Genomic DNA, 56,303 nt, shown 5'->3' on the forward strand with positions numbered 1-56,303 from the left:
CTTTTACTACGTTACCCGGTGGTATCCGCCGTGTCAAACCGCTCTGTCACGATCAACACCACTTCAACCACAATTCCCACACACCACGAAACCCCCCGGCTCACACCGGAAACCATCGCGATTATCGACAAGCCGGCCGCTGCGGTCTCCCGCACGCTCGCCCGGTGCCCTGCCGGTTGTTCACCTTACTCGACTGCTCTCTGCCCACCAAATCGACCCTCGGTCGATCGGGAGGCATTCCTGAGATCAGTGGTAGCGCTCCGGCCTTCGGGGCTTTCACCCCGGTGCGTCCGTTCCGCGCTGACAGAGAGAAAGTTACGCGCTCGCCGAGTTGACCGTCAAATCCAGCAGGTGCGTTCCCGGCCACACCCCCGGTCACCTGCGGCCGGGCGCCCCGACACCACCCGGAACGGCCGGCGGGACTCCACTGTTGACCCGCGCTGAGCTGCGGGAAGTCCACGGGGACGAGGCCAGGTGGGCCGAAAGGACAAAACCCGGTGCGCACGGTGGACGCACCGGCCAGGGCAACCGCCGGCCGCCGGTTGACCCGACCGGAACGCGACCGTGTGGATGAGCCGCCGTCCCGCCCGGATCGGTGCGTGGACCGCGCTCGGGGCCCGGTCACCCGCGGCACCGGTCGCCGGTAGTGTTTCGCCCCGTCGTGGCCCGCGGAGTCGCCCACGCGGACCTGGATCGCCGAGGAGTACGGAGGTTGGCTCTATGTCCACCGGGGAGGAGTCGTACGCGTCGCGCGACGACGGGACGTCACGGCCGAGCTTCGAGCTCGCGTTGCGGGGCTACGACAAGCGGCAGGTGGACCGCTACGTCGAACAGATGGACGGCGCACTGTCGACACTGACCGCCGACCGGGCCCGGGCCGCCGGCCAGATCCAGGGGCTGACCACGCACATCCAACGGTTGCAGGCGGAGCTGACCGAGTTGCGCCAACGCCCGGCCCAGGTGGACCGGGCGTCCTTCCGTGATCTCGGCCCGATGGTGGACCAGATCCTCGCCCTGGCCGAGAAGCAGGCCGCGGTGATCACCGACTCGGCCGCCCAGCGGGCGAACCAGCTCCAGGGCGAAGCGGAGAAGACGCTGGTCGACGCCCGGGACCGGACCGCGCAGGCGCTGCGGGACCTGGATGAGGAGTTGACCGCCCGGCGCGAGGAGCAGGACAAGGCGTACGAGCAGCGCCGGTCGACGGCTGACGCCGAGCTGACCGAGATCCGGGAGCGGGCCGAGAAGCTGCGGGCCGAAGGGGAAGCCGCCCACGAGCGGGCCCAGCAGGAGGCGAAGCGGATCAGCGAACAGACCGCCAAGCAGATCACCCAGACCCGGGCCGCCGCCGAGGCGTTGACCAAGGCCGCGCGGACCCAGATCCAGCAGGAGATCCAGGCGGCCCGGACCCAGAGCCAGCAGGAGCTGGCGCAGTGGCAGGCCACCGTGGAGCGGGAGGTCGGCGAGCGACGCGCCGCCGTCGAGCAGGAACTGGGCGAGCAGCGGGCGGCGGCGGAGCGGGAGCTGACCAACCAGCACAGCGCCGCCGAGCAGCAGATCGCCGCGCTGATCGCCGAGGCGCAGCAGTACGCCACGGAGGTCCGGCAGCGGGCCGACGAGCAGGCCAGCAGCCACCAGGAGCAACTGGCCACGGTGCAGCGGGAGATCGCCGAGCGGCAGAAGTCCCTCACCGAGGTGCAGGGTGAGCTGGACACGGCCCGTGCGCAGTTGGCTGAGATCCAGCAGGAGGGCGACACCGTCGAGCGGGAGTTGGTGCGTACCCGACAGCGGTTGGAGGAGGTCCGGCGCGACCTGACCGCGGAGAACCGACGGTTGGACGAGGCCCGGCAGGCCGCCGAGAGTGTGGAGCGGCACGCCAAGGACGTGCGGGCCCGGGTGCAGCGGGAGGCCAAGCGGGTCGCCGACCTGGCTGCCGCCGCGGTGATGGCGGCTGCCGCCGGGGGCGGTGAGACCGCCGAGTATCCGACGGTGGCGGCCCGACCGGCTGCCGAGCCGGCTGCGGAGCCGGCTGCCGACGCGGCGGTCAGCGAGCCGCCGGCCGACCGGGTGCCGACCAACGTCTGAGAGGTGGCGGGCGACCCGGGGTGACATCGCTGGGCTCCGGTGGTGTCGCGCAGGCATCCATGGCCCTGGAACTGCCGGGTGGCGGGCCACCCGGGGCGAAATCGCTGGGCTCCGGGCCGGTGGGGACGTAGCCTGACGGCCCGTCACCACGTCCCCCGATCGAGGTGTTTTCCGTGCCCGTGCTCCGCGTGCCGACCGTCCGCTCCCCGCGTCCGTTGCCGCACCCCTGGAGTCACCGACATGGACCTCGATCGTAGTTTCGTCATCCGCGAAGGCGACCTTCGCATCCTCAACCCGTTCGACGACGACAAGCTCGCCGCCCTGGGCCGGGCGATCCGGCTCCGCCCCGACGACACCCTGCTCGACCTGTGCAGCGGCAAGGGTGAACTGCTGTGCACCTGGTCACGTACGCACGGGGTCCGGGGCACCGGTGTCGACCTCAGCACCGTGTTCACGGCCGCCGCCCGGCGTCGTGCGGTCGAACTCGCCGTGGCGACCGGGTCCGTTTCGTGCACGACGACGCCGCCGGGTACGTCCATCCCGAGAAGGTGGACGTGGCCGCCTGCGTCGGTGCCACCTGGATCGGTGGGGGCGTCGTCGGCACCATCGACATCCTGGCCAGGGCGCTGCGGCCCGGTGGGATGCTGCTGGTCGGGGAGCCGTACTGGCGGCGGGAACCGCCGGACCAGGAGACCGTCGCCGCGTGTCACGCCACCGCCCGGGACGACTTCGACGACCTGCCCGGGTTGATTCGCCGGGTCCAGGCGCACGGGTGGGACGTGGTCGAGATGGTCCTCGCCGACCAGGACAGCTGGGACCGGTACGCCGCGGCGCACTGGCTCACCCTGCGCCGCTGGCTGGACGCCCAACCGGACGACGACCTCGCCGAGGGGTTCCGGCAGGAGTTGACCGAGGACCCGGTCCGGCACGTGCGGTACCGGCGGGAGTACCTGGGGTGGGGGGTCTTCGCCCTGCTGCGGCGGTGACCCCGGCGGTGGCGGCCCGACGTCGAGCGTCGGGCCGCCACCGGTGCCGTGGTGACCGGTCAGCCGGCGGTGATCTCGGCCAGGATCTGCTGCTGGAAGGCGCGGGCTTCGGCGGCGGTCGGCGGTGGGCCGCCGTCGCGGGCGCGGACACAGCGGCGTAGCAGCTCCGGTTCGCGGCCGAGGGCGATCACCCGGTGGCCGGCGGCGACCTTCGACAGCCAGTCGCCGTCACGGACCCGGACCAGGGCGCGGCAGGCGGCCAGGACCGCGTCCTCGGCGCCGGGGGTGGGGCCGTCGCCGGGCGGGGCGGGACGGGCCAGCCACCACCGCAGCGCCGCCACCAGCAACTGTCGCAGGTCACCCGGAGCCAGCTCGGCGAAGACCTCACCGGCTGGCGGCGGCCAACGGCAACCCCCGCTGGTGCAGGATGCTGCGGTCCAGGCCGTACCAGAAGTGGCCGTCGGCGGCGGGCCGGTCGGCCGGCGTGAAGGTGACCCGCGACGACATCCGCGCCCCGGTGTTGAGTTCCACCTCGAAACCGGGCTCGGGGGTGCCCGAGGCGGCCACCTCCCGCGAGTAGGTCACCAGTTCCAGGCCGCGCGCCGGGCAGGGCAGGGTCTCGTGACGCAGCCGGTCCACCAGGGCCTGGCTGGTCCGTCGGGACAGGGTGCCCCGGCAGACCAGCGCCACGTCGACGTCGCTGCGGCCCGGCCGGTAGGCGTCCAGCGCCACCGAACCGGCCGCGTAGGCACCGACCAGCTCCGGTCCGAGCACGTCCCGCGCACAGGGGACCAGGTCGGCGAGGTAGCGGCGTACGGCGGGATCCATGGTGGTCATCCTGCCCGCTGCCGGAGGGCCGGCGGCGGCGGAGTCGGTCGGCGGGCACCCCTGGCGCGGATGCCGTCGGTGGGACAGACTTGAGGCCCGACACCGAGGACGGGGGCATGGGCGGTTCCACACAGGACGATGCGGCGGCGGAATTCGTGCGGGAACTGGCCCACTGGCGACGCCAGCGGGGATTGTCCAAGAAGGAGCTGGCCGAACGCACCGGCTTCGACCCCTCGTACGTCAGTCACATCGAGAACGGGCGGCACCAGCCCACCGAGGAGTTCGCCCGTCGGGTCGAGCTGGTGCTGGACAGCGGCAACCGGATCTGGCAGCAGTACGTCACCTTCGCCGACGCCCGGGGGTCGGGGGGACGCCGCTCGGCACTCGGCCCGACCGCGGTGCCGCCACCGGCCGGCTCGCACCTGGTGATCGAGGACGAGCAGGCCATGCTCTCCCTGGTGGACGGGGTGTACGAGTGCCGGTTCCGCCGGGTGCTGCACAGCGTGGGCACCGAGCCGATCACCCGGCACACCGTGCAGATCGACATCGACCGGTTCCCCGAGGATCCGGCCCGGTCCGCTCTTTTCCACAGCCACCACCCGCTCACCATCGACGAGGTGGCTTTCCGAGCGACCATCGGCACCGAGCAGGCCGAACCGATGCGATGGCGGGTGAGTCGCAGCCGGGACGCCTTTCTCAAGATCGTCCTGTTGCTGGACGGTGGGGGCACCCCGATGCCGCTCTACCCCGGGCAGCGCACCGTCGTCGACTACGCCTACCGGGTGCCGGCGTGGAAGTTCGGTGACTGGTTGCAGCGTGACATCCGGCTACCCACCCGCAACCTGGTGATCCGGCTCGACTTTCCGGTCGAGACCGGCCCGACGGTCTGGGGCTCCGAGACCTCGTTCACCTCGGAGTCGACCGTCGAGGTGCACCCGGACCGCCGGGAGGGGCAGGGGCGGGTCGCGTACCGGTGGGTGGTGTCCCGGCCCCGGCTGCGCGCGCAGTACCGGGTCGACTGGCGGTACGCCGACCCGCGTGCCGCGCTGGTCGACGCGCCGACGGATATCCGACCGTTGGCCTGCTGAGCACCGCCGCCGGGGCGCCCCGGCGGCGCGGGCGGGCGGTCGGAGGCGGCCCGCACGGCCGGCCCGCCCTGGCCGACAGGTGTCGCTTCCGACAGATCCGGCCTGTTGTCGGGCTCGGCATAGCGGTGCGGCGGGCTCGACCGTTAGGCTCGAAGGCTGAGCGGAGCCGACGGAAACCATCGTAGCTGCTCGATGCAAATCGCGAGTAACGGCTGGTAGTGGCACTGGAAGGCAGGCTGCAGTGACCCGAGAAGGTGAGCCTGGGCCGCGATACGCCCACCGTGCGGACAACAAGCGGGTGGCGTACGAGGAGTCCGGTGCTCCCGACGGGTTCCCCGTCTTCCTGATGCACGGCACACCCGGCAGCCGGCGAGGGCCGAAGCCCCGGGGCATCGTGCTCTATCGGATGGGGATCCGGTTGATCGCCTACGACCGCCCCGGATACGGCGACTCCGACCGGTTCGAGGGTCGGGACGTGGCCGACGCCGCGCGGGACGTGGAAGCCATCGCCGACCAGCTCCGGCTCCGCCGGTTCGCGGTGGCCGGCCGCTCCGGGGGCGGGCCGCACGCGCTGGCCTGCGCCGCTGACGAGCGCCTCCGCGGTCGGGTGAGCCGGGTGGCGGTGCTGGTCAGTTTCGCGCCGTCGGAGGCCATCGGGCTGGACTGGTTCGACGGCATGAACCGCGACAACCAGCGCGGCTTCGGTGACGGTCGGCACGACACCGAGATCGTGGTCGAGGAGATCCGCCAGCGCGCCGCCCGGGCCGCCGAGGACCCCCGGTTCCTGCTGCGGGAGCTGATGACCCAGATGGGGCCACCGGACCGCCGGGCGATCAACGACGCGGCACTGCGCGGGATCATCTTCGACACCTATCAGGAGGCGCTGCGGGCCGGCCCGTACGGCTGGATCGACGACGTGCTGGCGCTGCGCCGCGACTGGAAGTTCGACCTCGACGCGATCGACACCACGGTCACCCCGGTACGCCTGTGGCACGGCGAGGAGGACACCTTCGCGCCGGCCAGCCACGGCCGGTGGCTGGCCGCCCGGATCCCCGGGGCCGAGATCGAGGTGCAGCCCGGCGCGGCCCACTTCGACGCCATGCAGCAGCTCCCGCGCATGCTGCGCTGGCTCGTCGACGGGCAGGCCCCGACGGGCACCGACGTGCTCATCGGGGCCCGCCCCGGTCAGTAGGGGTGCGGGTCGAGGACCCGACGCACGTACCGTCCGGCGCGCAGCACCACCACACTCGGGTGTTCCTGCCCGATCCGGTCGGCGAGCCGGTCGGCCAGCCGCATCCGTCCGATGCTGACCGTCCCGCCGGTAGCCGCCTGTCGGGCCGTCTCCAGGTTGCCCAGGCTGCGCAGGGTGTCCGGATGGTCGACGCCCAACACCGCCGTCAACCGGTCCACCACCGCCTGCAACCGGGCGAAGCCCTCCTCGTCCCGGCCGGTGAGGATGGCGAAGACGGCGAGGTTGTTGTCCGCGCCCATGCTGAACGGATGCTCGGGCCCCAGCACCTCCCGTAACCCGTCCGCCGCGGACACGGTGAGCGCGTACGCCTCGTCCTGCTCACCGATGTCCCACAGCGCCACCCCCCGGTTCAGTTCACACACCAGCGTGTAGGGGTGCCGCGCCCCGAACACCTCCGCGAGCGTCTGCTGCACCTCCTCCAGCTCCGCGCGGGCCTGCGCCCCGTCCCCCTGGAGCATCAGGTTGGCCGTCCGGCTCAACCGGCTGAGCAGGGTGTCCGGGTTGGCCGCCCCCAGGGTGGCCCGCAGCCGCGTGTGGGCGTCGTCGAGCAGCCGGCCGGCTTCGGCGATCCGGCCGGTGCTGCGCAGCGACGTGGCGAGGTTGGCCTGGCTGATCAGCAGCTCCCGGAACTGGTCGCCGAACAGCCGCCGGTAGCCCTCGATCACGTCCTGCAGCAGGGCCACCGAACCCTGGTAGTCGCCGGTCTCCCGCAGGTCGCGCGCGTAGTTGCCAGCTGAGAGCAGGGTGCGTGGGTGGTCGGGGCCGAGCACCACCCGCAGCCGACGGTAGGTCGCCTCGTCGAGATCCAGGGCCCGGGTGAAGTCGCCGGCCAACCGGTGGGAGGCGGCCAGGTTGTTGGCCGCGTTGAGGGTCCGCCGGTGGTCCTCGCCGAACACCTCCACGCAGGCCCCGTGGGTACGCAGGTCGCGCTCCAGGGCCGGCCGGTAACGGCCGAGGGCCCGCAGGTCCGCCGCGTACCCCCCGGCGGTCATCAGGGTGTAGGGGTGGCTCTGGCCGATCAGCTCCTCCTGCTGGTGCAGGGTGTCCTCGTCGAGCGCCAGGGCCTGCTCGAAGCGGCCGAGGCTGCGCAGCAGGTTGGCCCGGTTGAAGCGCAGGTTGAGCAGTTGCACGCGCAGCGCCCGGTGCGCGCCGGTATCCGGGGGGAGCCCATCGAGCATCGTCGTCCAGGTCGTGTCCACCTCCCCGGCGTACTGCGCGCCCTGCGCGAAACCGCCGTTGAGGAAGATGTACCGGACCCGGTCGATGACCAGCTGCCGGACGGTGTCGTCGTGACAGGAGACCGCGTCCGAGCCGTCCAGGTGCGGCCACAGGTGCCGGTACCGGACCTGGAAGACCGGGTCGTCCACCTCACCCGAGGGGCGGGAACCGGCGAGGATGCGGTGCACGTCGTGTTTGACCTCGGCCAGTTCCCGCTCGGACATCCGGGCCCGCAGCGCCGCCTGGAGCAGCCGGTGGATCTGCACCCGCTGGGCGTGCAGGTCCACCTTGATCAGGGCGAGCCGGTTGATCCGTTGGACCAGCGCCGCGGCGATGTCGCGTTCCGAGACCCGGTCGGTGACCTGCGCGGCGACCGACGGGTCGTGCGGGGCGATGACCTTCGCCACCTGGTCGCTGAAGAGCAGGTCGAGGGCGATGTCGGGGGCCAGCACCGAACCGAGTTGCAGCAGCCGGTAGGCGCCCGGGGACTGCTCCCGCAGACCCTCCAGCGACCGGCCCCACACGTCGCTGTCCGGGCCGGTACGCGCCAGGCCCGCCAGGTAGGTGGCGACCGAGTCGGGGCTCTCCGCCAGCCACGCCCCGGCCAGCGCCACCAGGATCGGGACGTCCTCCACCGCCTCGGCGACCTGCTGCGCCTCGGCGGCCGTCATGCCGCGACGGCCGGTACGACCGATCAGGTGGTTGACGCTCTCGCCCCGCTGGAATGCCTCCACGTCGACCGCCCGCGCCAGGTCACCCCAGTCCGGGTTGCGGGTGGTCACCAGCACGTGCCCCTCGCCCTGGGGGAGGAAGTCCTTGACGTGGTCGTACTGGTCGACGTTGTCGAAGACGACCAGCCAGCGCAACGGCGGCTCGTCGGCACCCCGGCCGCCGCCGTGGCTGAGCCAGTCCCGGACCGCCCGGGTGTTGTCCGGCACGTGCTGCAGGTCCGGCAGGTTGAGCCGCCGCCCCAGGTCGGCGAAGCGGACGTCGATGAACTGCGCCGGGTCCGCGTCCACCCACCACACGACGTCGTACGCGCCGTGGAAGCGGTAGGCGTACTCGGTGGCGACCTGGGTCTTGCCGATGCCCGCGCCACCCCGCAGCGCCACCGGGACGCGTTCGCGCGCCGCCGTCTTCAGCTCCTCCCGCAGGGCCAGCAGCAGGCCATCCCGGCCGGTGAAGCGGACGTTACGCGCCGGGGCGTAGAAGACCATCGGCTCGACGGCCGGGTAGCGGGTCGCCGGCACCGGCCGGTTCCGGCCGTCGACGGACCGCCCGACCAGTTCCCACACCTGCTCGGCGGCGGCCGAGACGCCGCGCTCGTGCACGGTGGCCCAACTTCCCGGCGGGGTGTCCACCGACGGGGTGGTGTCGTCCAGATGCAACGCGAGCACGGGGGAACCCGCCTGCCGGGCGGCCCCGCCGAGCGCCCGGCGGGCGGCGAGGTAGGACCGGGAGACCAGGTGCAGCTCACGCGAGGGCGTGCCGGCCGGCACCGACGCCGCGGCACCCAGCGGGGTGGCCAACACCCGCAGGTCGACCGCGTGCAACGTGGACTGCACCCACTCCGCCCACGCCTGGTCCTCCGGCACGTACCGCAGCACGATCAACTCGTCGACGATCACCGGTTTGCGTTCGAAACGCTGGATCGTCTGCCGCCGCAGCCCGTCGTCCATCCGGGGCAGTCCGGTGACCGCACCACCGGTGATGTGCCGGGTCAACGCCTCGTACGCCGACAGCAGGCCCCGGCTGCCCGGCACGTCGCCGAAGGTCGCCAGGGTCTCCTCGTACGCGTAGTAGGCCCGGTAGGGCACCTCCACGGAGAGCCAGTAGTCCTGCCGTTCCAGGTCGGTCATGCCGCTGGGTAACCCGACGAACCGCTGCATGGCCAGCGCCCGGCCGGCGTCGGTCTTGGTCTTCTCCCCCTCGTCGACGCGCATCGGCACCGGCAGCACCCGGCGGGCCCGTCGCCCCTCGTAGCTGCGGACCCGGGCGGCGACCGTGGCGGCGCCGTCGATGCCCTGGTCGCTGAGGGTGAAGCAGTCGACCAGCAGGTCCGGCAGGTGGATGGTGCAGATCTCGGCGACGTCGCTGATGCCGGTGCGGCTGTCTATCAGGGCGTAGTCGTAGTGCCGCTTCATGTCCGCGCGCAGCGCGTCGAAGAACTGCGCCCCGCCGAGCCGGTTGTAGAAGTTCTCCCAGTTGAGTCCGGTGACGCTGGTCGCGTAGTCGGGGTTGTGCCGGCCGGCGAGCAGCAGGTCCAGGGTGCCGCCGCCGGGGAACTCCCAGCCCACCGAGAAGGCGTACTTGTGGACCCGGGCGTACTGCCGGTGCCAGTCGCCGGGGCGGGTGTCGACGCCCTCCTGCCGGCGCCGGGCGTTCTCCCACTCGTACTCCAGGATCAGGTCCATCACCCCGCCGGTGGAGGCGACCTGCTCCGGGTCGAGGAACGGTGCGAAGAACCGGTGCAGGCCGGGGGATTCCAGGTCCCAGTCGGCGACGAGCACCCGGTGGCCGTTCGCGGCGAGGATCCAGGCGGTGTTCGCCAACGCCATCGTGCGCCCGGTGCCGCCCTTGTACGAGTAGAAGGTGACGACCTGGCCGTCGTGGGGTGGAGTCATCGTCATGCCTTCCCTCGCCGTACGTCGAACGGTCCGGTCGCCCCCAGGGTCGGCTTCGGGTCGTGCGGGCCCTGCGGCGGATCGACCGGACCGTGCCGGAGGAACTGTTTACGCGCCTCGGTGACCAGCAGCGGGGCGCAGCGCTCAAACTCGTCGATGGTGCGCACCGGCAGCACCCAGGGGAACCGGGCGTCCTGCAAACTACCGGCGATCGCCTCGGGCGTCGGCTCGCCACGCGTGTGGTCGGCGGCGATGACGAGCGGGACCGCCCACCGCGGCAACCCGTCGAGTGCGGACCGGGCGGCGTCCACCCCGACGCCGGCGTCGACCAGCACCACCGCCGGGCTGCTGGCGGCCCGGTCCCGGGCCTCGGCCAGCTCGACGACCCGGGTGGGCAGGCCCAGCCGTTCCGCGGTCGCGGCCACGTAGTCGGCGACGGCCAGTTGGTGCTGGTCGCCGTAGGGCCGCCAGCGCGCCCGGTCGGCGGTGAGGGTGGTGACCACGAGCGCGGCGCCCGGCCCGTCGGGGACCGGGCTGCTGGTCAGCGTCGTCGCCCGGGACGGGGCCAGCGGCTCGTTCTCGGTCACCGTGACGATCCGGTCGGCCAACGCCCCGAGCAGGTTGCGGTACTGGGTGCGGTAGGCGCTCAGCTTGCACAGCGCCCGCAGCCCGTTGTCGGCGTAGTCGGCGCGGTCGCCGGGGTCACCCACCAGGTCCAACGCCTGGACGGTCTCGGGGCGGTCCCCCCAGGACGGCAGCGGCATCCAGAGCACCGGCAGCACGTGCCGCTCGGCCCGGCCGGCCGCCAGCCGGACCAGCCGGCTGCGGAAGGAGTCGCGTTCACCGAGCGCCCAGGCGTTGCGGAAGTAGTTCGGTGAGTAGAGGGGCACGAAGACGTGGGCGAGGCTCAACGCGTTGGTCAGCGTCCGCCTCAGGTCGACGCCGGGGCTGACCTGACCGTCGAAGAATCCCGCGTCGAGCGGGCCGAGCCGGGTGGCGCGTTCCCGCACCGCGTCGGCGAGCTGGTGGAAGAACTGGCTGACCCAGTAGTCGGTGTCCGGCCGGGCGGCGTCGGACAGCGGGACGGAGTGCGCATAGCTGAGGAAGAAGTAGGTCTCCTGCCCGACGACGCCCGCCGGGGAGGAGGGGTCAGGCCAGGTCATGCCCGTCCTCCTCGAACTGGTCGGGCAGCTGCCGCAGATCGGTCGGCACCGCCGCCTCGACCCAGTGCGTGCGGTACGCGCGGGCGACCCGCTGGGCCAGTCGCCAGACCACCGCGTCGTAGGCGTCCTTGCCGTTGCTGCCGAGGCTGAGCAGTCCGTAGATGCCCTCCTCGTGATATTGCGGGGCGATGTCCGAGGGTAACCGGGTGGGGGTGAACATCTGCCGCTGCGACACGGGTGGGGGCATCCGCCGACGCTCCACGACCGACCAGTTGACCGGGATCACCGGGGTCTCCCCCGCCGACGGTTCGGCGTCCGGGCGGGGTACGACCCGCCGCCGGGTGAAGGCGTTCCACTCCCGGGCGCACCACGCGCTGCGCAGGTACTGCGGTGAGATCAGCGGGATGAACACCTGGCAGTGCCCGGCGGCGAAGGCCAGGTCGTCGGTCCACAGCTGTCCCCCGTCGAGCATCCGGTCCATGAAACCCGCCGTTCGTCCGGGGCCCAGGCCGAGCAGCTCGACGACGTGGTCGGAGAGGTCGACGAAGAGCTGGAAGACCTTCTGGTTGGTGTCCCGTGGGGGTGCCGCCACCCGGTTGCCGGTACGGGCGTAGCTGAGGAAGAACACGGGGGCGCTCTCGTCCTCCCGGAACTGTTCCTCCGCCACCTACCGCTCCCGCCCGGCGCCGCCACTCCCGACCGACCACAGTATCGATCGCCGCCAACTCCGCGCTGTCCCGTTCCTGCCGGTCGGGGTCCGGCGGCGTCGGCGACGGGCATCCGGGCCGGGGTCGGCCGGCACCCGGGCCGGTCCGTGCCCGGCGCACCGGGTGGCGACGCCGCACACCACGACGATCCCCGCCGGCCGGTCCGGCGGGGGTCACCGCCAGTCGTCCAGGGTGGCACGCATCCGCTGGACGAAGCGTTGGCCGTCGGCGGTGAGGCTGCCCAGGTCGAGCAGCGCGTCGACCGTGCCGTCGGTCCATTCCCGGTAGCGCCGGTGGTGCGCCGCCGCCTCGGCCCCGGGGCGGTGCCGCCACACGTCGGCGACGGCGAGGTGGGCGTAGACGCCGTGCAACGCGCCCTCCACCGGGCGCGGGTCGTCGCGCCAGGGCACCCGCAGCCGCCGGGCGTCGGCGGGGTCGAACAGGTCGCAGACGTCGAGGATCGCGTCGAGCTTGAGGTGCTGCACCTCGTGGACGAGCAGCACCGCCAGTGCGGCGGCGTCGACCGTCGGGGTGACGGCGACCGCGCCGAACGCGGACCGGGCGGCGGCGCTGCGGGACCGGCCGGACGGGTCGGGTCGCAGCGGCACCACGGCGCGCAGCAGGGCACGGACGCCGGTGGCGTAGCCGACGGCCTCGGCGTCGAGGCGGTGCACCGCCTGCCGGACCTGCGTCGTCCACCGGTCGGCGACCGCCGGGGTGAGCCGGGCCGCCACCGGCAGGTCGAAGCAGTCCCGGTACGGGTCGGTGTCCTCCAGGAGGATGGTCCCGTCGCCGGTGTACGCCGTCCGGGTCGGCTGCCACCGGTCCGGGTTCGGCCCCCGCAGTGGGCGGATCCGGATCCGTCGCCGGCCGGCCCGCAGCTCGACCGATCCGGCGCAGATGGCGACGGCGATGGTGTCGACGGGGGTGTCCACGACGAGCGTGCCGAGCGTCGGCAGGTGCACCGCGCCGGCCCGTACCGGCAGCACGAGGTCGGTGTCGACGCCGGCACGGATCGCTGCGGCGGCGGCGACGGCGGCGAGGTGGGGCAGTTCACCGGTCTCCCCGGCCCGGCACCGCTGGGCCCACCGCCGCACGAAGGGGTGGGTCAGCACGGTATGGACGGCGTCGGGTGCGGCCACGTCCAGGTCCACCAGGAGCCGCCACCCGGCTGCCGCGACGGGGTCGGCGGTGGCGGCGGGGCTGAGCGCGACCGTCAGGGCGCGGGCGATGCCGTGGTGCACGGCGGCGAGCTGACCCGTCGACTCCGCACCGCCCCGCCCGGAGCCGAGGTCGTCCAGGACGGCGGACGGCAGCGCGTCGGCCGACCGGTCCGGCACCGGGCCGGCGGGCGTCGTGGTCGCGCGGACCAGCGCGGCCAGGTCGGCACAGTAGACGGACGGGTTGTCGAAGCCGCTGCCGGAGCGGTACCGGTGGGCGAAGAGGCCACCGCCGCACCGGCGTACCAACGGGCAGGACCGGCAGGTGGCGCAGAGGCCGGCCAGGCCGGTCTGTCGCACCGCGATGCCGGGATGGGCGGCCGCCTCGTCGACCGGGTGGCGGAACACGTCCAGGCCGGTGGCGGCCGCGCCGTGGAAGGCGGACTTGAGCGAGTCGACCTGTTCGAAGGTGCCGTCGGTCTCCACCACCACCAGGTCGGCCGGGGCGAGCCCGACGGCCTCGGTGCTGGTGCTGCCCCCGGCGGCGGTGGCCAGCAGGGACTCCAGCAACCGGATCGGCACCGGTCGCCCGTCGGCCAGCCAACGCCGGTGGATCGTCAGCAGCCAGTCCGCGTAGGGGGTGGCCGCGCCGTCGGGGCGGGTGGGCGGCCGGTCCCAGTTGGCGTGCGGCAGCAGGAAGTCGATCCGGGGTGGTTGCTCGGCGAGCAGCGCCTGGTATACCCGGAGCGGATCGTTGGCCAGGTCGACGGTGCACAGCAGGCCGGCGTAGGCGCTGCGGTAGTCGGGGCGGCGCAGCAGGGCCAGTGCCCGGCGTACCTGGTCGTAACTGCTCGCACCGGTGGCGTAGCGGCGGTGCCGGTCGTTGGCCGAACGGTCGCCGTCCAGGGAGACGCCGACCCGGATCTCGTGGGCGACGAGGACGTCGGCGATCTCGGGGGTGAGCAGCACCCCGTTGGACTGCATCCGCAGGTCGAGCCGGGCCACCGGGGTGATGGTCCGGCGTAGGGTGTCGGCGGTGGCGGCGAGCCGGGCCGCGCCGGCGAGTAGCGGCTCTCCGCCGTGCAGGACCACCCGGACGGTGCCGAGCCGGTGGTCGGCGGCGTGTTCGGCGATGCGCCGCGCGGTGGCCTCGACCGTGTCGGGCGTCATCAACCGGGGCTGACGACGCCACGACTGGTCGGGGTGTTCGTAGACGTAGCAGTGGTCACAGGACAGGTCGCATCGGCTGGTCAGCTTGAGGACGTACTGGCTGAGCGGGGCGACCGGAGGCACGGGCGGGTCGACCAGGTCAGACCGTCGAGCCGAAGGAGGCGACGTCGACCCGGGTCGGGTGGGCCGCCCGGCGGTCGTCGATGCGGGCCACGGCGACGGCCCGGTCGACCGGGATCTGGCCGAGTGGCGTACGCCGCACGTCGCTCATCGGCGCCGGGAACGGATCGGACAGGCGTTGGGTGCGGTCCACGTGGGGCCCCATTTCGTGTCGGGAGTGGACGGAGGTCCGTCCACGTCGACGGCCAATCACAGATATCGATGATGCTATCCGCCACAGCGCGTCATGTCACTGCTGCGCAGCGCCATCTTCCTCGATCATCTTGGCCATCCAGGCGGCGTTGGACTGGGCGATGATCCGCTCGGCCTCGGCCACGAGCGCGTCGTCGTCGGTCCAGCCCAGGCCGGCCGCGCGGGTCGTCCGCAACCGGGTCAGCTGGTCGGCCGTCCGGGCGTACTCCAGGTGCTGCTGCTCGAAACGCTGGGCCGCCCCGTAGCCGACCAGCGCCGTGGTGACCACCGCGGCCACCCCCACCCAGGCGGTCAGGCCCCACCCGTCGCCCAGCACCCCGGCGGCGGCGGAGAGCAGTGCGGCCAGCACGGTCAGCCCGGTCGTGGCCCGGCCGATGCGCGCGGCGGACCGGCCGGCCCGCCGGGCGGCCGGCAGGTAGTAGCCCTCGACCTGCCGCTGCACCCGTTCGACGAGGTAGCTCGGCACGTCGGAGACGGGCGGTAGCGGACGCCGCCCCGCCGCGACGTCGAGGGTGTGTCCAACCAGGTCGCCGCCGTCGGCCAGGAGCAGGTCGTGGCGGCGCAGCAGGACGGTGTCGGCATCGGCGTCGGCGTACGGGGCGACGCGGGCGAGGTAGCGGTGCAGTTCCGCCTTCATCGCCTCGGAGGTCGCGCGGAACCGGGTCCAGGCCGCCACCGCGTCCCGGGAGGCCGCGCGGCCGGCCACGGGCACCAGCAGCAGGGACGTGGCGGCGACGAGTGCCAGCACCCGACCGGCGGTGGGCGCGGGCTCGGCCAGTCGGGCCGCCGCGGTGCCGGCGACGGCGGCGGTGACGGTGAACGCGGCGACCAGCCGTCGTCCCCTGGTGATCCGTCGCTTGGCCCGTCGGGCGGCCTGCGACCAGATGCCCTGCCTCCGCCACACCTCGGCGGCGGCGAGAGTTCCGTCGATGTCCGGCACGCCCCGAATGGTAGGTGACCCGCGCATCCGACTCGTGCCCGCTGTGCCGAGCACGACGGACATGACGACGTTGTCGTACTGCTGGTCGACCGGGTGTATGCGCATCGGCCGCGCGTTCCGGCGAAAACGATCAACTGGGGCGGTCGGCCGGACAGGATCCGGAAAGGACGACCTGTTCAGGGCGGGGTGCATGACGGTCGTTCATCGAGCGGCAACAGTCGTACCGACGACAGTGTCCGATGGTTGCCCCGGTCAACCCATTGATATGGGTGCCTACCCGTGTGATCGTGCCTCCAGCGGTCGCCAACCCCCGGCGACCTGCGACGGACAGTCACCCCCACCGGGCCGCCGGCAGCCCGGAGACCGCCCGACGCAACCACGCCTCAGTGCAGCATCGGCGCGCGACCCCACCGGGTCTCGCAGCGCCGCCCGAGAACAGGAGCACCCCCCTTGAAGCTCTCACCCCGCCTCGTCGCGCTCTCCGGCGCGGTCGCGGCCGGCCTGATCGCCGCGGGCACCACCGCAGCGGTACAGGCCGCGCCCTCCCACCCCGCCCCCGACCCCGCCCAGGCCCGCGCCGCCGCCGTCGGCGCAGCCGGCTCGCTGGTCGCCAGCCGCCCCGGTTACCTGCACGCCAGCGCCGACGACGCGTTCGTGCAGCGGCCGGTCATCTCCTCCGAGGGCATGCAGTACGTGCCGTACGAACGCACCTACCGGGGCCTGCCCGTGGTCGGCGGCGACTTCGTCCTGGCGACCACCGCCACCGGGGAGGTCACCTACGCCTCCGTCGCCCAGCAGCAGAGCATCGGCGACCTGTCGACCACACCGAAGCTCACCACCACGGCGGCCGAGCGGATCGCCCGCGCCCAACTGCGCAAGGTCACCGGTGTCGAGGGCACCACGCTGGTCGTGCACACCCTCGGCGCCCGGCCCGCGCTGGCCTGGGAGACCACCGTCACCGGCACCGGCGCGGACGGCCCCAGCCGGCTGACCGTCGACGTGGACGCCGTCACCGGCGCGGTGCTGGGCACCCAGGAACACGTCGTCCGGGGCACCGGCACCGGGGCGTGGAACGGCCCGGTCACCCTGACCACCACCCAGTCCGGCAGCACCTACTCGCTGAAGGACCCGGGCACCACCAACCTGAGCTGCCAGGACGCCGCGAACAACACCACCTTCTCCGGCCCGGACGACGTCTGGGGCAACGGCACCGGCACCAGCAAGGAGACCGGCTGCGTCGACGCGCTGTTCTCGGCGCAGACCGAGCACAAGATGCTGTCGCAGTGGCTGGGGCGCAACGGCGCGAACGGCAGCGGCGGCGCGTGGCCCATCCGGGTCGGCCTCAACGACCAGAACGCCTACTACGACGGCAGCCAGGTGCAGATCGGCAAGAACACCGCCGGGCAGTGGATCGGCTCGCTCGACGTGGTGGCCCACGAGATCGGCCACGGCATCGACGACACCACCCCCGGCGGCATCTCCCGGGGCAACACCCAGGAGTTCGTCGCCGACACCTTCGGCGCGGCCACCGAGTGGTTCGCCAACGAGCCGTCCACCTACGACGCGCCGGACTTCCTCGTCGGCGAGAAGATCAACCTGGTCGGCAGCGGGCCGATCCGCAACATGTACAACCCGTCCGCGCTCGGCGACGCCAACTGCTACTCCAGCAGCATCCCGAGCCAGGAGGTGCACGCGGCGGCCGGCCCCGGTAACCACTGGTTCTACCTGCTGGCCATGGGCAGCAACCCGACCAACGGGCAGCCGACCAGCCCGACCTGCAACAGCAGCACCGTGACCGGTCTGGGCATCCAGAAGGCCATCAAGATCATGTACAACGCGATGCTGCTCAAGACGACCACCTCGTCGTACCTGAAGTACCGCACCTGGACGTTGCAGGCCGCCAAGACCCTCTACCCGGGCAGCTGCACCGAGTTCAACACGGTCAAGGCCGCCTGGGACGCGGTGAGCGTGCCGGCCCAGTCCGCCGACCCGACCTGCACCGGCGGCACCCCGACGCCCACCCCGACGGCGACCTCCACCCCGACGCCCACCCCGACCTCGGGCGGCTGCTCGGGCCAGAAGCTGACCAACCCCGGCTTCGAGTCCGGCGGCACCGGCTGGACCGCCACCTCGGGCGTGATCACCTCGTCGGCCAGCCAGGCCGCGCACGGTGGCTCGTACAAGGCGTGGCTCAACGGGTACGGCTCGACCCACACCGACACCGTCACCCAGTCGGTGAGCATCCCGGCCGGTTGCCGGGCCACCCTGTCCTTCTGGCTGCACATCGACACGGCCGAGTCGGGCAGCACGGCGTACGACAAGCTGACCGTCAAGGCCGGCAGCACCACCCTGGCGACGTACTCCAACGTCAACGCCGCCAGTGGCTACGTGCAGCGCAGCTTCGACGTGTCGGCGTCGGCCGGCAGCACCGTCACCATCTCGTTCAGCGGGGTGGAGGACAGCAGCCTCCAGACGTCCTTCGTGGTGGACGACACCGCGCTCACCCTGAGCTGACCCCACACTGCCGGCAGCGGCCGGTCGTCGCCACCCGCGACGGCCGGCCGTCGGCGTGTCCACCCCCACCCGCTCCTCCGGCATCCCGGGCCGACCCGGGTCTACCTCAGGCATTCGGGGCCGGCCCGGATCCACCTCCGGCATCCCGGGCCGGCCCGGGTCGGCTCACCGGCCGACCTGAAGCCGGTTCCCCGCCGGCACCCGTGGCTGCGGGTTGAATGCAGTTCCCTCGCTCGCGTCTGCAAGGGTGTTACCCACTTCCGGGCCGCAGACGCGGGCCATTAAGGTGACCGGGTGAGCGTGTTCCGGATCAGTGAGGCAGCCGAGTTGCTCGGCGTCAGCGCCGACACCGTGCGGCGCTGGGTCGACGCCGGCCGGCTGCCCGCCCATCGCGACGACCACGGCCACCGGCTCGTCGACGGGGTGGAACTGGCCGGCTTCGTCCGCGCCCAGTCCGCCGGCCCGGACGAGGGTGCCGAGTTCTCCTCGGCCCGCAACCGGCTGCGTGGGATCGTCACCGCCGTCGTCCGGGACACCGTGATGGCCCAGGTCGACATCCAGGCCGGACCGTTCCGGATCGTCTCGCTGATGAGCCGGGAGGCGGTCGACGAGCTGGGGCTCCAGGTCGGCTCGGTGGCCGTCGCGGTGATCAAGTCGACCACCGTCGTGGTGGAGCGGCCCGCGCCCACCGGCCCGGCCAGGGGAAGGGCCCAGCCATGACCCACCCCGCCACCGACCCGCACCGCGCCGCCCACCCCGTCGCGACCGGCCCGACCACCGACCCGCACCGCGGCGGCGGCGCGGGCGGCCGACGGGTCCGCACCGTCGTCGGCCTGCTCACCGCGGTCTCCCTCGTACTGGCCGGGTGCGGCGTCGACAGCACCCGACCGGCCGACGACGGGGACCTGACCGGCCCGGTGACCGTCTTCGCCGCCGCGTCGCTGACCGAACCGTTCACCACCCTCGGCCGACGGTACGAAGCCGAGCACCCGGGCAGCACGGTGACCTTCAACTTCGCCGGCAGCTCCGCGCTGGCCACCCAGATCACCCAGGGTGCGCCGGCCGACGTGTTCGCCTCGGCCGCCCCGAGGAACATGGCCACCGTCACCGACGCCGGGCACGCCGCCGGCACCCCCACCGTCTTCGCCCGCAACCAGCTCGTCATCGCCGTACCGCAGGGCAATCCGCAGCGGCTGGCCGGGCTGGCCGACCTGACCCGGCCGGGGTTGAAGGTCGCGCTGTGCGCCGCCCAGGTGCCGTGCGGGGCGGCGGCGACCACCGCCCTGGACCGGGCCGGCGTCCGGGTCACCCCGGTCACCCTCGAACAGGACGTCAAGGGGACACTGGCCAAGGTGAAACTCGGCGAGGTCGACGCCGCGCTGGTCTACCGCACCGACGCCCGGTCGGCCGACCGGGAGATCGACGGCATCGAGTTCCCCGAGTCCGCGCAGGCCGTCAACGACTACCCGATCGTGGTGCTGGCCGACGCGCCGCACCCGACGGCCGCCCGCGCCTTCGTCGAGCTGGTCCATTCCGCAGCCGGCCGGACCGTCCTCACCGACGCCGGATTCCAACCGCCGGCAGGCCCGTGACCACCCGTACCCGCCGACGCGGCACCGGTCAACGGGTACCGGTCGCGCTGCTCGTACCCGCCGCCCTCGGGTTGCTGTTCCTGGTGCTGCCGCTGGGCGGTCTACTGCTACGCACCCCGTGGACCGCGCTGGGACCGCGCCTCACCGCACCCGGGGTGCTCACCGCGCTGCGGCTGTCCGTGCAGTGCGCCACCCTCGCCACGCTGCTCTGCCTCGCGCTGGGCGTACCCCTGGCGTGGCTGCTGGCCCGGGTGGAGTTTCCCGGCCGGCGGTGGGTGCGGGCGCTGGTCACCGTGCCCCTGGTGCTGCCACCGGTGGTCGGCGGGGTGGCGCTGCTGCTGGTCTTCGGCCGGCGCGGGCCGGTCGGCGGCTGGCTCGACGCCACCTTCGGGGTCACGCTGCCGTTCACCACCACCGGCGTGGTGCTCGCCGAGGCGTTCGTGGCGATGCCGTTCCTGATCATCGCGGTGGAGGGGGCGCTGCGCGGCGTCGACCACCGCTACGAGGAGGCCGCCGCCACCCTCGGCGCGGGCCGGTGGACGACCTTCACCCGGGTCACCCTCCCGCTGGTCGCCCCCGGCGTCGCCGCCGGGGCGGTACTCTGCTGGGCCCGCGCGCTCGGCGAGTTCGGTGCGACCATCACCTTCGCCGGCAACTACCCGGGCCGCACCCAGACCATGCCGCTCGCGGTCTACCTGGCCCTGGAGACCGACGTGGAGGCCGCCGTCGTGCTCAGCCTGGTGCTGCTGACCGTGTCGGTGCTGATCCTCGCCGGGCTGCGCGACCGGTGGATCACCGGCCCGTGACCGCCCCGCTGCTGGACGGCCACCTGGTCGTCGACCGGGCCGGCTTCCGACTGGACGTCCGGCTGCACGTCGCCGCCGGGGAGGTGGTCGCGCTGCTCGGCCCCAACGGCGCCGGCAAGACCACCGCGCTGCGCGCCCTCGCCGGGTTGCAGCCGCTCGACGCCGGCCGGCTGCGCCTCGACTCGGTGGTGCTGGACCAGCCGGACGCCCGGCGGTTCGTCCGACCCGAGCGGCGACCGGTCGGCGTGGTGTTCCAGGACTACCTGCTCTTCCCGCACCTGAACGCCCGGGACAACGTGGCCTTCGGCCCCCGCCGGCAGGGCCTGCCCCGACGGGCCGCCCGGGAACGGGCCACCGCCTGGTTGGACCGGGTCGGCCTGGCCGCGCAAGCCGGACGCCGACCCCGGCAGCTCTCCGGTGGTCAGGCCCAGCGGGTGGCGCTGGCCCGGGCGCTCGCCGTACACCCGGCCCTGCTGCTGCTCGACGAGCCACTGGCCGCGCTCGACGCCCGCACCCGGCTCGACACCCGGGCCGAACTGCACCGCCACCTCGCCGACCACGCCGGGGCGGCGGTGCTGGTCACCCACGACCCGCTGGACGCCCTGGCGCTGGCCGACCGGCTGGTCATCGTCGAGGACGGCCGGGTGGTCCAGGAGGGCGACGCCGCCACGGTGACCACCCGGCCCCGCACCGACTACGTGGCCCGACTCGTCGGGCTGAACCTGCACCGGGGCCGGGCCGACGGCAGGCACGTCCACCTGGGCGACGGGTTCGCCGTGCCGACCGCCCACCAGCTCGACGGCGACGCCTTCGTGGTCTTCGCACCCACCGCCGTCACCCTGCACCCGCACCGACCCGACGGCGATGCCCCGCACACCTGGCCGGCCACCGTCGCCGGGGTGCACCGGCACGGCGACCACCTGCGGGTGCAGCTCACCGGGGCGGTCAGCACCGTCGCCGACGTCACCCCGGCCGCCGCCGCCGGGCTGCGGCTGCTCCCCGGGCAGCAGGTCTGGGCGAGCGTGGCGGCCGGCGACACCCGGGCGTACCCGGTCGGACCCTGAGCGCCGGGCCGACGGTCACCCCGGGCCGGGCGACCCGTGGCCTGCGTCGGTGGGTCGGGGCGGTTCCGGCTGGAAGACGTCCGGCACGCCGTCGTGGTCCAGGTCGACGCTCTCCGCCTCGTGCACCCGCCGGTAGACCCGGCTGCGGGCCCGCAGGATGACGCTGGCCAGCAGCGCCGACACCAGCGAACCGGCCAGCACCGCGACCTTGGCGTGGTCGTCGCGGGCGCTGCCCAGGCCGAAGGCCAGTTCCCCGATCAGCAGCGAGACGGTGAAGCCGATCCCGCCGAGCAGTGCGAGGCCGAGCACGTCGAGCCAGTTGAGGCCCTCGTCGAGGTCGGCGCGGGTGAACCGGGACACCAACCAGGTCGCGATCAGGATGCCGACCGGCTTGCCGACGATCAGGCCGACGGCGATGCCCACCGCGACCCGGTCGGTCAACGCGGTGGCCAGGCCGGCGAGGCCACCGACGGTGACCCCGGCGGATAGGAACGCAAAGACCGGAACGGCGATGCCGGCGGAGATCGGCCGGACCCGGTGCTCGAAGTGCTCGGCCAGGCCGGGCCCGGCGTCCGGGCCGCCGGCCGCCGCACTGCGCACCACCGGCACGGTGAAGGCGAGCATGACGCCGGCCACCGTGGCGTGCACGCCCGACTCGTGCACCAGCACCCAGGTGAGGGCGGCCAGGGGCAGCAGCAGCCACCAGGACCGGACGCGACGCTGCACCAGGAACGCGAAGGCGGCGAGCGGCAGCAACGCGCCCAGCAGCGGGCCGACGGACAGGTCCGAGGTGTAGAAGACCGCGATGATCATGATGGCGAGCAGGTCGTCGACCACCGCCAGGGTGAGCAGGAAGGTCCGCAGCGCCGACGGCAGGAAACGGCCCACCACGGCGAGCACCGCCAGGGCGAACGCGATGTCGGTGGCCGTCGGGATGGCCCAGCCCCGGCCCGCGTCACCCCCGGCGGCGGCGGCGATCAGGGCGTACAGGACGGCGGGCACGATCACCCCGCCGACGGCCGCCGCCACCGGCACCGCCGCCCGCCGGGGGTCACGCAGGTCACCGGCGACGAACTCGCGTTTGAGTTCCAGGCCGGCGACGAAGAAGAAGACCGCCAACAGGCCGTCGGCGGCCCAGGTCGCCACACTCAGGTCGAGATGCAGCGCGGCCGGGCCAACGGTGGTGTCCCGCAGCGTCTGGTACGCGCCCGACCAGGGAGAATTGGACCAGACCAACGCGATGAGCGCCCCGCCGAGCAGCAGCGCGCCGCCGACGGTCTCCCGGCGCAGGATTGCCGAAATCCGGCTGGTCTCGCCCCAGGACCGGCGGGCGAACAGGCTGGGGCGTCGCCGAGTGGCGTCGGTCACGGAAACTCCTCGTCGGCAGGGATCGCGTCATCCACCGCCGACCAGACTTCCCGGCACACCTGGGGTAACCCTATCCGGTACGGCGACCGACCGCCGGGTCAGCGCCGACCGTGGACGCGGCGTCCGGGCCGCCGAACCCTGGTCGCGCCCGGCCTGGCATCCACCCGGCCGGGCGCGGACCGGATCAGAGGGTACGGGCCAACCGGTCGGCGAGCAGCCGGGCGAACCGGGCCGGGTCGGCCAGGTCGCCCCCCTCGGCGAGCAGCGCCGTGCCGTAGACCAACTCGGCGGTCTCGGTCAGCCCCGACGTGTCGTCACCCCGCTGGTGGGCGACGCGCAGGGCGCTGACCAGCGGGTGGGTCGGGTTGAGCTCGAGGATGCGCTTGACCGGGGGCAACTCCTGCCCCATCGCCCGGTACATCTTCTCCAGGGTCGGGGTGATGTCGTGGGCGTCGCCGACGATGCACGCCGGCGAGGTGGTCAGCCGGGACGACAGCCGGACCTCCTTGACCGTGTCGGCGAGCGCCCCGCCGAGGAAGGTGAGCAGCTCGGCGTACTCCTTGTTCTGCTGTTCCCGGGCAACCTCGGTGTCCTTGCGTTCCTCCTCGGTCTCCAGGTCGACCTGGCCCTTGGCGATGGAGCGCAGCGGCTTGCCGTCGAACTGGCCGACCCGCTCCACCCACACCTCGTCGACCGGGTCGGTGAGCAGCAGCACCTCGAAGCCCTTGGCCCGGAACGCCTCCAGGTGCGGCGAGTTCTCCAGCATGGTGCGGCTCTCGCCGGTGGCGTAGTAGATCTCGGTCTGGCCGTCCTTCATCCGCGCCACGTACCCGCCCAGCGTGGTGGGCTCGGTGTCGTGGTGGGTGGAGGCCACCGACAGCAGTTCGAGGATGGTCTCGGTGTTGTCCGCGTCCTCCAGCAGACCCTCCTTGACCACCCGGCCGAACTCGCCCCAGAAGGTGGCGAACTTCTCCGGGTTGCCGGTGCGCATGTCCTTGACCGTGGCGAGCACCTTACGGACCAGCCGGCGGCGAACGATCTGGATCTGCCGGTCCTGCTGGAGGATCTCCCGGGAGATGTTCAGCGACAGATCGTGCGCGTCCACCACGCCCTTGACGAAGCGCAGGTAGTTCGGCATCAGCGCGGCGCAGTCGTCCATCACGAAGACACGCTTGACGTAGAGCTGCACCCCGCGCCGGCCGTCGGCCTGGTAGAGGTCGTACGGTGCGTGCGCGGGCAGGAACAGCAGCGCCTCGTACTCGAAGGTGCCCTCCCCCCGCATGTGGATGGTCTCCAGCGGGTCGGTCCAGTCGTGGCTGACGTGCCGGTAGAAGTCCCGGTACTCCTCCTCGGCGACCTCGTCGCGCGGACGCGCCCAGAGCGCCTTGCGGGAGTTGAGGGTCTCCTCGGTGGGTTCGCCGCCGTCGACGCCCGGCACCGTGGTGCGGATCGGCCAGGCGATGAAGTCCGAGTACCGCTTGACGATCTGCCGGACCGTGGCGAGGTCGGCGTAGTCGTGCAGGTTGTCCTCGTCGTCGGCGGGCTTGAGGTGCACGGTGACCGAGGTGCCCTGCGGGGCGTCGTCGACGGTCTCCACCACGTACGTGCCCTCGCCGCTGGACTCCCAGCGGGTGCCCTCGGTCTGCCCGGCCCGCCGGGTGAGCAGGGTGACCCGGTCGGCGACCATGAACGTCGAGTAGAACCCGACGCCGAACTGGCCGATCAGCTCGTTGCCCGCGTTGTCCTTGGACTCCTTGAGCTTGCGCAGCAGCTCGGCGGTGCCGGAACGGGCGATGGTGCCGATCAGCGACACGACATCCTCGCGGGACATCCCGACGCCGTTGTCCCGCACGGTCAGGCTCCGGGCGTCCGGGTCGATCACCAGCTCGATGTGCAGGTCGGTGGTGTCCACGTCGAGGTCGGAGTCGACAAGCGACTCCAGCCGGAGCTTGTCCAACGCGTCGGAGGCGTTGGAGATCAACTCGCGCAGGAAGATGTCCTTGTGCGAATAGATGGAGTGCACCATCAGTTGCAGCAGCTGGCGTGTCTCCGCCTGGAATTCCAGCGTCTCGGTCCGACTGCTCACACCAACCTCCTCGTACGGTGGGCCAGATCCGCGCAACAGGATACGAGGTACCGTGGCGGCCCGGTCACGCCCGGTCGTCGTCCCGACGAACCAGCAGGCAGGCCTGCGGGGTGCGTTCGGTGGCGCCGGCGAACTCCTGCGGGGCCCGGCACATCCGGGCCTGCTCCGGCAGCCCCGCGGCGCGCAGCAACGCCGCCACGTGGTCCGGGCTGCGGCGACGGAACGCCAGGGAGACCGGGTCACCCCACGCCTCGGTGTAGCGGACCGTCTCGTCACCGACCTGGAAGGCGAGCAGGGCGTGCCCACCGGGGGCGAGGACCCGGTGGAACTCGGCGAACACCCGGGGCAGCCACTCGTCGGGCACGTGGATGACGCTGTACCAGGCGACCAGCCCGGCCAGCACCCCGTCGGCCACCGGCAGGTCCAGCATGGACCCCTCGACGAGGCTCAGGTCGGGGTGGGCGAGCCGGCCCTGCGCCAGCATCCCGGGGGACAGGTCGAGCCCGGTGACGGTCAGATCGAGGGCGCGCAGGTGGCCGGTGATCCGGCCGGGGCCGCAGCCGACGTCGAGCACCGGGCCACCGCCGCCGGCCAGGACGGTCTCGGCGAACGCGGCGAGCATGCCCCGGTCGACTGGGCGGGCGGCGAGCTCGGCCCGGAACCGGGTGGCGTACCCGGCGGCCATCGTGTCGTAGGAGGCGCGGGTCTCGGCGAGGAAGTCGGCGTCGGTCACGGCCGCGGACCCTACCGGCCGGGCGGCTGCGCCGGGGGCTGCGCCACACCGCCCCTCGACGTCGGCCCCGGGCGGCCCCGCCCGCGACGTCGCCTGGCGGGTCAGCGGGGAGTCGCCGGGCGGGTGACGTCGTGTACGTGGTGCACCACGTCGTGCAGGAAGTAGACGGCGAAGCGGCGCACGGTGAACACCGAGCCGTTGCTACGCCGGCCCGGCCGGTCCCACTGCGCGGGCGTGACGGCGTCGAAGGCGGCGGCGGTCGACTCGGCCTGCGCGGCGAGTTCCCCGGCCACCCGGGCCGGTGACTGGTGGAAGTAGTCGTCCTCGACGGCGGTGGCGTCCTGGTCCCAGTTGGGGAAGACCGGGTCGTCCTCGTCGAGCATCAGCGCCAGCCGACCCCGGAAGATCCGGCAGGTGTCCCGCACGTGGCAGGCGTACTCCACCGGCGACCAGACGGTCGGCGCGGGCCGCCGGGTCGCGTCGGGCCGGGACAGCACGTCCCGCCAGACCGGGACGGTGGCGCGCAGCCGGCCCCCGGTGGTCTCGGCCCGCTGCGGCACGAAGCCGCACTCGGCGCAGCCGTCGTCGATGACGCCGGTCCAGTCCCGGTCCTCCGGTGTGATCGCCGCCCATTCCGACATGCGGCGATCCTGCCACGCGGGGGCCGGGCCGCAACCGACGGTAGGGTGTACGCCGCTGGCAGATCCGAGCGGAGGTGGTCGTCGTGTCGCGGGACGCGGAGCGCAAGCTCATCGCCGCCAACAAGAAGGCCCGCCACGACTACACCGTGCTGAAGACCTACGAGGCGGGCATCGTGCTGGCCGGCACCGAGGTCAAGTCGCTGCGCGAGGGGCGGGTGTCGCTGGTCGACGCGTTCGCCCAGGAGAGCGACGGCGAGCTGCTGCTGCACGGCCTGCACATCGCCGAGTACGGCTACGGCACCTGGACCAACCACCAGCCCCGGCGCACCCGCAAGCTGCTGCTGCGTCGGGTGGAGATCGACCGGATCCTGGAGAAGCTGCGCGACGGCGGGGTGACCCTGGTGCCCCTGTCGATGTACTTCAGCAACGGCTGGGCCAAGGTGGAGATCGCGCTCGCCCGGGGCCGCCGCTCCTACGACAAGCGCCAGGTCCTCGCCGAACGCGACGCCAACCGGGAGATCGCCCGGGAGCTGGGTCGTCGGCTCAAGGGTCGCCGCCCGGCCGGCGGGGGCCGCCGACCGGGCTGACCTTCTCCCGGAGTGCCCTGCGGGCTCAGCCGGGGGCGCGGTCGTCGGCTGCGGCGGTGTCGGCGGTGCCCGGGGCACCGGCCAGCACGATCGCGGCGGCCACCGTGGTCAGGGTGGCCAGGACCGCCCAGGGCAGCCAACCGGGCCGGACCCCGTCACCGAGCAGCAGCACCCCGGCGACCGACGGGACGACGATCTCGACCGCCCAGAGCACGGCGGTGACCGGCCCGACCGACCCGTGCCGCAGCGCGTGCGCGTAGAGGATCGTCCCGGCCACCCCGGAGACGACGAGTCCCCAGCTGACCGGCTCCCGCAACAGGTCCCAGGCCGCCGCGCCGGGGTGGCCCAGCGGGTCGGGGGGCGGGGTGAGCGCCCGCGCGCACAGCGCGGTGATCCCCCAGGCGAGGCCGGCCAGGGTGGCGGCGACGACCGGTCGGGCCACCCGCAGGGCGGCGACCCCGGCGGCGGCGGTCAGCACCGCCGCGACGGCCAGGCCGACCCGGAGCGCCGTCGACGCGGTGACCGGCGGTTCGGAGCCGGCGGCCAGCGAGATGACGGTCAGGGCGGCGACGGTGAGCAGGATCGCCGCGGTGTCGCGGCGGCGCAGTCGCGCGCCGAGCACGATCCGGGCGATGACCACGGTGACGGCGAGGGAGCCGGCGGTCACCGACTGGACCGCGTACACGGGCAGCTTCTGGAGGGCGACCAGGGAGGCGAGCCAGGCCAGCGTGTCGCAGGCCAGGCCGGCGAGGTAGAGCGGGTGCCCGAGGGCACGCAGGGTGCTGGCGCCGCGCCGCGCCCCGACGGCCTGCAGGACCGAGCCGACGCCGTAGGCGAACGCCGCGCCGAGCGCGAAGGTCAGCGCGAGGCCGGACGTCACGGCCCGCCCCCTGCCCCGGCCCGGCCGAACGCCTCCGGGCCGGTGGACGCTGCCGGGCCGGTGGACGCTGCCGGGCCGGTGGACGCTGCCGGCCCGGTGGACGCTGCCGGCCCGGTGGACGCTGCCGGCCCGGTTGCGGTGGTCACCGCCGGCTCGGTCATCGGCACCGCCTCTGGTCCTGATCCCGGCCGGGTCCGCGTCAGCCGTCGCTCCGTCGCATTCTCCCCGTCGCGTTCGCGCGCCGCAGCGCGTGGCCACCGCGACGCGCCACCACCATTCAACAACATTTCTTGTACTTCATGTCTTGTGCTTCTAGGGTGGTCGCATGACGGAGGAACCCACCCGGCACCTGACCGACCCCCGGGCGATGCGTGCGCTGGCCCACCCCACCCGGTTGCGGCTGCTCGGCGAGCTGCGCGTGCGGGGTCCGCAGAGCGTCGGCATGCTCAGCGACGCCATCGACGAGGCGGTCGGCTCGGTCAGTTACCACCTGGGCAAGCTGGCCGAACACGGCTTCGTCGAGGAGGCCCCCGAGCACGCCCGCGACCGCCGCGAACGCTGGTGGCGGGCGACGCACACCCGGACCTCCTGGGAGCCGGTCGAGCTGCTCGCCGACCCGGAACGCCGGGCCGCCTCCGACCTGCTCCGCCGCGCAGTCCTCGACCGGTACGTGGAACGGCTCGGCCACTACCTCGACGTCGAGGCGACCCTCGACCCGCAGTGGGTACGCGGCACCGCCAGCAGCGACTCCTGGCTGCACCTGACCAGCGACGAGCTGATCGAGCTGCGGGCCGACCTGGAGGCGCTGGCCGCCCGCTGGCAGGCCCGCAGCGACCCGGCCCGGCCGGGAGCCGAGACGGTGACGTTGATGTACCACGCCTTCCGGGACCAGCGGTGACGCCGCGCCACCGTGGGCCGTTGGTCGGCCTGCTGGTCGGTCACACGGTCTCGCTCACCGGCAACATGCTCACCCTGATCGCGCTGCCGCTCTACGTGCTCGCCGAAACCGGCTCGCCCGCCGCCACCGGCCTCACCGGTGCGGTCGCCGCCGTACCGATGGTGCTCGGCGGCGCGCTCGGCGGGGTCCTGGTGGACCGGATCGGCTACCGCCGGGCCAGCGTCCTGGCCGACGTGGTGTCGGGGCTGACGGTCGCCGCCGTGCCGCTGCTCGACGCCACCGTCGGCCTGCCGTTCTGGGCGCTGCTCGGGCTGGTCTTCGCCAGCGGCCTGCTCGACACCCCCGGGCAGACCGCCCGCAACGCCCTGCTGCCGGAGGCGGCCACCGCCGCCGGGGTGCCGCTGGAACGGGCCGTCGGCTGGTACGAGGCGAGCGAGCGGGGCGCCCGGCTGATCGGTGCCCCGGCGGCTGGCCTACTCGTCGCCACCCTCGGCGCGCTCCCCGTGCTGGCCCTGGACGCCGTCACGTTCGCGGTCTCCGCGCTGGTCGTGACGGTGCTGGTGCCCCGGGCGCTGCGTGCGGCCACGCCGACCGACCCGGGCGGTGCCGGCTACTGGCGGGAATTCGCCGCCGGGGTACGGTTCCTGACCCGGGAGCCGCTGCTGCGCGCGGTGGTGCTGCTGGTGCTGGTGACCAACTTCTTCGACGCGACCAAGAGCAACGTGCTGCTGCCGGTGGTGGCCGACCGGGAACTCGGCGGAGCGACCGCGTTCGGCCTGCTGGTCGGCGCGATGGGCGGCGGCGCGCTGGCCGGGTCGCTGGTGTTCAGCGCGGTCGGCCACCGGCTGCCCCGCCGGGCCACCCTCGTCACCGCCTTCGCCCTCGCCGGTGCGCCACCCTTCTGGGCGCTGGCCGCCGCGCCGCCGCTGCCCTGGATCGTCGCGGTCTTCGCCCTGTCCGGATTTGCCGCCGGTGCGATCAACCCGCTGCTCGGCGCGGTGGAGCTGGAACGGGTGCCGGCCCACCTGCGGGCCCGGGTGTTCGGGGTGATCGGGGCGGGCTGCTGGGCCGGCATGCCGCTGGGTGCGCTCGCCGCCGGGGTGGCCGTCGACGGCTTCGGCACCACACCCGTCCTGCTCACCGTGGGTGGCTGCTACCTGCTGGTGGTGCTCACCCCACTGCTGGGCGGCCCCTGGCGCACGATGGACCACCCGACCACCCCCACCCGCCCGACACGAACCCCCGCCCCAGTCCCCTAACCACCCCCACCCGCCCCCGCCCAGCCCCGGGCTCCGTCCCGCGTCCCAGGCTCCGTCCCCCGTCCCGGTGATCAAGAGGTTTGCGTCAACTTTGATCTTCAAGTTGACGCAAACCTCTTGATCAACTGACGCAAACTTCTTGATCACCGGGACGGGGTGACCGGGGTTGGGGTGACCGGGGTGGGGCGGGGCAGAGTGGGGTGAGGTGGGGAGCGCGACGCGTCTGGTGGCGGGCGGGCCGGTCGCGGTGCGGGTGGGAACCGACCCGGGCTGCGGGCAGGAGGCGGGTCGGGTGGGGGTGGGTGGGTCGGGTGGGCGGCGGAGGTGCCCGGGTCAGTCGCGGCGCAGGTCGGCGTGGGCGGCGCGGAGCCGGTCGACGGCCGGGTCGGTGCCGGGTGGGACGTGCCGGTCCAGCTCGGCCCATACCTCGGCCAGCGCGTCGGTCACGGCCCGCAGCTCGGCGGCGTGCCGGCGGGCGCCCTGCCGGTGTGACTCCTCCAGCCGGCGGGCCCAACCCGCGGTCACCGTGCTCAGGCGTTCGTCGTCGGCGCGGGCCTGGGCGGCGCTGCGGGCGGCGGAGGCCGGCACGATCGCGGCGACCGGCCGGGTGTCGCCGTCGCGGGTGACCAGGGTGACCGTGTCGGTCAGCTCGGCCATCGCGATCAGCTGGGTCAGCCGGGTACGCAGCTCGCGCAGCGGCACGGATCGGGGTTGACCACTGTGGTGGGACAGCGCGGGGGCAGCCATGTCCCCATGGTCCGACCGGGGTATGACATTTATCGCCATGACGGTCCGGGTGGGGGAACCATGACGGTCCGGGTGGGGTGGACCAGGCGTCCACCCCACCCGGGTCGGTCAGCTCACCTGCAACGTCACGTCGTCGATGACGAAGCTGGTCTGCAACGAGGAGTCCTCGGTGCCGGTGAACTTCAGGGTCACCGTCTGGCCGGCGTACGCGCCGAGGTCGAACGAGCGCAGCGTGTAGCCGGTGGCCTTGTTGAGGTTGGAGTACGTCGCCAGCGTGGTGCTGCCGACCTGGACCACCAGCTTGTCGTACGCGACGGTGGTGGTCCGTTCGGTGGTGTCGATGTGCAGGTAGAAGGCGAGGGCGTAGGAGGAGCAGCCGGCCGGCACGGTCACCGACTGGGAGAGGGTGTCGGTGCTGGTGCTGCCGTTGCCGTTGAGCCATGCCTTGTAGGAGCCGGTGCGGGCCGGCTGGCTGGACGAGTTGGTGATGACGCCGGTGGTGGCCGTCCACGGCGTGGTGCCGGACTCGAAGCTGCCGTTGCCGATGACCTGCCCGCCGGTGCAGCTACCGGTGCCGGTGACGGTGACGGTGTAGCTGGCCGTGCGGGTGGCCGAGCCGGTGCCGGTCACGGTGAGGGTGAAGGTGCCGAGGCTGGCGCTCGACGAGGCGCTGACCGTCATGGTGGCCGAGCCGCCGGAGGTGACCGACGACGGGCTGAACGAGACGCTCACGCCGCTGGGTGCACCGGAGGCCGACAGGGCGACGGTCTGGGCGCTGCCGCTGGTGGTGGCGGTGCTGACCGTGGCGGTGGTGGAGCCGCCCCGGGTGACGCCACCCGAGGTCGGGCTGACCGCGACGGAGAAGTCGTTGGTCGGGGTGCCGCCGCCGACCGCGAGGTCCCAGATGGCGTACGCGACGCCGTCGGCGCTGCGGTTGAGCCCGGTGGCGTTGATGTTGCTGGTGGTGTCGCAGGACGAGTGGTAGCACGGGTCGTACGCGGCGTTGGCGGTGCCGCCCCACTTGCCGGCCTGGGCGCTGGTCTTGCGGGCGCTGGCCCCCATCGCGTAGCCCGAGGTGGGGATGCCGGCCTGCTGGAACGAGTAGTCGTCGGAGCGGCCCTGGCCCTCGGTGTTCTCCTCCGGCGACAGCCCGAGGGAGTCCCAGTACGCCTTGAGCGGCGCGGCGGTGGTGGAGGTGACCCGGTTGATGAAGTAGCCGCCGTTGGTCGAGGCGACCATGTCGAAGTTGTAGTACCCCTTGATGTAGCCCTTCTGGGCGGTGGTCAGGGAGTTGACGTAGAACTTGGAGCCCTGCAGGCCCTGCTCCTCGCCGTTCCACCAGGCGAACCGGACCCGCTTGCTCATGGTCGGGTTCTGCTGGGCGAGCACCAGGGCGTTCTCCAGCAGCACCGACGAGCCGGAGCCGTTGTCGTTGATGCCCGGTCCGGCGGCGACGCCGTCGAGGTGCGCGCCGAACATGACCACGTCGGTGGTCGGGCCCTGCGGCCACTCGGCGATCACGTTGTTGCCCTGGTAGGTGCAGCTGGTGCAGGTCTGCTCGGTGACCGTGTAGCCGGCGGCCTGGAGCTTGGACTTCACGTAGGCGACCGAGGCGGTGTAGCCGGCCGAGCCGGCCCGCCGGTTGCCGCCGTTGCTGGTGGCGATGCTCTGGAACTGGGCCAGGTGCGCCTGGACGTTGGCGACCTGGACATCCGGCGCGGCGAGCGCGGCGACGGCCGGCGCGGCGGTGGCCGGGCGGGCGGTCGGGGCGGCCGAGGCCGGTGGCGCGGCCAGGGCGAGCGTCACCGCGGTGACGGCGGCGATCGCCAGGGTTCTGCGCTTCATGCGTGCTCCTCATGGGGGTCGGCGGGGCATCCGCCCGGGCGTCACCGTCCCGTCTGTCGGATGTGACCGGGGGTGGACGGGCGACCCGCGATCCGGGGGTGGGATCGCGGCGGAAACGCCGGGGAAGCAAACACTGACATGTATCAATCTGCGGGTCAATCCGTCGGACGGTGTCACATTCGCGGGCGGTACCCCGGGGGTCGCCGAGAGCCGGTCGCGACCACGTCGGCGCTGGGTGTAGACAACGCGCGTATACGCGGTGTGTATAGTCGCCGGCATGTCCATCGGCCAGACCTTCCTCGGCCTGCTGGAGGCGACCCCCCGGCACGGTTACGACATCAAACGGCGCTACGACGAACACTTCGGCCACTCCCGCCCGGTCGCCTACGGCCAGGTCTACGCGACCCTGTCCCGGCTGCTGCGCGGCGGCCTGGTCGAGGTGGAGGCGGTCGAGCCCGGCGAGGGCCCCGACCGCAAGCGGTACGCCATCACCGAGGCCGGCGTCGCCGACGTGGCCCAGTGGCTGGCCCGCCCGGAACAGCCCGAGCCCTATCTGCAGAGCATCCTCTACACCAAGGTGGTGCTCGCCCTGCTCACCGGTCGCGAGGCCGCCGAACTGCTCGACGTGCAGCGCGCCGAGCACCTACGCCTGATGCGGGAGCTGACCCGGCGCAAGCGCGGCGGCGATCTCGCCGAACAGTTGATCTGTGATCACGCGCTCTTCCACCTGGAGGCCGACTTGCGCTGGCTGGAACTGACCACCGCCCGCCTCGACGACCTGGCCGCGCGGGTGCGCGCATGAGCGCCCCGCTGCTGGTCGCCGAGGGCCTGCACCGCAGCTTCGGCGAGACGGCCGCACTGGTCGACGCCGCGCTGCGCATCGACGAGGGCGAGGTGGTAGCGGTGCTCGGGTCGTCCGGCTCCGGCAAGTCCACCCTGCTGCACTGCCTGGCCGGGATCGTCCGCCCCGACCGGGGCCGGGTCGTCTTCGACGGCCAGGACCTGGTGACGATGAGTGACGCCCGGCGCAGCGCCCTGCGCCGGGAAGCCTTCGGGTTCGTCTTCCAGTTCGGCCAGCTGGTGCCCGAGCTGACCTGCCTGGAGAACGTCGCGCTGCCGCTGCGGCTGGCCCGGGTCCCCCGGCGTGAGGCCGAGCAGCGGGCCGGGCAGTGGCTGGAACGGCTGGAGGTCACCGACGTGGCCGGCAAGCGCCCCGGCGAGGTCTCCGGCGGCCAGGGGCAACGCGTCGCGGTGGCCCGCGCGCTGGTCACCCGCCCCCGGGTGATCTTCGCCGACGAGCCGACCGGAGCGCTGGACTCGCTCAACGGCGAACGGGTCATGCGGCTGCTCACCGAGGCCGCCCGGGACAGCGGGGCGGCGGTGGTCCTGGTCACCCACGAGGCACGGGTGGCCGCGTACTCCGACCGGGAGATCGTGGTGCGCGACGGGCGGACCCGCAACCTGGAGGTGGCGGCGTGACCGGTCGGGGCGCGCTCGCGGACCTGGCGATGGGTGCCCGGATGGCCGTCACGGGCGGCCGGGAGGGTTGGACCCGGGCGCTGCTCACCGCCGTCGGCGTCGGCATCGGGGTGGCCATGCTGCTGCTGGCCACCGCCGTGCCCGGGGCGCTCGACGCCCGGCAGGCGCGCGGCGACGCCCGCGACGACCTGCGGTTCGGCGAACAGGTCGCGGCCGGTCCCGGCACCCTGCTGGTGCACGCGCTGGACGCCGAGTTCCGGGGCCGGCCGGTGCGGGGCCGGCTGCTGCGGCCGGAGGGACCGGCCGCCCCCGTCCCGCCGGGGCTGACCGCCCTGCCCGCCCCCGGGGAGGTGGTCGTCTCCCCCGCCCTGCGCCGGCTGCTCGACTCCCCCGACGGCCCGCTGTTCGCCCCCCGGCTGGGCGGCGCGCGGGTCACCGGGACCATCGCCGACGAGGGCCTCGCCGGCCCCAACGAACTGGCCTACTACCAGGGCGACGACCGGCTGTCCGACACGTCCGGGGCGACCCGGCTGGACAGGTTCGGCGGCGGGTTGCCCGGCGAGGGTCTCGGCCCGGTGCTGATGCTGCTGGTAGCGGTCATCTTCGTGGTGCTGCTGCTGCCCATCGCGGTGTTCCTCGGCTCCGCCGTGCGCTACGGCGGTGAGCGACGCGACCGGCGGCTCGCCGCGCTGCGCCTGGTCGGCGCGGACACCACCATGGTGCGGCGGATCGCCGCCGGGGAGGCCGCCGCCGGTGCCCTGCTCGGGGTCGTCGTCGGCATCGGGTTCCTGCTCGCCGGTCGCCAACTGGTCCCGCTGGTCACCCTCTACGACATCAGCGTGTACGCCGACGACATCCAGCCCCCCACCGCGCTGCTGCTGGCCGTCGTGCTGGCCGTGCCGGCGCTGGCCGTGCTGGTGGCGATGCTGGCGTTGCGCGCGGTCGTGGTCGAGCCGCTCGGAGTGGCCCGGCGCAGCACCCCGGTCCGCCGTCGGCTCTGGTGGCGGCTGCTGCTGCCCGCCGTCGGCCTGGCCATGCTCCTGCCCGTGGCCGGTCTGCGCGAGGGCGACGGCGGGGTCACCCGGTGGGTGGTGCCGGCCGGCGCGGTGCTGCTGCTGATCGGCACGGTCACCGTGCTGCCCTGGCTGACCGACCTGCTGGTACGACGACTGCGCGGCGGTCCGGTGTCCTGGCAGCTGGCGGTCCGCCGGGTGCAGCTGGACAGCGCCACCTCCGCCCGGCTGGTCAACGGCATCGCCGTGGCCGTCGCCGGCACGATCGGCCTGCAGATGCTCTTCGCCGGGATCGCCGGGGACTTCACCACCGCCAGCGGGCAGGACACCTCCCGGGCGCAGGTGCAGGTGCAGTTCCTGAACCAGCCGGACCTGGCCCGGGTCCTGCGGCAGCTCGGCGGGGCCGACGGGGTGACCGCTGCGACCGGCACCCTCATCTCTGTGGCCACCATCGGCTCGCCGGACGGCCCACCGGTGGAGATCCGGGTCGGCGACTGCGCCGCGCTGGCCGAGTTCGCGCGTCTCGACCGGTGCGCGGACGGGGACACCTTCCTGGCGTCCGATCCGAACGACCCGACGGTCATCCCCGCCGACGCGATGCTGGTCGTCCGCGACAACTCCCGGTGGCGGCTGCCCACGGCGGCCCGTGCCGCGCAGGCCCGGCCCGATCCGGCCGGCTGGATGCAGAACGGTGTCCTGCTCACCCCCGCAGCCGCCGCCACTCGGACCCTCGGTCCGCTGCATTCGACCGTCTACCTCAAGCTCGACCCGGCCAAACCGGACGCGGTCGAACACGTCCGTAACGCCGTCGCCGCGATCGACCTGGCCACTCCCGTGTCCGTGTTGTCCTCGACCATCGAGTCACCCCGGTTCGCCGACATCCGGCGCGGCCTGGCCATCGGCACGGTCGTCACCCTGCTGCTGATCGCCACCAGCATGCTGGTCGGCACGTTGGAGCAGCTGCGGGAACGCCGCCGCCTGCTGGCCATGCTGGTGGCGGTGGGCACCCGACGCAGCACCCTCGGCTGGTCGGTGCTGTGGCAGACCGCCCTACCGGTCGGGGTGGGGCTGGTGCTGGCGGTCGGCTTCGGGCTCGGCCTCGGCGCGGCCCTGCTGCGGATGGTGCAGGCGCCCGTCACGGTCGCCTGGCCGGTGGTGGGCTTCGCCGTCGGCCTCGGCGCGCTGGCCGTCCTGGCGATCAGCGGGCTGAGCCTGCCGCTGCTGTGGCGGCTCACCCGCGCCGACGGGCTGCGCACCGAATGACCGACCGGTCCGGGTCGACGACGTCGCCGACCCGGACCGGTGCAGGGCGGTCAGCCGGCGTACGGGGTGGCGACGTCGAGGATCCAGGTGACGCCGAACCGGTCGGTGAGCATCCCGAAACCGGGGGCCCACGGCGACGGGCCGTACTCCTCGATCAGGTGGGCCCCCTCGGCGAGCCGGTGCCAGAGCGCCCCGACCTCGTCGGCGTTGTCCCCCCGGACGGAGACGAAGAACCGTTCGCCGGTCAGCGTCGTGCCGTTCTCGCGGGTGGTGGTGGTCGGCGCGGCTGCGGCGGGGGCACCGGCGGGCACGTCGTAGGCCATGATGGCGAAGCCGTTGTCGGCAGTGACCTGGCCGAAGACGACCCTGTCGGCGTCCGGCAGGTCCTTCGGCATCCCCAGGTCGCCGTAGCTGACGACGGTGCTGCGGCCACCGAACACGGCCTGGTAGAACTCCAGCGCCGCACGGGCGTCACCCCGGAAGTTGAGGTGCGTGGTGGCGGAGATGGCCATGGTCGACTCCTTGCTGATGGTGCTCGACGCCCGGAAGTGGGCTGGTCAGGAGCAAGATTCGCAGCAGTAGGTGACAGGATGTGGCACCTACTGCGGGCAAAATCGGACCCATGCCGACCACGTCCGCCCGACTGCTCGCCCTGCTGTCGCTGTTGCAGACCCGCCGGGACTGGTCCGGCACCGTGCTCGCCGAACGCCTCGGCATCAGCCTGCGCACCGTGCGCCGCGACGTCGACCGGCTGCGGGAACTGGGCTACCCCGTCGCCGCCGCCAAGGGCCCCGACGGTGGTTACCGGCTCGACGCCGGCACCGAACTGCCCCCGCTGCTGTTCGACGACGAACAGGCCGTCGCCCTCACCGTCGCGCTCCAGGTCGCGGCGACCGGCGCGGACGACGCACTGGCGGACGCCGCCGCGCGGGCGCTGCAGACCGTACGACAGGTGTTGCCGACCCGGCTGCGGCAGCGGGTCGGGGCACTCAGCGTGACCGCCGTCGCGCGACCCGCCACCACGCCGGCCGCGCCGGTCGACGGCGGGGTGCTGCTGGCGCTCAGTGCCGCCGTGCAGACCCGCGAGATCCTGCGCTTCGACTACGGGCCCGACAGCACCGAGCGCCCGGCCCGGCACGCCGAACCGCACCACATCGTCACCTGGGACGGCCGGTGGTACCTCGTCGCCTGGGACCTCGACCGGGCCGACTGGCGGACCTTCCGCGTCGACCGGATCACCCTGCGCCCGCCCCACGGGCCCCGCTTCACCCCCCGACCGCTGCCCGGCGGGGACGTCGCCACCTATCTCACCGGGGTGTTCCGGGGGTCGGCCGGCGGGTCGGCGGACTGGCCCTGCCGGGGCACCGTGCTGCTCGACCTGCCCGCGGCGACCGTCGCCCGGTACACCCGCGACGGCCTCGTCGAGGAGGTCACCCCCGACCGGTGCCGGCTGACCCTCGGGTCGTGGTCCTGGGTGAGCCTCGCCGCCGCCGTCGCCCGGTACGACGCCGCGATCACCGTCGTCGGCCCGCCGCCGCTCGCCGACGCGTTCGCGCTGCTGGCCGGCCGGTTCGCCCGTACCGCCGCCGGTGGTGCCGCCGCCGGGAAGTCAGCGGGTTCCGCCGCCGGGACGCGGTCAGGCCAGCAGCGGAAGCGCGGCGAAGGTGTGGTCCCGCCACAGCAGCCGTGACGTCTCCTCCGGGTACGCCACGACCGTCGGCCGCTCGTCGAAGATCCGGGTACGGCGACCGGCATCGTACGACGGCCAACCGGGGTCGCCGGTCGCGGCGAACGCCGTCCACGCCCTGCGGAACTGCCCGGACAGCTCGTACGCCGCCGGCGGAGGCGGATCACCGATCAGCATCGCGGGCTGCCCGCTGGTGAGGTTGCCGAAGACCAGCGGCACGTCCAGGCCGTGACAGGCGCCGAGGGCACCGCCCAGGCCCGACGCCGGCCAGGTCAGCTCGTAGAGGTGCGCCCGGCCGCCACCGGCGGCCTGCGCCTCGGCCAGGTGCAGGCTCGGCATCCGGAACAACCAGTCGGCGTTGACCAGCTCGTACAGCTGCTCGTCGGTGGCGGCCGGGAACGCCTCCCGGTAGCGGCGGGCACCGTCCGGGCCCGGGGCCAGCATCCGCAGCGCCAGCTCGGTCTGCTCCGGCGTGACCTGGCCGAGTACCCCGTCGAGCAGGCTGAACAGCCGGTGCTCGTCGCGGGTGTGCCCGACGAGCAGGTCGACGTCGCGGGCGGCACCGTCGGCCAGCGCCCGCCACGGGGTCGCCGGCAGCACGTCACCGTCGACGACCGGTGCGAACGGGATCGGCCGGTGGGTGATCTGCCCCCACCGTTCCCGCCACCTGACGATCCCGGCCGAGATCGCCCCGCCCACCGCCGGCAGCCGGTCCGCAGCCACCGCCGACAGGTCGGTCAGGGTCGGTCGTACCCCCAGCTCGGCGGCGCACGCGGCGGTGACGTCGGCGGCCAGCTCGGGCGAGAGGAACGTCCCCGGGACGCTCTGCGCGACCGCCCGCCGCAACAGCCCGGCGGCGCGCGGCATGGCCAGCAGCGCGGCGACCGAACCGCCGCCGGCCGACTGCCCGAAGACCGTCACCCGGCCCGGGTCGCCGCCGAAGACACCGATGTTGTCCCGCACCCACTCCAGGGCCGCCACCTGGTCGAGCAGCCCCCGGTTGGCCGGGGCCCCGTCGAGCTGCCCGAACCCCTCGAAACCGAGGCGGTAGTTGAGCGTCACCACCACGGTCCCGCCGCCGGCCAGGTGCCCGCCGTCGTACTCCGGGAGGCCGGAACAGCCGACGAGGTAGCCGCCACCGGGAAGCCACACCAGGACCGGCAACCCCGCCGCCGGGTCCGGGTCCGGCGTCCACACGTTGAGCGTCAACCAGTCGTCGCCGGTGCCCTGCGGGGCGGTCCCGAACGCGTCGGGCTGCGGAGGCGGCGGACCGAAGGCGACCGCCGGGCGTACGCCCTCCCAGCCGCGTACCGGTTGCGGCGCGGCGAACCGGTGGGCACCGACGGGCGGCTCGGCGTACCGGATGCCCCGGAACACCGCGCGGCCCGCCTCCCGGCAGCCGCGCAGCACACCGGCCACGGTACGGACCTCCGGCTCGGACTCCGACGGCATGCTGGCCCCTCCCCGCTCCCGGTCGGCCGCAGCATCCCAGCGCCCGCCGACCACCGGCAAACCATTTAGGGCCGTCGAACGAGGTCGGTCACCAGGCCTGTCGGCGGGAGCCTCCACTGCGCTCGTGACGCGGGAGCCACCGGTGTCCGGTCAGGCATCGATCCTGGCGTCGGGGGCCAGCTCGTCGAGGAGCCGGGCGACGTACTGGCGGATCTCGTCGCGGACCTCGCGGACGACGGACAGCGGCTGGCCGGCGGGGTCGGTGAGTTTCCAGTCCTCGTAGCGTTTGCCGGGGAAGACGGGACAGGCGTCGCCGCAGCCCATCGTGATGATCACGTCGCTGGCCTCGGCGGTGTCCCAGTCGAGGAGCTTCGGCTGTTCGGCGGTGATGTCGATGCCGACCTCACGCATGGCGTCGACCGCGACGGGGTTGACATGGTCGGCGGGTTCGGAGCCGGCGGAGCGGACCTCGACGGTGTTCCCGGCGAGGTGGCGCAGCCAGCCGGCGGCCATCTGGGAGCGGCCGGCGTTGTGGACGCAGACGAACAGCACCGATGGCGTGGTGGGCCGGGCGGGGGTGCTCATGGGTGGTGGACCTCTTTCGGTGCTGACGGGGCTAGGTGATGGTGGGGCTGCGGCGTTCGATGAGGATGACGTCGCGCCATCGGTCGTGGTGGCGGCCGAGGCGTTCGCGTACGCCGATGGTGCGGAAGCCGCAGGCGTGGTGCAGGGCGAGGCTGGCGGTGTTCTCGGGGAAGACCCCGGACTGGATGGTCCAGATGCCGGCCTGTTCGGTGGAGTCGATGAGCCGGTGGAGCAGGAGCCGGCCGACGCCTCGCCCTCGGGCGTCGGGGTGGACGTAGACGGAGTGCTCCACGACCCCGGCGTACACGCACCGGTCGGACACCGGGGTGCACGCGACCCAGCCGAGCACGCGGTCGGCAGCCGTGTGGTCGACGGCGACCCAGCGGTGTTCGGGTAGGCGGGTGGCGGTGAACCGGGCCCAGGTGGGTGGTTCGGTCTCGAAGGTGGCGTCGCCGGTGGCGATCCCGTGCCGGTAGATGTCGAGCACCGCCGGGGCGTGCTCGTCGGTCATCGGCACGAGATCGGGGCGGGGCGGCCGGGCGCCGGTCATGAGGCGGCCCGTTCCGGCTGCGCCGGTGCCAGCTCGACCGCCACGCCGTCCGGCTGTCGAACGGTCGGATACCACCAGGTGATCGCGGCGACCGCGATCCCGACGGCGGCGAGCTGTGCGGCGACGAACCCGGCCGCCGAGGTGGGGGCGATGCCGGCGAAGGTGTCGGTGAACATGCGGCCGATCGTGACGGCCGGGTTGGCGAACGAGGTGGAGGCGGTGAACCAGTACGCGCCGCCGATCCACGCCCCGACCGCCGCCGGGGCGACCGCGGTCCGGCGGGCACGGGTGAGGGCGGCGATCAGCAGGAGGAGCCCGGCGGTCGCGACGACCTCGGCCAACCACAGTCCGCCCCCGTCGCGCTGGCGGGTGGAGATCGTGACGGCGGGCAACCCGAACATCAGGTGTGCCAGCACCGTGCCGCCGATCGCACCGAGCACCTGCGCCACGACGTACGCGCCGAGGTCACGGGTCGACAGACCCGCTCCCGTCCGGCGGGCCTGCCACCAGTCGGCGAGCGACACGACGGGGTTGAGGTGGGCGCCGGACACCGGGCCGAAGATGAGGATCAGCGCGCCGAGGGCGAACGCGGTGGCGATGCTGTTCTCCAGCAGTTGCAGCCCCACGTCGCCCGGCGACAGGCGGGTGGCGGCGATCCCGGAGCCGACCACGGCGGTGACGAGCAGGCCGGTGCCGACCAGTTCCGCCGACGCCCGACGCAGCACGGCGTGCGGCGGGTCGGGCGTCACCGGGTCGGCCCGGTCGATGCGGCGGCAGCCGAGACGTCCAGGAGCTGGGACAGGACGGCGAGGCGGGCCGGGACGATCCAGTAGTAGACCCAGGTGCCCCGGCGCTGGCAGTCGATCAGCCCGGCCTCGCGCAGGACCTTCAGGTGGTGGGAGATCGTCGGGCCGGTCAGGGTGAACGCGTCGGTCAGCTCGCACACGCACACCTCGCCACCGGCCCGCGCGGCGATCAGGGACAGCAGCCGCAGGCGTACCGGATCACCGAGGGCCTTGAAGCCGCGCGCCAGACCGGCGGCGGCGTCTTCCGTCAGGGCCTCGGTAACCATCGGCGCGCAGCAGGCCGACGGATCGGCGAGGACCGGCAGTTGTTGTCTCGACACCCGTCTAGTTTGACAAGCATCTAACCAGAGTGCAATCTCTGCCTAGACAGTCATCTAAACAACCGGAGGTGTGGGATGTCCCGCGTCCAGCTCGCCCTGCGCGTCTCCGACCTGGAAGGGTCGATCGCGTTCTACTCGAAGCTGTTCGGCACCGAGCCGGCCAAGCGGCGACCCGGCTACGCCAACTTCGCCATCGAGGAGCCCCCGCTGAAGCTGGTCCTGCTCGAAGGCACCCCGGACCAGGCCACCGCGATCGACCACCTCGGCGTCGAGGTGTTCGACGGCGCGCAGGTCACCGCCGCCACCGACCGACTCACCGAGGCCGGGCTGATCACCCTGACCGAGAACGACACCTCCTGCTGCTACGCCGTGCAGGACAAGGTCTGGGTTCGCGGCCCCGGCGACGAGCGCTGGGAGGTGTACGTGGTCAAGGGCGACTCCGACCAGTACGGCACCTCCGCGCAGACCCCGCCCGCAGCCGACGACGAACGCACCTGCTGCGAGACCACCGCCCCGTAGCCACAACCCGGCGTCGTTCCGGTCCCGCAACCAGTCAGGAGTCGTCAGGGCCTGACGACGCGGCAGGGAAGTCGAAGCACTGGTGCCTGGTGGTTATGCCGGTGGTGGGGGTGGGGTGAGCAGAGAGTTCGGGCACCATCCCACTCCCCCCTTCCCGCATCTCGATAACGCCACATACACGAGCTCGACCAGAATCCGGATTCGCGTTCCGCGATGTGGCGGTATCCCCGCACCTTGGATACCGCCACATCGCTGAAACGTAGCCCTGTCGGCGGCCGGGGCAGCTGGCACGACCAGTGGGCGAGGGGACGCCGCCAGGGTAGCGCTACGTCGTCCAAGTCCATTGGCCGGCCCGCCACCGACTGCCCGGCCCAACGCCGCGAACGTTCATGGTCATGCCACTAGCTGATAACCCACTTCGCGTAGTCGCCCGCCCCACTCGGAGGCGAGGATGGCGACGAAGAGGGAGAAGGTGCAGGGCTTCCACCCGCATTCAGGCACGACATCAGGACGACGATCGTCCCCGGTGCCGGGTTATTCCCGTAAATAGAGAGACACCAACCGCCTGACAGACCGCTCAGCAATCTGCCACCATTGGTGAGAGTCCACTGTTGGTTGGTGGAGCCGCAGGTCCAGTCGAGCACGGAGGTTCCGTCGGCGGTCACGCCATTCAGGACATCGACACATCGGCTCGGATCGGCTTGGGAGGAAAGGCTGCCAGCGTTCCCAGCACTGAAAGCCCAGCTCATAGGCTTCCCACCTTGGGCGCATGGCATGACGACCAGCGGTGCGCCATCGAACATGTTGCCGTTGTAGAGCGTCAGACACAATCCGGAGTCTGGATTCTTGAGCTGATAGTAGTTAGCGTTGACACCCGCCTGTGTGCCATTTCGATCGGACGCTTCCAGCTGCGCCGTCGCGCCGGCGGCCGGCCACACCAGAAGACTCAGCGCGAGAAGGACGGCTCCGAATCCTGCCGTGAGGGCACGACGATCACGATGGAGATGATTCATGCGTTGATCCATTCGTAGATGTGAATGCCACTCACGAGTATCCGGAAGCGGGAAGGAGATTGCAATAGCCGCTCGACCATTGCATCGATCACCGCCTCTCCCCCTGATCGCCCAGCGATCTTTCCGAGACGCGGGCACCAGGCCACCGGCTCCGCGAGTACCGAACTCCTTGTGACCGATCAGGTGGTCGGCGGATTCGGTGATCTCAAGCGTGGGAATGCCGGTTTGCGGCAGGAAAACGCGGTGTTGCGGGCGGAGAACAGCGACCGGTACTGGGCGGCGCGGAGCGGCAAGAAGACAGTGCAAGCGTCGACACAGGTCAACCTGCGCCTGAACCGATGGCGTTCGGCACCTGCTCAACGACCCGGATCGTCACCAGTCGACAGGTTCAGGCCGCATCCCGCGGCGGGGCTTCCCACAATTGGGCGAGGGTCAGCGACCCACGCGGATGCGGTCGGCAGCGTACAGCTCTCGGGAGCCGTCGGCGCGGAAGATCACGATGACCGGTATGCCCTCACCCATCTTCCAGCTCGCGTCGCTCGGCGGGGGTAGGCATCCGGGCGGTAGCGGTGTCGCCCTTGAGGAGAGTCACCGTCTCGGTCGGCTCGATAGCGCGGACGAACGTGCCGCGCGGTGGTTCCACGATGACGAGCCCTTCCGAACGGAGCAGTGCCACCGCTTGTCAGACGATGGTGCGACTCAGCCCATGCTCCTGAGCCAACCGCAGCTCGCTGGGCAGTGAGCCCCCCACCGAACCGACCCGCAACGACCCCAGGGGCCGGATGGCCGAGCGGGAGGGCTGCCTACTCGGCGACGAAGACGCCCACGCCAGGCAGAGTCCCGGTCATGCCCTTGATCCGTAGCACCTGCATGACGCGGATTCAGTAACGCGATAGTGCTCGATCAGCTCTCGGCGGCCGGGCAGCTTGGAGCCCGGCGGGAACTCGCCGGACTTGATGCGTCCGGCGAGGTCGTCGGCGATCTGCTCGTAGGTGCCTGGTGGCTATGCCGGTGGTGGGCGAGGGGTGAGCCAGGCGAGGGGTTGTCCGGTGAGGGCGGCTTCCGCCAGGCGGTGGGCACTGGCGGTCTTCAGCGCCGCGCGTGAGCTGTCGATCCAGCGTTGGACGTTGTCGATGCCCTGGTGGCGGTATTCGACTGCTTGGACGAGGCATTCGAGTTTGTCGGCGTCGCGGGCGACGACGGCCTCCGGCGTCTCGCCCGCTTCGTATTCTGCGACAGCGGCGCTGATGAGGTCGGCGACAACCGGCGGGCAGGCGGCGACCTGGTCGGCGGTGACCATGGTGTTGGGTGCGGCGGTGAGGTAGCGCCTGGCGATGTGCGGGATGTCGGTGATCCGGGTTTCCTGGGTGTCGTGCAGGACGCACAGCATCGACACCCGGGCCGGGTCGGCACCTTCCATGGCGGCGAGCATCATCCCGATCAGCGCAGTCCGGAACGAGTGGTCGGCGATGGACTCGGGGTGCTTGATGCCGGCGAACCACCAGCCGGTACGGGCGGCGCGTTTGAGTACGCCAGCCTCGAAGATGAAGCTCATGGCTCCGGCGGCGTCGTGATCGTCGTTCATCTGCCCGTCCCTGTGCCGGTGACTCCGTCTGCTCGCAGGCTGTAGACGATAGAGGTTAGTTCCTGCCGGGACTGTGGAGAGATTCGGTCGCTGTCCAGGAGCCGGGTACTGCGTCTGAGGAGCGCGCGGCCCTCGGCGGGGTTGTCGAGGGTGAGGCCGCGTCGTACGGCGAGCAGAGCCCAGATGTTGTGAACGTTGAGGTCAACGAAGGGGTGCGTGGGGTCGAGGCGCTGGACCAGGTGTCTGAGGAGAACCGAGCCGCGCCAGTCGGCAAGCGGTGCGGGCATGAAGGAGTCGTCGTGCTGGCGGTAGGGGATTTCGCCTACCCAGTAGGCCGAGTAGTTGAGGGCTGCCCGCTCGCAGGCGTCGTCCGGATGCGCACGGGCAAGGAAGTCCCGCAGAGGTTCCGGGTCGCCTTGGTTGGCAAGGGAGGTGACTACCGAACGGGCATCAGGCCAGAGCGGTGACCAACTGCGGGGCGTGATCGCCTTGCGGGCACGGGTGGTGGTCTGGGCGAGCCATCCGGCCGCCGCCCTGGTGGGGTCCATGCCCGCGAGAAAACAGGCTTGCCGATGCAGCAGAACGCTCGGATCACCTCCGGAGGCCGCGCGTTCGGCCAGTACGTGAAGCCGGGTGAAGAAGGTGCATTGCTCGTCGGCGGGCAGGATCGGACCCGACGCCACCGGTCCTCGCCGGGCATGGGCGATGGGTAGCCCTCTGGCGAAGGTCGGTGCCTGCCCGAGAACGGCCCAGAGGATCAGGTCGGTCAGGCGGTGGGTGAGCACGGACCAGCCGAGTGGCTGTTCGGCGATGTCGCACCGGTCCACCTGCTCGTCGAGGATTGCGGCGAGGATGGAGTCTGCCTCGGCGGCGTCGTCGAGTGCGGCGAGCAGGGTCACGTTTGCTCCGAGCCGACCGAGCGTGCGCCGGACGATGATCGCCTGTCCGAGCGGCACCGCCGTGAATGGTCGGCGTCCGGACTCCCAACTCTGCACGGTCGCACGGTCGACGCCCAGGTCAGCGGCGAGTTGTTCCTGTGTGCGGGGGATGGACTCCCGGATCAGCTTGATCAGGTAGCCAGTCACCTCGCCTCGCTGTGGTGCCAATCGTCTACGACCTGCCATGCGTGATCCCTACGTTGACCAGTGGTCGACGTTTCCGCCCTGAACAACCGCTGCGGCCGATGTGTGAACTGCTCACTGGTACTGCGGGTGAGTCCTATCGCCGCCACCGTGATCGTAGCGTCGCAGTTACCGAACGTTCCAGATCCGATCCCGTGGCTCGGAGTCGGACATGGGTGCCGCCCGACGGAGGGGACCAGTAATGCGGGACAGGACGCCACCGGTACGACGAGTTTCCTACGACCAGTACCTGATCGCCGTAAACGATGACCTTGGCACGGCGACACCGCCCGGCATGGCCATGGCGCAAACGGAAGTGGCTGTGCCGATGCGGGGTCGATCTGCCCTGCCGGAACCGACATCGCATTCCGATCAACCGCAGGCACTGGCCAACTATGGAGGAGCAATGACCAGCCATGGCCCGGTGCTGCCGATCTGGAGTTGCGGCGGATGCGGCCGGCCCTGGCCGTGTCCGACCCGCCGTCAGGAGCTCCGCGGCGAGTACGCCAATGCGCCGGTGTCACTGGCCCTCTACCTCGGGGCCAGCTTCGTCCAGGCGGCCGAGGACATGCCCTGGGCACCTGCCGGCCCCCTGCATCGCCGCTTCATCGGCTGGACCAGGCCGCCGCGAGAAGGACAACAGCGACGTACAGCGCCCGCGCCGGCTGAACCCGACCGGTAGGCGCGCCACCGGGCGGGATGACCTCGGACAAAACCCGATCCGACCCGCCTGCCGACAGTTCACACCCGAAATAGACCCCACGTAGGAGCGACCCATGCAGCACGAGTCTGTCGTCGACACCCGGTCCCATCACCACACTCCGGCAGATGGTCCCGCTACCGGTCCCGCAGAGCGGGGGCACTCATGATTCCCGGTCTGCTGTCGGTCCTGTTCGGGGGGTTGGTGCCGGGCTTCCTGCTCGGGCTGCTCGCGTTCCGGGTCAAGTCCCGGTGGTGTCCCCGCTGCGGCGAGGCCACCCACACGATGCCGGTGCCGGGGCACGACCGGTGAGCGGCCCCGGCCGGCAGCGCACCGAGCCGGCGATCGGACGGCGAATGGCAGAGCTACGGGCCCGCCGGGGCATGAGCCAGCAGGTCTTCGCCGACCGGATCGGCAAGTCCAAGAGCTGGGTCGACAAGGTCGAACGGGGGGTGCGTACCCTCGATCGGCTCTCCGTCATCGACACCGTGGCCGGTGCGCTCGGCGTCGCGCCGCAACTGTTGCTCGCCGGGCGGACCGCGCCGGCACCGGTCACCGACGTCGGTGCCGCCGTGGAACGGGTCCGGGCGGCGCTGGCCCGGCACGACCCCCCGGCGTCCGTCCCGGCCGGTCCCCTGCTGCGGCAGCTCGACGAACAGGCCGGATACGCCTGGGCGGCGTACCGCAACGGGCAGCACCCGCAGGTGCTGCGGATGCTGCCCGACCTGCTCGCCGACAGCCGACACGCCGGCCACACCGGCCCGGTGGACCCGCCCGTCCTCGACCTGCTGGTGCGGGTGCACCGGCTCACCGCCCAGACGCTGGTCAAGCTCGGCGACGCCCACCTGGCCTGGCTGGCCGCCGACCGGGCCATGATGACCGCCACCCGTGGCGACCCGGTGCGAATCGGCCGGGCGGCGGTGACCCTCGCGCAGGTGCTCCGTGCGCTGCGGCGGGGCCGGCTGGCCAGGACCGCCGCCCTCACCGCCGTACGCCAGCTGGACCCGGCGGCGGCGCAGCGCGACCCGCCGGCGCTGGCCCTGACCGGGGCGCTGCTGATCGAGGCCGCCCTCGCCGCCGCCGGCTACGGCGATGCCGCCACCGCCCACGACCTGACCGAACGTGCCGCCCCGCTCGCCGCCGCCGACGAGCCGCCCGACCCGGACGGCATCACGTTCGGCCCGACCAGCGTCGCACTCGCCCGCGCCCTGACCGCCACCCACCTCGGCGACCACCACCGGGCCGTCGACCTGCACCGCCGGGCCACCGGGCAGGACGGCTGGCGACAGCTCCCCGCCGAACACCGCGCCGCCCACCTCATCGACATCACCCGCAGCCACCTCGACCTGGGCGACCCCGACGCCGCCGGGCGGGCCCTGCTCACCGCCGACCGCACCGCCCCCGGTGAGACCCGCACCCGCCCCGCCGCCCGTGCCGCCCTGACCGCCGTGCTCCGCGCGGGCCCCACCCCGGCCGACGTCGCCCGCCTCGCCGACACCATCGGGCTGACCCGCCCCTGACCTGTGCACCTCGTGGCCGGACCGGCCGTGGAGTGATGTCCAGGAAGCGCACCTGACCATCAGCCAGCAAACCGCCGACGAGTTCGGACCGGTAAGCGGCTGCTACGCCCATCGCCGGCCCTGAGCCCCAGTGGTCCTCCTGACCTGGTCGATCTCCTGGGGGACAAGCACAATGACGGCATGAGTCTTGCCGCGGTCCGTGCGGATGTCGCGGTGATCGACGATCTGTTGCGGTACGTCGCCGAGCGCCCGGTCGACCTCAGCGATCCGAACGCGATGGCCGAGATCCGGAAGGCGCAGTCGCCGGTGGAGGAAGCCGGGGTGGCGGCCGAGGCGTCCGCCGCGCTCGATGAGCTGTTGGATGCGTACGAGACCGGCGGAGCGCCGGCCCGTGAGGAGGTCCGAGACATCTTTCGGGCTTACCCGTCCTTCCGCTGGGCTGCCCACCTACCGGTGGTGTGGAATTCGGTCGGAGAGTTCCGCCGACGACTTGTCCATGTCTCCGCGATGGATCAGGGTGCCGACCCGCGCGACGAGCTGATGACGATCTGGTGGCTGTGCAACCGGGCCCGCGAGTGCGCCATCGACGTCGAACCGGTGCTCAGCGAGGTGGCGAACCTGTCATCCGACGCGGATCTCTACGGGTTCGGCTCGATGCAGATGCTGATCATGCGAGGGCTGGAGGTACACGACCTCGGCTAGCAGTCGCGGCAGGAAGCCTGTCACGATCGTGGGCAGCCTCCCCACCCAGACCACCTGCTTGAGCCGGGCCACCGCCATCGGCCTGACCCGCGCCCGGGCGCAGGAGGCGACGAGGGTCGCGGTTGTTGCCCCGCTGTTACGTCACGGTGCGGGCGCTGTGGCACGGGTGGCGCACCGTCGACCTCGACCGGCCACCGTGGCCGGACACCGTCGACCGGGAGGTCACCATGCGTTTCACCAGGACCCTGATGGCGGTCACGGCCGTGCTGGCCGTGCTGCTCACCACCGTCGGTACGGCGACCGCCGCCGACCGGCTCCGCGCCGGCGTCACCGCCGCACCCTACTGCGGGATCACCTGGGGCAGCACCGGAAAGACCGGGGGCGACCTGAACCCGGCCCCGCTGCTGACCACCCGCACCGGCCAGCAGGACTGCTACGACCGGCTGGTCTTCGAGTTCGACGGGAACGCCGACGGCTACTCGGTCGGCTACGGCGAGGTGTTCACCGAGGGGCAGGGGTTGGCGATGTCGCCGTACACGGCCGGCGGGGCGGTGCTGCGGGTGCAGTTGCGGGAGCCGGCCGTGGGCTACCCGTACCGGGCCGGCGACCACGTGGCGGCGGTGCTCGGCTACCGCACCCTGCGCGACGTCGTCTACGGTGGCACCTTCGAGGGCTACAGCACCTTCGCCGTCGGCGTCCGGGCGCAGTTGCCGTTCCGGGTGCTGCTGCTCGCCGGCCCCGGCACGCACAGCCGGATCGTGCTCGACGTGGCGCACCAGTGGCAGGAGTGACCGCAACGGTGACCACCGGTCGGGCCGGGAGTCGACGTCGATCGGCTCCCGGCACCGGCCGTTGCGCCGGGTCGCGACCGGCCGCCCCGGGACTACCCTGGGAACACCATGGACGGCCGGGTGCTGCTGGTCGAGGACGATGCCTCCATTCGGGAGGTCACCGCCCTCGGTCTGCGCCGGGCCGGGTTCCGGGTCAGCACCGCCGCCGACGGCCGGACCGCGCTGGCCACCTGGCGGGCCCAGCAGGTCGACCTGATCGTCCTGGACGTGCTGCTGCCCGGCCTCGACGGGTTGGAGGTCTGCCGGGCGGTCCGGCGCAGCAGCCAGCTGCCGATCCTGCTGCTCACCGACAGCACCGACCCCATCGACGTGGTGGTCGGCCTGGAGTGTGGGGCCGACGACTGCCTGCGTAAACCGTTCGACCTGGCGGAACTGGTGGCCCGGGTCCGGGCGGCGCTGCGGCGGGGGTACGCCGTGCCCACCGAACCCGTGCTGACGGTCGGGCCGCTGGAGGTCGACCCGGCCCGCTTCGTGGCCCGCCGCGACGGGCGGGAACTGCCCCTCACCGCCACCGAGTTCCGGCTGCTGACCGAGCTGGCCCGCCGGCCCGGTCAGGTGTTCACCCGGGAGGCGCTGCTGGACCGGGTGTGGCGGCACTCCCACCTCGGCGACTCCCGCCTGGTCGACGTGGCGGTGCAGCGGCTACGGGCCAAGGTCGACCACGACCCGGCCGCCTCCCGGCTGGTGCGCACCGTACGCGGGGTCGGCTACAAACTCGACGCGGCGTGACCTCGCCCCTCGTGACGGACCGGTGGTGTCCCCGCTGCGGCGAAGCCCCCCCGTGCCGGTGCCGGGGCACGACCGGTGAGCGGCCCTGGCCGGCAGTGCCCGGCACCGAGCCAGGTTACGACCCCAGGTGGCCGGTCCGGGGGCCGGACCGGCCACCCCGACGCTCAGCTGGGTCCGACGCCGCTCACGGCCTCGATCCAACCGGCGATGAAGTGGGTCGTCAGGCCGTAGGCCAGGTTCGACTCGTTGTCCGCGATGTGGATACCGTAGATTTTGTCGAGCCAGTAGATTCCCGCCCCGGAATCACCGCTCGCCGTCACACCGCTTCCATAGCTTTCCAGGCGCATGGCGCTGTTGCCGGCCCCCACGATGTCGTGGTGAATGCCGTAGTCCGTCACCCGCATGCCGCAGATCTGCAGGGTGGAGGGCTGGGTGTAACTCCCGCGGGTGGTGCTTCCCCAACCGCTGATCGACGGGGTGGAGTTGATGGGGGGATATGCCGCCGAGTAGCCCACGGCGATGCGGGACCAGTTCGGGACGTCCTGCCAGAGGTTGAGGAGCATCGCGTCCTGGAAGGGCTCCTTGTAGATTCCGGCGATCGCCATCAGGTGGCCCCGGGCGAACCCGCGTTCGCCTGCGGCCACAAGGCTGTTGTTGACGTTCCCGCCCGTTCTGTCGAAACAGTGTTTGGCCGTGAGGACCCAGTTGCTGGCGATGAGCGTGCCGGTGCACTTGTAGGAGTCGTTGACGAAGATCTGCACCTGACCGCGCAGGTACCCGGCGGAGTTTCCGCCGATGACGGCGCCGGCCGGCTGCGCGGTGCCGGCCACGGCGGCAATGGGGGTCAGGGACAGGGTCACCGCAACGGCGACCCGCCGCAGTAACGATGGTGTACGCATACGTCTCTCCACTTCAGTACAGGTGTAGGGATTCCCGATGCCGTTTCGGCAGTAGGTCGCCGGCTCGCGGAGATGCCGGCGACGAAGGGGACTTCTTGATCCTGTACTGCGTACGGGGATCGGCATATCCCGCCTGCTGGTCACCTCGCAGTGGTGCAGGCCGTATGCCAGGACTCCAGAGTGGAGGCTTGACGCCAGACGGCTCCGCATGGGATAGGGCAGCGGGTCTTCGACGCGTCCCCGCAGCCGCGGCGCTCAGGTGACGGCGGTGGCCATCCGGCGTACCGCCTCGGTGAGCAGCTCCGGGGAGGTGGCCAGGTTCAGCCGGATGTGGCCGACACCGCCGGTGCCGAAGGCCAGGCCGGAGTTGAGCGCCACCCGGCCCCGGTCCAGGAAGACGGCGGCGGGATCGTCGCCGAGGCCCAGCCCTCGACAGTCGAGCCAGGCGAGGTAGGTGGCCTGGCCGGGTCGGTACCGGACGGCCGGCAGGTGCTCGGCGAGCAGCGCGGCGAGGAGCCGACGGTTGTCGTCCAGGCCGGTCAGCAGGGCGTCGAGCCAGTCACCCCCGTCCCTGAACGCGGCGGTGTGGGCGATCACCCCGAGGTGGCTGGTGCCGACGCTGACCTCGAAGGGAACCCGGGCGACATCCCCGGCGGCGGCCGGGCCGGCGACGAGCAGCCCACCCCGCAGACCGGCCAGGTTCCACCCCTTGGAGGCGGACATCAGCGACAGGCCGTGCTCCGCGCCGGGCACCGAGAGGTACGGCACGAAACGCGCTCCCGCGCCGACCAGCGGGGCGTGGATCTCGTCGGCGACCACCCGCACCCCGTACCGCCCGGCCAGCGCGGCGACGGCGGTCAACTCGTCGGCGGTGTGCAGGACACCGGTCGGGTTGTGCGGGTTGCAGAGCAGGTACACCGCCAGTCGCCCGCCGGAGCGGGCCACCCGGAACGCCGCTTCCAGGGCGCCGAGGTCGATCCGCAGGTCGTCGCCGAGCGGCGCCTCCACGATCCGGCGGCCGGCGTACCCGACGAACCCGTAGAACGGCGGGTAGACCGGGCAGTTGACGACCACCGCGTCACCGGGCCCGGTGAGCAGCCGCAACGCCTCGACCACGCCGTGCATCACGTCGGGCACCAGCGCGGTCCGCTCCACGGCCAGCCCGTCCCAGCCCCACCGACGCCGGGCGAACTCCGCCAGTGCCTCCGGGTACGCCGTGCCGGCGGTGTAGCCGGTGTCGCCGAGCGCGACGGCGTCGGTGATCGCCCGCGCGACCGGCTCGGCGAGCGGCACGTCCATCTCCGCCACCCAGAGCGGCAGCACGTCGTCCGGGTACTCCCGCCACTTGACGCTCGTCCGTCGTCGCAGCTGGTCCAGCCGAAGCTGGCGCAGGGGATTCGCCTGGTCCCGGGAGCCCTGATGCGTACCACTCATGACATGAAGGATATTCCGCCCCTCCTGCCACCGCGCGGTCGCACGGCAGCGGGGCGGAGAGTGCCCCGACCAGGATTCGAACCTGGGCTCTCCGGTTTCGTAGACCGGCGCGCTGTCCGCTGCGCCACCGGGGCTCACGGCCGACGCCCGGGGGCGTCGGCCGGTCTAACCCTTCACACACACCACCTGCTTGAGGTGGGCCACCACCTCGACCAGGTCGTCCTGCTGGGCCATCACCTCGGTGATGTCCTTGTACGCGCCGGGGATCTCGTCGACCACCCCAGTGTCCTTGCGGCACTCCACCCCGGCGGTCTGCACCGCCAGGTCGTCAACGGTGAACGTCCGCTTCGCCTGCCCCCGCGACATCCGCCGCCCGGCTCCGTGCGACGCCGAGCAGTACGCGTCCGGGTTCCCCCGACCCCGCACGATGTACGACCCGGTGCCCATCGACCCCGGGATGATGCCCAGGTCCCCCCGGCCGGCCCGGATCGCCCCCTTGCGGGTCACCAGCACGTCCACCCCGTCGTAGTGCTCCTCGGCCACGTAGTTGTGGTGGCAGGAGATCGGCTCCCCGTAGCTGACCTGCGGGAAGGCGTCCCGCACCACGCCGCAGAGCAGGGCCAGCATGACCGCCCGGTTGCGCCGCGCGTACTCCTGCGCCCACCACAGGTCCCGCCGGTAGGCGTCCATCTCCGGGGTGCCGGCGAGGAACACCGCCAGGTCCCGGTCGGGCAGGTCCGCGTTGTGCGGCAGGGCACGGGCCACCCCGATGTGCCGCTCGGCCAGCTCCTTGCCGATGTTGCGGGAACCGGAGTGCAGCATCAACCAGACCTGCCCGGCGTCCGGGCCGTCCTGCTCGACGCAGACCTCGATGAAGTGGTTGCCCCCACCGAGGGTGCCGAGCTGGTGCCGCGCCCGGCTCTCCAACTGCGCCACCCGGCGGTCCAGGGTGGCGAACCGGCCCCAGAAGTCGTCCCAGCCGCGCTGCTCCAGACCCCGCACCCGACGCGGGTCGACCGGGTCGTCCCGCTTGGCGAAACCGACCGGCACCACCGCCTCGATCGCCGACCGCAGCGGTGCCAGGTCGTCGGGCAGGTCGGCGGCGGTGAGCGAGGTGCGGACCGCGCTCATCCCGCAGCCGATGTCCACCCCGACGGCGGCCGGCGAGACCGCCTGCCGCATCGCGATCACCGAACCGACGGTGGCGCCCTTGCCGAAGTGCACGTCCGGCATCACGGCGACGCCCTGCACCCAGGGCAGCGCGCCGATGTTGCGCAACTGCTGCGCGGCCTGCGGCTCGATGCCGTACGGGTCGGTCCAGACCCGTACCGGCGCCTTCGTGCCCGGCAGCGGGGTGAATGCCATGATCGTTCTCCTCGTTCGTGGGAGCAGGGGTGACAGGATTCGCACCTGCGACCGTCGGGTGTGGAATCCGGTGCGCTACCCGTTGAGCTACACCCCTCGGCGGGTGTCGGGGATCGAAAAAGCCGCCCGGTCCCCTGGTGGGGTGGGCGGCTGCGCAGGTCGCGCCGGCGCTATCCGCGCCGCCACCCCGATCGCCACCGACAACCCCGGGTTCGTTCGCCGGCTGGCAACAGCACGCCGCCGCGCGGTGTGAACCGCGTGGTCTCGGTGCTGAGGTACGGCGACACGGTGTGCTCCCCGGTTGGTAGGTGTGGCGTCGATGTCGAACCTAGGCGCGCACCCACCCGGGCCGCAACAGATATCGGTAGCTGCCGGCTATCGGGGCCCGCACATCCTGGACAGGGTGTCGAGCCAGGCGCTGCCCACGAGGGCGACCGGGTAGTGGGCCTCCCGGACCTGCCCGTCGGCGGTCTGCACGGAGAAGCGCACCGTCAGCGGCTCCGTCCCGGGTGTCTCGCCGCACTGGAGCAGCACCACCACGCCGATCCAGCCGGTGCCGCCGGGCCGGATCAGCCGGGTCCGACCGAGATCCTGGATGAGCACGGTGGGGCTGTCCGCCCGGACCGACCGTACCGTGACCGGGGACGGCCCGGCGTTGACCACCGCCAGGGACCCTTCGATCCGGGCCCGGCCGCCGGCGTTCGTACTGCCGCTGTCCGCGTTGGCGGGGATGGCCACCAGCGCGACGGTCGCGTCCCGCTCCTGCCGGGCGCGCGCCTCCCGCGACCTGTCGACCCCCCACCCGCCCAGCACCGCACCGGCCACCAGGGCGGCCACCAGGCCCAGGGCGACCCGGGGGCGCGGCCCGCGCCGGACCCGGGAGGTGGCTGCGTCGACCGGCCCGCGCCCGGGGGTGTCCAGGTCGATCACGGCGTCCTCGGCGGGCATGGCGACAGCCTAGGGCCGACGGCGGCGACGTCGTGTCCGGCAGGGCCGGCACGCGGTACGGTCCATGGCCATGGCAGTGATGCGGTGCGAGTTCGACTCCGAGGCCCTGGGCATGAGCACGTCGATGACGGTGATCCTGCCGCAACCCGACCCGGCACGGCCGACGCCCACGGGGCCGGCCGACGCGGGCCCGCCGGTGCTCTACCTGCTGCACGGGCTCAGCGACGACGACACCGCCTGGACCCGCCACACCTCGATCGAACGTTACGTGGCCCCGCTGGGTCTGGCCGTGGTGATGCCCCAGGTCGGCCGCAGCTTCTACACCGACGAGACGCACGGCAACCGGTACTGGACGTTCCTCACCGAGGAACTGCCCGAGGTCTGCCGGTCGTTCTTCCGGCTCTCCGACCGCCCGGAGGACACCTTCGTCGCCGGGCTGTCGATGGGCGGCTACGGGGCGGTGAAGTGGGCGCTGCGGCAGCCCGAACGCTTCGCCGCCGCAGCCAGCCTGTCGGGGGCGCTCAACGTCGCCCACCGCCGGCACGCCCCGGACCGCCCGCTCGACCCGGACGTCTGGCACACCGTCTGGGGGGACGCCCCGACCGCCGGCCCCGACGACGACACCGTGGCGCTGGTCGGCCGGGCCGGGCCCGACACTCCCCCGCTCTATGTCGCCTGCGGCACCGAGGACTTCCTCCACGACGACAACGAGCGCTTCGTCGCAGCCGCCCGGGACCGGGGCGCGCCGGTGACCGTGGACTTCTCCCCCGGCGACCACGACTGGCCGTACTGGGACGCCACGATCCGCGACGTGCTGGCCTGGCTGCCGCTGCGCACCCGGCCCCCCGTCAGCTGACCCGACAGGCGGGGCACCACCGACGGCGGCACCGCCACCGGGCCGCACGGCGCAGCGGCGGCACGGTGGGCGGTCAGACCCCCACGCTGCCGTCGACGGCCTCCCGCAGCAGGTCGGCGTGGCCGTTGTGGCGGGCGTACTCGTGCATCATGTGCAGCATCACCAGCCGCAGCGACACGTCCTCACCCCAGCGCTCCTGGTGGCCGGTGACGTCGAGCGAGGCCGCCGCCAACTCGATACGCCGGGAGTGTTCCACCTCCCGCTGCCACGCCGCGAACGCCTCCGCCCCGGTCGAC

At 72.7% G+C, this 56,303-nt stretch carries 51 protein-coding genes, 1 tRNA gene and 2 pseudogenes (1 of these 54 running past the window's edge); 23 read left to right on the forward strand and 31 right to left on the reverse strand.

Annotated features, from left to right (window positions below; all coding sequences use genetic code 11):
• Positions 1–720: 720 nt before the first annotated feature.
• Both JQN83_RS30560 and JQN83_RS33560 read left to right on the forward strand, forming a co-directional pair.
• Entirely contained in the window at positions 721–2,082 is a 1,362-nt protein-coding gene (locus tag JQN83_RS30560) for a DivIVA domain-containing protein (protein WP_208570623.1), read from the forward strand.
• A 509-nt stretch (positions 2,083–2,591) separates the two neighbouring features.
• Entirely contained in the window at positions 2,592–3,068 is a 477-nt protein-coding gene (locus JQN83_RS33560) for a hypothetical protein (protein ID WP_244253556.1), read from the forward strand.
• Positions 3,069–3,127: 59 nt separating this feature from the next.
• Here JQN83_RS33560 and JQN83_RS33565 read toward each other — a convergent pair whose 3' ends face one another.
• Both JQN83_RS33565 and JQN83_RS33570 read right to left on the reverse strand, forming a co-directional pair.
• Positions 3,128–3,409, reverse strand: a complete 282-nt coding sequence (locus JQN83_RS33565; protein ID WP_244253557.1) for a hypothetical protein — start codon at positions 3,407–3,409, stop codon at positions 3,128–3,130.
• A 43-nt stretch (positions 3,410–3,452) separates the two neighbouring features.
• Positions 3,453–3,905, reverse strand: a complete 453-nt coding sequence (locus tag JQN83_RS33570; RefSeq protein ID WP_244253558.1) for a hypothetical protein — start codon at positions 3,903–3,905, stop codon at positions 3,453–3,455.
• Positions 3,906–4,012: 107 nt separating this feature from the next.
• Between JQN83_RS33570 and JQN83_RS30575 the strand changes: the two genes are divergently transcribed.
• Positions 4,013–4,984 carry a helix-turn-helix domain-containing protein gene (locus tag JQN83_RS30575; RefSeq protein WP_208570624.1) on the forward strand — a complete coding sequence of 324 codons (972 nt, stop codon included), beginning with the start codon at positions 4,013–4,015 and terminating at the stop codon, positions 4,982–4,984.
• 241 nt (positions 4,985–5,225) lie between these two features.
• Positions 5,226–6,176: an alpha/beta fold hydrolase gene (locus JQN83_RS30580; RefSeq protein WP_208570625.1), complete on the forward strand. Its 951-nt coding sequence runs from the start codon at positions 5,226–5,228 to the stop codon at positions 6,174–6,176.
• On the opposite strand, the gene fxsT is transcribed toward JQN83_RS30580, so the two are convergent.
• The 6 genes from fxsT to JQN83_RS30605 form a co-directional block, all read right to left on the reverse strand.
• Positions 6,170–10,078: an FxSxx-COOH system tetratricopeptide repeat protein gene (gene fxsT, locus JQN83_RS30585; RefSeq protein ID WP_208570626.1), complete on the reverse strand. Its 3,909-nt coding sequence runs from the start codon at positions 10,076–10,078 to the stop codon at positions 6,170–6,172. The genes JQN83_RS30580 and fxsT overlap by 7 nt on opposite strands.
• A 2-nt stretch (positions 10,079–10,080) precedes the next feature.
• On the reverse strand, positions 10,081–11,241 hold the full coding sequence (locus JQN83_RS30590) for a TIR-like protein FxsC (protein WP_208570627.1): 1,161 nt from the start codon (positions 11,239–11,241) through the stop codon (positions 10,081–10,083).
• Positions 11,228–11,908, reverse strand: coding sequence for a TIR-like protein FxsC (locus tag JQN83_RS30595; protein WP_208570628.1), 681 nt, complete (start codon positions 11,906–11,908; stop codon positions 11,228–11,230). Before JQN83_RS30595 ends, JQN83_RS30590 begins: the two co-directional genes overlap by 14 nt.
• Positions 11,909–12,121: 213 nt before the next feature.
• Entirely contained in the window at positions 12,122–14,401 is a 2,280-nt protein-coding gene (locus tag JQN83_RS30600; RefSeq protein ID WP_208570629.1) for an FxsB family cyclophane-forming radical SAM/SPASM peptide maturase, read from the reverse strand.
• A 16-nt stretch (positions 14,402–14,417) separates the two neighbouring features.
• On the reverse strand, positions 14,418–14,549 hold the full coding sequence (locus tag JQN83_RS33975; RefSeq protein ID WP_279632934.1) for a PH domain-containing protein: 132 nt from the start codon (positions 14,547–14,549) through the stop codon (positions 14,418–14,420).
• Between the two features lie 138 nt (positions 14,550–14,687).
• On the reverse strand, positions 14,688–15,590 hold the full coding sequence (locus JQN83_RS30605; RefSeq protein ID WP_208570630.1) for a DUF4231 domain-containing protein: 903 nt from the start codon (positions 15,588–15,590) through the stop codon (positions 14,688–14,690).
• A gap of 450 nt (positions 15,591–16,040) precedes the next feature.
• Between JQN83_RS30605 and JQN83_RS30610 the strand changes: the two genes are divergently transcribed.
• The 5 genes from JQN83_RS30610 (at position 16,041) to JQN83_RS30630 (ending at position 21,566) form a co-directional block, all read left to right on the forward strand.
• On the forward strand, positions 16,041–18,104 hold the full coding sequence (locus JQN83_RS30610; RefSeq protein ID WP_208570631.1) for a M4 family metallopeptidase: 2,064 nt from the start codon (positions 16,041–16,043) through the stop codon (positions 18,102–18,104).
• A gap of 294 nt (positions 18,105–18,398) precedes the next feature.
• The gene (locus JQN83_RS30615; protein ID WP_208570632.1) at positions 18,399–18,824 is read left to right on the forward strand and encodes a TOBE domain-containing protein; all 426 of its coding nucleotides are present in this window, start codon (positions 18,399–18,401) and stop codon (positions 18,822–18,824) included.
• Complete coding sequence (gene modA / locus JQN83_RS30620) at positions 18,821–19,696, forward strand: molybdate ABC transporter substrate-binding protein (RefSeq protein WP_208570633.1); 876 nt, start codon at positions 18,821–18,823, stop codon at positions 19,694–19,696. The genes JQN83_RS30615 and modA overlap by 4 nt, the downstream gene beginning before the upstream one ends.
• Positions 19,693–20,502 (forward strand): molybdate ABC transporter permease subunit, encoded by an 810-nt coding sequence (gene modB / locus JQN83_RS30625; protein ID WP_307799933.1) that lies wholly within the window; start codon positions 19,693–19,695, stop codon positions 20,500–20,502. Before modA ends, modB begins: the two co-directional genes overlap by 4 nt.
• The gene (locus JQN83_RS30630) at positions 20,499–21,566 is read left to right on the forward strand and encodes an ABC transporter ATP-binding protein (protein ID WP_208570634.1); all 1,068 of its coding nucleotides are present in this window, start codon (positions 20,499–20,501) and stop codon (positions 21,564–21,566) included. Before modB ends, JQN83_RS30630 begins: the two co-directional genes overlap by 4 nt.
• A 15-nt stretch (positions 21,567–21,581) precedes the next feature.
• On the opposite strand, the gene nhaA is transcribed toward JQN83_RS30630, so the two are convergent.
• From nhaA to JQN83_RS30650, 4 genes are all read right to left on the reverse strand, one after another.
• Positions 21,582–22,934 carry a Na+/H+ antiporter NhaA gene (gene nhaA, locus JQN83_RS30635; protein ID WP_208570635.1) on the reverse strand — a complete coding sequence of 451 codons (1,353 nt, stop codon included), beginning with the start codon at positions 22,932–22,934 and terminating at the stop codon, positions 21,582–21,584.
• 184 nt (positions 22,935–23,118) lie between these two features.
• Positions 23,119–25,020 carry a molecular chaperone HtpG gene (htpG, locus tag JQN83_RS30640; protein WP_208570636.1) on the reverse strand — a complete coding sequence of 634 codons (1,902 nt, stop codon included), beginning with the start codon at positions 25,018–25,020 and terminating at the stop codon, positions 23,119–23,121.
• 64 nt (positions 25,021–25,084) lie between these two features.
• Positions 25,085–25,753 (reverse strand): class I SAM-dependent DNA methyltransferase, encoded by a 669-nt coding sequence (locus JQN83_RS30645; RefSeq protein ID WP_307799935.1) that lies wholly within the window; start codon positions 25,751–25,753, stop codon positions 25,085–25,087.
• A 101-nt stretch (positions 25,754–25,854) separates the two neighbouring features.
• Complete coding sequence (locus JQN83_RS30650; protein WP_208570637.1) at positions 25,855–26,394, reverse strand: DinB family protein; 540 nt, start codon at positions 26,392–26,394, stop codon at positions 25,855–25,857.
• Positions 26,395–26,477: 83 nt separating this feature from the next.
• Here JQN83_RS30650 and smpB point away from each other — a divergent pair, with 83 nt between their 5' ends.
• Positions 26,478–26,981 (forward strand): SsrA-binding protein SmpB, encoded by a 504-nt coding sequence (gene smpB / locus JQN83_RS30655; RefSeq protein WP_208570638.1) that lies wholly within the window; start codon positions 26,478–26,480, stop codon positions 26,979–26,981.
• A 25-nt stretch (positions 26,982–27,006) separates the two neighbouring features.
• On the opposite strand, the gene JQN83_RS30660 is transcribed toward smpB, so the two are convergent.
• Positions 27,007–27,861, reverse strand: coding sequence for a DMT family protein (locus JQN83_RS30660; RefSeq protein WP_208570639.1), 855 nt, complete (start codon positions 27,859–27,861; stop codon positions 27,007–27,009).
• Positions 27,862–28,186: 325 nt separating this feature from the next.
• On the opposite strand from JQN83_RS30660, the gene JQN83_RS30665 reads away from it, so the two are divergent.
• Both JQN83_RS30665 and JQN83_RS30670 read left to right on the forward strand, forming a co-directional pair.
• A complete protein-coding gene (locus JQN83_RS30665; protein WP_208570640.1) occupies positions 28,187–28,759 on the forward strand; it encodes a winged helix-turn-helix domain-containing protein in 573 nt (190 codons plus the stop codon).
• A complete protein-coding gene (locus JQN83_RS30670; RefSeq protein ID WP_307799937.1) occupies positions 28,756–30,018 on the forward strand; it encodes an MFS transporter in 1,263 nt (420 codons plus the stop codon). Before JQN83_RS30665 ends, JQN83_RS30670 begins: the two co-directional genes overlap by 4 nt.
• A gap of 333 nt (positions 30,019–30,351) precedes the next feature.
• Here the strand turns inward: JQN83_RS30670 and JQN83_RS30675 are convergent, their stop codons facing one another.
• Together JQN83_RS30675 and JQN83_RS30680 are read right to left on the reverse strand one after the other, a co-directional pair.
• Positions 30,352–30,765 carry a type II toxin-antitoxin system Phd/YefM family antitoxin gene (locus tag JQN83_RS30675; protein WP_208570641.1) on the reverse strand — a complete coding sequence of 138 codons (414 nt, stop codon included), beginning with the start codon at positions 30,763–30,765 and terminating at the stop codon, positions 30,352–30,354.
• A gap of 108 nt (positions 30,766–30,873) precedes the next feature.
• On the reverse strand, positions 30,874–32,610 hold the full coding sequence (locus JQN83_RS30680; protein ID WP_208570642.1) for a M28 family peptidase: 1,737 nt from the start codon (positions 32,608–32,610) through the stop codon (positions 30,874–30,876).
• Positions 32,611–32,887: 277 nt separating this feature from the next.
• Here JQN83_RS30680 and JQN83_RS30685 point away from each other — a divergent pair, with 277 nt between their 5' ends.
• The 3 genes from JQN83_RS30685 to JQN83_RS30695 are packed head-to-tail and all read left to right on the forward strand — an operon-like array spanning position 32,888 to position 36,365.
• A complete protein-coding gene (locus JQN83_RS30685) occupies positions 32,888–33,412 on the forward strand; it encodes a PadR family transcriptional regulator (protein ID WP_208570643.1) in 525 nt (174 codons plus the stop codon).
• A complete protein-coding gene (locus JQN83_RS30690) occupies positions 33,409–34,089 on the forward strand; it encodes an ABC transporter ATP-binding protein (RefSeq protein WP_208570644.1) in 681 nt (226 codons plus the stop codon). Before JQN83_RS30685 ends, JQN83_RS30690 begins: the two co-directional genes overlap by 4 nt.
• The gene (locus JQN83_RS30695; protein ID WP_208570645.1) at positions 34,086–36,365 is read left to right on the forward strand and encodes an FtsX-like permease family protein; all 2,280 of its coding nucleotides are present in this window, start codon (positions 34,086–34,088) and stop codon (positions 36,363–36,365) included. The genes JQN83_RS30690 and JQN83_RS30695 overlap by 4 nt, the downstream gene beginning before the upstream one ends.
• Positions 36,366–36,415: 50 nt before the next feature.
• On the opposite strand, the gene JQN83_RS30700 is transcribed toward JQN83_RS30695, so the two are convergent.
• Positions 36,416–36,877: a VOC family protein gene (locus JQN83_RS30700; RefSeq protein WP_208570646.1), complete on the reverse strand. Its 462-nt coding sequence runs from the start codon at positions 36,875–36,877 to the stop codon at positions 36,416–36,418.
• Between the two features lie 110 nt (positions 36,878–36,987).
• Between JQN83_RS30700 and JQN83_RS30705 the strand changes: the two genes are divergently transcribed.
• Positions 36,988–38,055, forward strand: coding sequence for a helix-turn-helix transcriptional regulator (locus JQN83_RS30705; protein WP_208570647.1), 1,068 nt, complete (start codon positions 36,988–36,990; stop codon positions 38,053–38,055).
• Here the strand turns inward: JQN83_RS30705 and JQN83_RS30710 are convergent.
• The 5 genes and pseudogenes from JQN83_RS30710 to JQN83_RS30730 form a co-directional block, all read right to left on the reverse strand.
• Positions 38,002–39,504, reverse strand: coding sequence for a carboxylesterase/lipase family protein (locus JQN83_RS30710; RefSeq protein WP_208570648.1), 1,503 nt, complete (start codon positions 39,502–39,504; stop codon positions 38,002–38,004). The two genes, JQN83_RS30705 and JQN83_RS30710, sit on opposite strands and share 54 nt — an antisense overlap.
• 150 nt (positions 39,505–39,654) lie before the next feature.
• Positions 39,655–40,089: an arsenate reductase ArsC gene (locus JQN83_RS30715; protein WP_208570649.1), complete on the reverse strand. Its 435-nt coding sequence runs from the start codon at positions 40,087–40,089 to the stop codon at positions 39,655–39,657.
• Positions 40,090–40,120: 31 nt separating this feature from the next.
• Entirely contained in the window at positions 40,121–40,600 is a 480-nt protein-coding gene (locus tag JQN83_RS30720) for a GNAT family N-acetyltransferase (protein WP_208570673.1), read from the reverse strand.
• 59 nt (positions 40,601–40,659) lie between these two features.
• Positions 40,660–41,388: pseudogene (locus JQN83_RS30725) on the reverse strand (aquaporin); the annotation flags it as partial.
• Positions 41,385–41,765: an ArsR/SmtB family transcription factor gene (locus JQN83_RS30730; RefSeq protein ID WP_372444186.1), complete on the reverse strand. Its 381-nt coding sequence runs from the start codon at positions 41,763–41,765 to the stop codon at positions 41,385–41,387. The gene JQN83_RS30730 and the pseudogene JQN83_RS30725, both read right to left, overlap by 4 nt.
• A gap of 75 nt (positions 41,766–41,840) precedes the next feature.
• Here JQN83_RS30730 and JQN83_RS30735 point away from each other — a divergent pair, with 75 nt between their 5' ends.
• Complete coding sequence (locus tag JQN83_RS30735; RefSeq protein WP_208570650.1) at positions 41,841–42,284, forward strand: ArsI/CadI family heavy metal resistance metalloenzyme; 444 nt, start codon at positions 41,841–41,843, stop codon at positions 42,282–42,284.
• Between the two features lie 401 nt (positions 42,285–42,685).
• On the opposite strand, the gene JQN83_RS30740 is transcribed toward JQN83_RS30735, so the two are convergent.
• From JQN83_RS30740 to JQN83_RS30755, 4 genes and pseudogenes are all read right to left on the reverse strand, one after another.
• Positions 42,686–43,297 (reverse strand): RICIN domain-containing protein, encoded by a 612-nt coding sequence (locus JQN83_RS30740; RefSeq protein ID WP_208570651.1) that lies wholly within the window; start codon positions 43,295–43,297, stop codon positions 42,686–42,688.
• 803 nt (positions 43,298–44,100) lie between these two features.
• Positions 44,101–44,279 (reverse strand): annotated as a pseudogene (locus tag JQN83_RS30745) (GntR family transcriptional regulator).
• Between the two features lie 21 nt (positions 44,280–44,300).
• Positions 44,301–44,882, reverse strand: a complete 582-nt coding sequence (locus tag JQN83_RS30750) for an HD domain-containing protein (RefSeq protein WP_208570652.1) — start codon at positions 44,880–44,882, stop codon at positions 44,301–44,303.
• The gene (locus JQN83_RS30755) at positions 44,879–46,006 is read right to left on the reverse strand and encodes a helix-turn-helix domain-containing protein (RefSeq protein WP_208570653.1); all 1,128 of its coding nucleotides are present in this window, start codon (positions 46,004–46,006) and stop codon (positions 44,879–44,881) included. The genes JQN83_RS30750 and JQN83_RS30755 overlap by 4 nt, the downstream gene beginning before the upstream one ends.
• A gap of 862 nt (positions 46,007–46,868) precedes the next feature.
• On the opposite strand from JQN83_RS30755, the gene JQN83_RS30760 reads away from it, so the two are divergent.
• The 5 genes from JQN83_RS30760 (at position 46,869) to JQN83_RS30780 (ending at position 50,505) form a co-directional block, all read left to right on the forward strand.
• Positions 46,869–47,015 carry a hypothetical protein gene (locus JQN83_RS30760; protein ID WP_208570654.1) on the forward strand — a complete coding sequence of 49 codons (147 nt, stop codon included), beginning with the start codon at positions 46,869–46,871 and terminating at the stop codon, positions 47,013–47,015.
• A 44-nt stretch (positions 47,016–47,059) separates the two neighbouring features.
• Complete coding sequence (locus JQN83_RS30765) at positions 47,060–48,223, forward strand: helix-turn-helix domain-containing protein (RefSeq protein WP_208570655.1); 1,164 nt, start codon at positions 47,060–47,062, stop codon at positions 48,221–48,223.
• Positions 48,224–48,403: 180 nt separating this feature from the next.
• Complete coding sequence (locus JQN83_RS30770) at positions 48,404–48,925, forward strand: hypothetical protein (RefSeq protein ID WP_208570656.1); 522 nt, start codon at positions 48,404–48,406, stop codon at positions 48,923–48,925.
• A gap of 122 nt (positions 48,926–49,047) precedes the next feature.
• Entirely contained in the window at positions 49,048–49,716 is a 669-nt protein-coding gene (locus JQN83_RS30775; protein ID WP_244253559.1) for an AMIN-like domain-containing (lipo)protein, read from the forward strand.
• 108 nt (positions 49,717–49,824) lie between these two features.
• The gene (locus tag JQN83_RS30780; RefSeq protein ID WP_208570657.1) at positions 49,825–50,505 is read left to right on the forward strand and encodes a response regulator; all 681 of its coding nucleotides are present in this window, start codon (positions 49,825–49,827) and stop codon (positions 50,503–50,505) included.
• Positions 50,506–50,669: 164 nt separating this feature from the next.
• Here the strand turns inward: JQN83_RS30780 and JQN83_RS30785 are convergent, their stop codons facing one another.
• From JQN83_RS30785 to JQN83_RS30805, 5 genes are all read right to left on the reverse strand, one after another.
• The gene (locus JQN83_RS30785) at positions 50,670–51,404 is read right to left on the reverse strand and encodes a trypsin-like serine protease (RefSeq protein WP_208570658.1); all 735 of its coding nucleotides are present in this window, start codon (positions 51,402–51,404) and stop codon (positions 50,670–50,672) included.
• A gap of 255 nt (positions 51,405–51,659) precedes the next feature.
• Positions 51,660–52,838, reverse strand: coding sequence for a MalY/PatB family protein (locus tag JQN83_RS30790; protein ID WP_208570659.1), 1,179 nt, complete (start codon positions 52,836–52,838; stop codon positions 51,660–51,662).
• Between the two features lie 61 nt (positions 52,839–52,899).
• Positions 52,900–52,972 (reverse strand) — tRNA-Arg (locus JQN83_RS30795).
• A 31-nt stretch (positions 52,973–53,003) separates the two neighbouring features.
• Positions 53,004–54,203, reverse strand: a complete 1,200-nt coding sequence (locus tag JQN83_RS30800) for an RtcB family protein (protein WP_208570660.1) — start codon at positions 54,201–54,203, stop codon at positions 53,004–53,006.
• A gap of 375 nt (positions 54,204–54,578) precedes the next feature.
• The gene (locus JQN83_RS30805) at positions 54,579–55,151 is read right to left on the reverse strand and encodes a hypothetical protein (RefSeq protein WP_208570661.1); all 573 of its coding nucleotides are present in this window, start codon (positions 55,149–55,151) and stop codon (positions 54,579–54,581) included.
• A gap of 70 nt (positions 55,152–55,221) precedes the next feature.
• Between JQN83_RS30805 and JQN83_RS30810 the strand changes: the two genes are divergently transcribed.
• Positions 55,222–56,007, forward strand: coding sequence for an alpha/beta hydrolase (locus tag JQN83_RS30810; protein WP_208570662.1), 786 nt, complete (start codon positions 55,222–55,224; stop codon positions 56,005–56,007).
• Between the two features lie 73 nt (positions 56,008–56,080).
• Here JQN83_RS30810 and JQN83_RS30815 read toward each other — a convergent pair whose 3' ends face one another.
• Positions 56,081–56,303, reverse strand: partial view of a DinB family protein gene (locus JQN83_RS30815; protein WP_208570663.1) — the end only. The gene runs 284 nt beyond the window's last position; 223 of the gene's 507 nt are visible here — the last part of the coding sequence; its start codon lies beyond the right edge, outside the window; the stop codon is at positions 56,081–56,083.

Origin of the sequence: Micromonospora antibiotica (assembly GCF_017599305.1) — a bacterium.
In the GTDB taxonomy this organism is placed as follows: domain Bacteria; phylum Actinomycetota; class Actinomycetes; order Mycobacteriales; family Micromonosporaceae; genus Micromonospora; species Micromonospora antibiotica.

Excerpts from the sequence above, each read along its gene's own strand:
- JQN83_RS30560 (WP_208570623.1), top strand. The coding sequence starts at position 721 with ATGTCCACCGGGGAGGAGTCGTACGCGTCGCGCGACGACGGGACGTCA.
- JQN83_RS33570 (WP_244253558.1), bottom strand. The coding sequence starts at position 3,905 with ATGACCACCATGGATCCCGCCGTACGCCGCTACCTCGCCGACCTGGTC.
- JQN83_RS30575 (WP_208570624.1), top strand. The coding sequence starts at position 4,013 with ATGGGCGGTTCCACACAGGACGATGCGGCGGCGGAATTCGTGCGGGAA.
- fxsT (WP_208570626.1), bottom strand. The coding sequence starts at position 10,078 with ATGACTCCACCCCACGACGGCCAGGTCGTCACCTTCTACTCGTACAAG.
- JQN83_RS30590 (WP_208570627.1), bottom strand. The coding sequence starts at position 11,241 with ATGACCTGGCCTGACCCCTCCTCCCCGGCGGGCGTCGTCGGGCAGGAG.
- JQN83_RS33975 (WP_279632934.1), bottom strand. The coding sequence starts at position 14,549 with ATGAGCGACGTGCGGCGTACGCCACTCGGCCAGATCCCGGTCGACCGG.
- modA (WP_208570633.1), top strand. The coding sequence starts at position 18,821 with ATGACCCACCCCGCCACCGACCCGCACCGCGCCGCCCACCCCGTCGCG.
- JQN83_RS30650 (WP_208570637.1), bottom strand. The coding sequence starts at position 26,394 with ATGTCGGAATGGGCGGCGATCACACCGGAGGACCGGGACTGGACCGGC.
- JQN83_RS30665 (WP_208570640.1), top strand. The coding sequence starts at position 28,187 with ATGACGGAGGAACCCACCCGGCACCTGACCGACCCCCGGGCGATGCGT.
- JQN83_RS30675 (WP_208570641.1), bottom strand. The coding sequence starts at position 30,765 with ATGGCTGCCCCCGCGCTGTCCCACCACAGTGGTCAACCCCGATCCGTG.
- JQN83_RS30680 (WP_208570642.1), bottom strand. The coding sequence starts at position 32,610 with ATGAAGCGCAGAACCCTGGCGATCGCCGCCGTCACCGCGGTGACGCTC.
- JQN83_RS30685 (WP_208570643.1), top strand. The coding sequence starts at position 32,888 with ATGTCCATCGGCCAGACCTTCCTCGGCCTGCTGGAGGCGACCCCCCGG.
- JQN83_RS30690 (WP_208570644.1), top strand. The coding sequence starts at position 33,409 with ATGAGCGCCCCGCTGCTGGTCGCCGAGGGCCTGCACCGCAGCTTCGGC.
- JQN83_RS30700 (WP_208570646.1), bottom strand. The coding sequence starts at position 36,877 with ATGGCCATCTCCGCCACCACGCACCTCAACTTCCGGGGTGACGCCCGT.
- JQN83_RS30705 (WP_208570647.1), top strand. The coding sequence starts at position 36,988 with ATGCCGACCACGTCCGCCCGACTGCTCGCCCTGCTGTCGCTGTTGCAG.
- JQN83_RS30710 (WP_208570648.1), bottom strand. The coding sequence starts at position 39,504 with ATGCCGTCGGAGTCCGAGCCGGAGGTCCGTACCGTGGCCGGTGTGCTG.
- JQN83_RS30715 (WP_208570649.1), bottom strand. The coding sequence starts at position 40,089 with ATGAGCACCCCCGCCCGGCCCACCACGCCATCGGTGCTGTTCGTCTGC.
- JQN83_RS30720 (WP_208570673.1), bottom strand. The coding sequence starts at position 40,600 with ATGACCGACGAGCACGCCCCGGCGGTGCTCGACATCTACCGGCACGGG.
- JQN83_RS30735 (WP_208570650.1), top strand. The coding sequence starts at position 41,841 with ATGTCCCGCGTCCAGCTCGCCCTGCGCGTCTCCGACCTGGAAGGGTCG.
- JQN83_RS30740 (WP_208570651.1), bottom strand. The coding sequence starts at position 43,297 with ATGAATCATCTCCATCGTGATCGTCGTGCCCTCACGGCAGGATTCGGA.
- JQN83_RS30750 (WP_208570652.1), bottom strand. The coding sequence starts at position 44,882 with ATGAACGACGATCACGACGCCGCCGGAGCCATGAGCTTCATCTTCGAG.
- JQN83_RS30755 (WP_208570653.1), bottom strand. The coding sequence starts at position 46,006 with ATGGCAGGTCGTAGACGATTGGCACCACAGCGAGGCGAGGTGACTGGC.
- JQN83_RS30760 (WP_208570654.1), top strand. The coding sequence starts at position 46,869 with ATGATTCCCGGTCTGCTGTCGGTCCTGTTCGGGGGGTTGGTGCCGGGC.
- JQN83_RS30765 (WP_208570655.1), top strand. The coding sequence starts at position 47,060 with ATGGCAGAGCTACGGGCCCGCCGGGGCATGAGCCAGCAGGTCTTCGCC.
- JQN83_RS30770 (WP_208570656.1), top strand. The coding sequence starts at position 48,404 with ATGAGTCTTGCCGCGGTCCGTGCGGATGTCGCGGTGATCGACGATCTG.
- JQN83_RS30780 (WP_208570657.1), top strand. The coding sequence starts at position 49,825 with ATGGACGGCCGGGTGCTGCTGGTCGAGGACGATGCCTCCATTCGGGAG.
- JQN83_RS30785 (WP_208570658.1), bottom strand. The coding sequence starts at position 51,404 with ATGCGTACACCATCGTTACTGCGGCGGGTCGCCGTTGCGGTGACCCTG.
- JQN83_RS30790 (WP_208570659.1), bottom strand. The coding sequence starts at position 52,838 with ATGAGTGGTACGCATCAGGGCTCCCGGGACCAGGCGAATCCCCTGCGC.
- JQN83_RS30800 (WP_208570660.1), bottom strand. The coding sequence starts at position 54,203 with ATGGCATTCACCCCGCTGCCGGGCACGAAGGCGCCGGTACGGGTCTGG.
- JQN83_RS30805 (WP_208570661.1), bottom strand. The coding sequence starts at position 55,151 with ATGCCCGCCGAGGACGCCGTGATCGACCTGGACACCCCCGGGCGCGGG.
- JQN83_RS30810 (WP_208570662.1), top strand. The coding sequence starts at position 55,222 with ATGGCAGTGATGCGGTGCGAGTTCGACTCCGAGGCCCTGGGCATGAGC.